Source organism: Chloroflexia bacterium SDU3-3 (assembly GCA_009268125.1).
Lineage (GTDB): Bacteria > Chloroflexota > Chloroflexia > Chloroflexales > Roseiflexaceae > SDU3-3.
In genome coordinates this window covers 57,672-115,342 of record WBOU01000006.1, presented here as the reverse complement: position 1 = coordinate 115,342, position 57,671 = coordinate 57,672, and the positions used below count along the sequence as shown (strand labels likewise).

The 57,671-nt window shown below is 65.5% G+C and carries 36 protein-coding genes (2 of these 36 cut by a window edge); 22 read left to right on the top strand and 14 right to left on the bottom strand.

Annotation, left to right across the window (positions count from 1 at the left end):
* On the top strand, positions 1-1,649 hold the end of the coding sequence (locus F8S13_11625; GenBank protein ID KAB8142896.1) for a hypothetical protein. It extends 1,732 nt beyond the left edge of the window; 1,649 of the gene's 3,381 nt are visible here — the last part of the coding sequence; its start codon lies beyond the left edge, outside the window; its stop codon occupies positions 1,647-1,649.
* Between the two features lie 203 nt (positions 1,650-1,852).
* Here the strand turns inward: F8S13_11625 and F8S13_11620 are convergent, their stop codons facing one another.
* The 9 genes from F8S13_11620 to F8S13_11580 all read right to left on the bottom strand — a co-directional run bounded on the left by F8S13_11620 (position 1,853) and on the right by F8S13_11580 (position 18,959).
* Positions 1,853-5,221, bottom strand: a complete 3,369-nt coding sequence (locus F8S13_11620; GenBank protein KAB8142895.1) for an ATP-binding protein — start codon at positions 5,219-5,221, stop codon at positions 1,853-1,855.
* 15 nt (positions 5,222-5,236) lie between these two features.
* Positions 5,237-8,107 (bottom strand): DUF1156 domain-containing protein, encoded by a 2,871-nt coding sequence (locus F8S13_11615; GenBank protein KAB8142894.1) that lies wholly within the window; start codon positions 8,105-8,107, stop codon positions 5,237-5,239.
* Positions 8,108-8,172: 65 nt separating this feature from the next.
* The gene (locus F8S13_11610; GenBank protein ID KAB8142893.1) at positions 8,173-8,784 is read right to left on the bottom strand and encodes a hypothetical protein; all 612 of its coding nucleotides are present in this window, start codon (positions 8,782-8,784) and stop codon (positions 8,173-8,175) included.
* A gap of 70 nt (positions 8,785-8,854) precedes the next feature.
* Positions 8,855-12,397: a DUF3883 domain-containing protein gene (locus F8S13_11605; protein KAB8142892.1), complete on the bottom strand. Its 3,543-nt coding sequence runs from the start codon at positions 12,395-12,397 to the stop codon at positions 8,855-8,857.
* An 881-nt stretch (positions 12,398-13,278) separates the two neighbouring features.
* Positions 13,279-14,019 carry a TatD family deoxyribonuclease gene (locus tag F8S13_11600; protein ID KAB8142891.1) on the bottom strand — a complete coding sequence of 247 codons (741 nt, stop codon included), beginning with the start codon at positions 14,017-14,019 and terminating at the stop codon, positions 13,279-13,281.
* Positions 14,019-15,395, bottom strand: a complete 1,377-nt coding sequence (locus F8S13_11595) for a hypothetical protein (GenBank protein KAB8142890.1) — start codon at positions 15,393-15,395, stop codon at positions 14,019-14,021. Before F8S13_11595 ends, F8S13_11600 begins: the two co-directional genes overlap by 1 nt.
* 12 nt (positions 15,396-15,407) lie before the next feature.
* A complete protein-coding gene (locus tag F8S13_11590) occupies positions 15,408-16,115 on the bottom strand; it encodes a hypothetical protein (protein ID KAB8142889.1) in 708 nt (235 codons plus the stop codon).
* Between the two features lie 4 nt (positions 16,116-16,119).
* Complete coding sequence (locus F8S13_11585) at positions 16,120-18,027, bottom strand: hypothetical protein (GenBank protein ID KAB8142888.1); 1,908 nt, start codon at positions 18,025-18,027, stop codon at positions 16,120-16,122.
* A 665-nt stretch (positions 18,028-18,692) separates the two neighbouring features.
* A complete protein-coding gene (locus F8S13_11580; GenBank protein KAB8142887.1) occupies positions 18,693-18,959 on the bottom strand; it encodes a hypothetical protein in 267 nt (88 codons plus the stop codon).
* A 1,083-nt stretch (positions 18,960-20,042) separates the two neighbouring features.
* Between F8S13_11580 and F8S13_11575 the strand changes: the two genes are divergently transcribed.
* Entirely contained in the window at positions 20,043-21,461 is a 1,419-nt protein-coding gene (locus tag F8S13_11575) for a family 43 glycosylhydrolase (protein KAB8142886.1), read from the top strand.
* A 328-nt stretch (positions 21,462-21,789) separates the two neighbouring features.
* Positions 21,790-22,941, top strand: a complete 1,152-nt coding sequence (locus F8S13_11570) for an iron-siderophore ABC transporter substrate-binding protein (GenBank protein ID KAB8142885.1) — start codon at positions 21,790-21,792, stop codon at positions 22,939-22,941.
* Positions 22,942-23,032: 91 nt separating this feature from the next.
* Here the strand turns inward: F8S13_11570 and F8S13_11565 are convergent, their stop codons facing one another.
* Positions 23,033-23,749 carry a DUF2461 domain-containing protein gene (locus F8S13_11565; GenBank protein KAB8142884.1) on the bottom strand — a complete coding sequence of 239 codons (717 nt, stop codon included), beginning with the start codon at positions 23,747-23,749 and terminating at the stop codon, positions 23,033-23,035.
* Positions 23,750-25,540: 1,791 nt separating this feature from the next.
* Positions 25,541-25,864: an SCP2 sterol-binding domain-containing protein gene (locus tag F8S13_11560; protein KAB8142883.1), complete on the bottom strand. Its 324-nt coding sequence runs from the start codon at positions 25,862-25,864 to the stop codon at positions 25,541-25,543.
* A gap of 277 nt (positions 25,865-26,141) precedes the next feature.
* Between F8S13_11560 and F8S13_11555 the strand changes: the two genes are divergently transcribed.
* The 17 genes from F8S13_11555 to F8S13_11475 all read left to right on the top strand — a co-directional run bounded on the left by F8S13_11555 (position 26,142) and on the right by F8S13_11475 (position 53,064).
* Positions 26,142-27,080 carry a DUF1702 family protein gene (locus F8S13_11555; protein KAB8142882.1) on the top strand — a complete coding sequence of 313 codons (939 nt, stop codon included), beginning with the start codon at positions 26,142-26,144 and terminating at the stop codon, positions 27,078-27,080.
* The gene (locus F8S13_11550) at positions 27,077-28,015 is read left to right on the top strand and encodes a DUF1702 family protein (GenBank protein ID KAB8142881.1); all 939 of its coding nucleotides are present in this window, start codon (positions 27,077-27,079) and stop codon (positions 28,013-28,015) included. The genes F8S13_11555 and F8S13_11550 overlap by 4 nt, the downstream gene beginning before the upstream one ends.
* Before the next feature lie 27 nt (positions 28,016-28,042).
* Complete coding sequence (locus F8S13_11545; GenBank protein KAB8142880.1) at positions 28,043-28,723, top strand: hypothetical protein; 681 nt, start codon at positions 28,043-28,045, stop codon at positions 28,721-28,723.
* A gap of 36 nt (positions 28,724-28,759) precedes the next feature.
* Positions 28,760-30,814 (top strand): FAD-binding protein, encoded by a 2,055-nt coding sequence (locus tag F8S13_11540; protein KAB8142879.1) that lies wholly within the window; start codon positions 28,760-28,762, stop codon positions 30,812-30,814.
* A 123-nt stretch (positions 30,815-30,937) separates the two neighbouring features.
* On the top strand, positions 30,938-32,734 hold the full coding sequence (locus tag F8S13_11535; protein KAB8142878.1) for an FAD-dependent oxidoreductase: 1,797 nt from the start codon (positions 30,938-30,940) through the stop codon (positions 32,732-32,734).
* Positions 32,735-32,784: 50 nt separating this feature from the next.
* On the top strand, positions 32,785-34,464 hold the full coding sequence (locus F8S13_11530; GenBank protein KAB8143141.1) for a halogenase: 1,680 nt from the start codon (positions 32,785-32,787) through the stop codon (positions 34,462-34,464).
* Positions 34,464-36,200, top strand: a complete 1,737-nt coding sequence (locus F8S13_11525; GenBank protein KAB8142877.1) for a halogenase — start codon at positions 34,464-34,466, stop codon at positions 36,198-36,200. The genes F8S13_11530 and F8S13_11525 overlap by 1 nt, the downstream gene beginning before the upstream one ends.
* A gap of 47 nt (positions 36,201-36,247) precedes the next feature.
* Positions 36,248-37,099: a thioesterase gene (locus F8S13_11520; GenBank protein ID KAB8143140.1), complete on the top strand. Its 852-nt coding sequence runs from the start codon at positions 36,248-36,250 to the stop codon at positions 37,097-37,099.
* A 5-nt stretch (positions 37,100-37,104) separates the two neighbouring features.
* Positions 37,105-42,771, top strand: coding sequence for a type I polyketide synthase (locus tag F8S13_11515; protein ID KAB8142876.1), 5,667 nt, complete (start codon positions 37,105-37,107; stop codon positions 42,769-42,771).
* Positions 42,771-43,736 carry a DUF1702 family protein gene (locus tag F8S13_11510; protein KAB8142875.1) on the top strand — a complete coding sequence of 322 codons (966 nt, stop codon included), beginning with the start codon at positions 42,771-42,773 and terminating at the stop codon, positions 43,734-43,736. Before F8S13_11515 ends, F8S13_11510 begins: the two co-directional genes overlap by 1 nt.
* Positions 43,733-44,668 carry a DUF1702 family protein gene (locus F8S13_11505; protein ID KAB8142874.1) on the top strand — a complete coding sequence of 312 codons (936 nt, stop codon included), beginning with the start codon at positions 43,733-43,735 and terminating at the stop codon, positions 44,666-44,668. Before F8S13_11510 ends, F8S13_11505 begins: the two co-directional genes overlap by 4 nt.
* A 34-nt stretch (positions 44,669-44,702) precedes the next feature.
* Entirely contained in the window at positions 44,703-45,995 is a 1,293-nt protein-coding gene (locus F8S13_11500; protein KAB8142873.1) for a cation:proton antiporter, read from the top strand.
* Between the two features lie 95 nt (positions 45,996-46,090).
* Positions 46,091-47,014, top strand: coding sequence for a DUF1702 family protein (locus tag F8S13_11495; protein KAB8143139.1), 924 nt, complete (start codon positions 46,091-46,093; stop codon positions 47,012-47,014).
* Positions 47,011-47,943 carry a DUF1702 family protein gene (locus F8S13_11490; protein ID KAB8142872.1) on the top strand — a complete coding sequence of 311 codons (933 nt, stop codon included), beginning with the start codon at positions 47,011-47,013 and terminating at the stop codon, positions 47,941-47,943. Before F8S13_11495 ends, F8S13_11490 begins: the two co-directional genes overlap by 4 nt.
* A gap of 27 nt (positions 47,944-47,970) precedes the next feature.
* Positions 47,971-49,176, top strand: coding sequence for a cytochrome P450 (locus tag F8S13_11485; protein ID KAB8142871.1), 1,206 nt, complete (start codon positions 47,971-47,973; stop codon positions 49,174-49,176).
* A gap of 90 nt (positions 49,177-49,266) precedes the next feature.
* Positions 49,267-49,785: a hypothetical protein gene (locus F8S13_11480; GenBank protein ID KAB8142870.1), complete on the top strand. Its 519-nt coding sequence runs from the start codon at positions 49,267-49,269 to the stop codon at positions 49,783-49,785.
* A 792-nt stretch (positions 49,786-50,577) separates the two neighbouring features.
* Positions 50,578-53,064, top strand: coding sequence for a hypothetical protein (locus tag F8S13_11475; GenBank protein ID KAB8142869.1), 2,487 nt, complete (start codon positions 50,578-50,580; stop codon positions 53,062-53,064).
* Positions 53,065-53,122: 58 nt separating this feature from the next.
* Here F8S13_11475 and F8S13_11470 read toward each other — a convergent pair whose 3' ends face one another.
* Positions 53,123-54,034, bottom strand: coding sequence for an alpha/beta fold hydrolase (locus F8S13_11470; GenBank protein ID KAB8142868.1), 912 nt, complete (start codon positions 54,032-54,034; stop codon positions 53,123-53,125).
* Between the two features lie 266 nt (positions 54,035-54,300).
* Here F8S13_11470 and F8S13_11465 point away from each other — a divergent pair, with 266 nt between their 5' ends.
* Entirely contained in the window at positions 54,301-54,666 is a 366-nt protein-coding gene (locus F8S13_11465; protein KAB8142867.1) for a hypothetical protein, read from the top strand.
* 131 nt (positions 54,667-54,797) lie between these two features.
* Positions 54,798-55,523 carry a thioredoxin domain-containing protein gene (locus F8S13_11460; GenBank protein ID KAB8142866.1) on the top strand — a complete coding sequence of 242 codons (726 nt, stop codon included), beginning with the start codon at positions 54,798-54,800 and terminating at the stop codon, positions 55,521-55,523.
* 228 nt (positions 55,524-55,751) lie between these two features.
* Here F8S13_11460 and F8S13_11455 read toward each other — a convergent pair whose 3' ends face one another.
* A complete protein-coding gene (locus F8S13_11455) occupies positions 55,752-56,732 on the bottom strand; it encodes a sorbosone dehydrogenase family protein (protein KAB8143138.1) in 981 nt (326 codons plus the stop codon).
* Between the two features lie 588 nt (positions 56,733-57,320).
* Positions 57,321-57,671 carry the final stretch of a cadmium-translocating P-type ATPase gene (cadA, locus tag F8S13_11450; GenBank protein ID KAB8142865.1) on the bottom strand. It continues 2,037 nt past the right edge of the window, so only the last 351 of its 2,388 coding nucleotides appear in the window; its start codon lies off the right edge, out of view — the gene reads right to left on this strand; its stop codon occupies positions 57,321-57,323.

Genomic DNA, 57,671 nt, shown 5'->3' with positions numbered 1-57,671 from the left:
TTAAGAAACAGCATCAGCCGCACGGCGTCAGGGCGGTTCGGCCTACGCAGTTCCGCAGCCAGCCGACTGCGCACCCGGTGCGGCTGGGCCAACTGAGCGCATCCCAGAGGTTCCAGCTCCGCCAGCAGATGCGCGAGCTACAGGCGTTTGCCCCGGAGTTCGAGCGTATTCGCGAGGCTATCGACCTGTTCCTCTCCCCTGCCCCGCCCGATTTCCCCAGCCTCGACACGGTGATGATGACCGCCGATGAGGCGGCGCAGCTGCCGCTTGAGGTGCGGGACAGCGTCGACCAGTATGAGCCACGGCTCACAGCGTATCATCAGAGCCTCGACCTGCTCCGCACGTTCTGGCCGCGTCGTGGAAGCCCCTCCGGCAACTACACGGCAGAGAAGTTGTATGACCTGGAGACCCTGCGGGCGCAGCAGTTTGCGCAGCATGCGGCGGAGCTTCAGGAACGGCAGCTCCAGCCCATCCGCTTCCAGCGCACGATGAACAGCCAGTATTCGCCAGCCTCGTTTACCTTGGTGTGGCGCGGCCCCGAGGCTGGCGGCGATGCGCAGGAGAGCGTGCTCTTGGCGTGCGCGCTGGCAGGCGAGGAAGCTCCCGAGCGAGCGCTGCTGGCCCAGCGCGGTAGCCAGGCCGAGCAGCAGGAGGAGGGGGTGGTGCAGGAGTTTCTGAACTACCCCGGCCACGCCTTCAGCCGTGATCGTGTCCCCGAGATGCTCTTCTTCCCGGCGGAGTATGGCCATGGCTATCAGGCGCAGATCCTGCGCGGTGTTCGTGAGCGCCAGCGGCACGCCCCGATCATCTGCCAGCGCGGCTGCACGGCGGCGGAGACCGGACAGCATCTCCCAGGGTGCGCGCCAGCGGCTGCGCTCGCAACGGCGACCCTCACAAGCGATGTGGATGCCTTTGGCCGTGCGCTGTGGTTTGCGCATCTGCCGGTGGAGATCCCAACCCCAGCCTGCGCGGAGCAGCCGAACGCCATCATGGGCGTCCATGAGGATGGCGGCCAGCTCTGGTTTGCCGTGATCGACCTCCACGGGGCGGTGCTCGATGTGGGCGAGCTGGTCCCACCCGCGCATGTGGGGCCGGAGACCGCCCATGGTCAAGCGAGCGAGAACTTCGCCTATGAGATGGCCTGGAAGATCTTGCGCCAGAGCCATACGGATGCCTACACCGCGTGGATTGCGCTTGAGGAGACCGGCTGGAAGCGAGATCGGGTGGATATCAATGCGGCAGCAAATAGAGGGCGCTTCGCATTCCCACGCGAGAAGATCGCGTCGATTGTGCGCTACAACGCCGCATCTGAGGGCATGCTGCCGCCCACGAGCATGCGGGGCATCTCGCCAACGAGCGACTGCGGGCACTGTGGGCAGCGGATGGAGCAGGGGGAGGTGCGCTACCGAGCGGTCTATGAGTGCCCTCGCTGCGCCGCGCTCGATGTCCCCAACACGCTGCGACGCAGTGATGGCGAGGATGCTTACCGCTGCACGAGCTGCGGCAGCGTGTGGAGTGAGAAGATCCCGCAGTTCAAGTGCCTGCGGTGCGGCGCGCAGCAGTACGCGCGCTACAACACGGCCTTGGCGGTGGCCCGCCGCGCCCTTGAGCGGCTGAGCTCCCAGGGTGCATCGACTGCTGAGGAGTAGGCGCGGTCTTCCCCGCCGCTACCTCTCGGCGGGTGGCAGGGCTACCAGCAACTGGTGGCTCTGCCAGAACCAGGCGTGCCAGGGCCTGTGGCCAGGCAGCGCGGGCGTGTGCACTCCACGCGCCCGCGTACTGGGAAGAGAGGAGTGTCGGGGGTTCGAATCCTGGAGACTGGGTTAGGTTGGGAGAGATAGTGCTACTGTCCCTACTCCTCCTCGAAGCCCGCCTGGGTGAACTTGAGCACGCGGCTGTTCTCGGTGACGGTGCGGACCACGTGGTCGGGCGCGCCGTCGGGGATGTCGGCCTCAATCTCCAGGGTGACGCGCACGTTGGCCCCGATCAGCGCGACCAGGTGCGTGATGATCTCGTCGGCGATCTTGCTGGCGTCGCGCCCGGCCCGCTCGGGGCTGAGCGCCACGGTGCCGTGGAAGCGCCGCGCCTGCGGCCTGCGGGCCGTGGCCGTGCTGGCCCCGCCAGTGGATGCGGCATAGGGCGCGGCGGACTCGCGGATGCTGGGGATGCCCATGTCCAGCGCTGCCTGGGCGCTGGGCATGCCCGTGGGTGCGGGGCCAGCGGCGGGCGCGGGCGGCGGGGTCTCGGCGATGAGCTGGCGCTGGGCGGCCTCTGGGCGCACCAGCAGCGCGCTGTCGTGCTCGCTCACGGTCACGAGCGTGGCGATGCGCAGCCCCTGGTAGCGGCCTGCGGACTCGTCATAGCGCTCGGCGTAGGCAAAGCTGTCCAGATCCCACGTGGTCATGTTCACGCCGTTCTGGATGGCCTCGCAGAGCACCGAGGGCGTGCGCAGGCGCGGCAGGTAGTGGTAGCGCGCGAAGTCCTCCACGAGCTGCCGCACCGCTACATGGTCGCCCCGCCACAGCGGGATCTTGTCCAGCTCCAGGCGGAGGCTGGAGGGGGCCAGGGCGAGCACGAGCTGCTCGTCATTTCGCAGCTTCTTGCTGGCCCGCACGGCCAGCGGGTCTTGCCCCGTCAGGCGAGTCGCCTGCCACTCCACCGGGTCCTGCGGGCGCGTCTGCTTGGGCGCGAGCAGCCACTGGTAGGTCTCGGGGATGCGCCCTGTCACCGCGCCCTCGGCGCTGAGCCGCTGGGTCTCGGCCTGCTTGACCTGGTGTGGCGTGAGGTCGAGCAGATCCTTCTCGGCCAGGATGGAGTCCCAGGCCAGGTACTTGCGCAGCGCCTCATCCAGATCCTGCATGCGCAGCTTGTCCGGCGCGAGGAACACCAGCGCGTTGCGGTAGAGCCGGGGGGCGCTCCCTCGGTACTCCAGGATGGCGCGGGCGGCGGCCTCGGCGGGGCTGCCCGGCTCCTTGCTGTAGGCCGCGTGGCTGCCCAGCACCACCAGGCGCGTATCGAGGTCGTCGGCCACGTCGGCTCCGCTGGCGGGCAGCGGGTGGATGCGGCTGAAGTCCCCCAGCTTGCGCAGGTCGGCCCGCAGGCGCTTCTCCAGCTCCTGGGCGATCTTGTCGGGGTCGCGCTTGAGCTGCTCGGCGCGGTCCTCGGCCAGCTTGGTGACGGTGGGTTGGGTCGAGTACCAGTAGCGCGGGCCGTCGTTGTAGAGATAGGTGGCCACCGCGCTCAGGCGGCGCAGCGCATCGCCAAACACGGCGGGCGTCTCGCCCGGCATCACGCAGCCCAGCTTGATCTGCCGGTCTTCCAGGCCCCGGTTGGCCGCGCTGGTGATAGGGGCCGAGCCAAGGTAGACCGTGCGGGCCACGCGGCGGCTGGCCGAGAACTTGCCCAGGTTGGGCACCTCAGCGTCCAGCTTCAGCGGCAGCGAGCTGGGGCCATCCACATCCTTCTCCAGGATCGGCACCCAGTTGTCCGAGAGGTAGCGCGTCAGCTCAAACTGCACGCGCGGCTCCTCAATCGGGATGGTGGCGGGCATGATCAGCGCGTTGCGGTCGCCCTTCTCCCACAGGCTGTGGATGACGGCGGCCATCAGGCGCAGCACGCCACGGGTGCGCTGGAACTTGACCAGCGTGGACCAGTCGGTGTACAGCCGGTCGAAGATCTCGGGGTGGATGGGGTAGGCCGCCTTGATGCGCTGCTCGTAGCTGCTCTCGCGGCAGTCGGGCGGGAACTCCTGCTGCTGGGTGCGGTAGAGGTCGGCGAAGGCTCGCGCCACCACATCGCGGTCCTTAAACTGTGCGGGGTCGCTCAGCGGCTCGAACAGACGCCGCCGCACGATCTCGAAGCCCTCCTCGGCGCTGGCCGGTCGCCACGAGGACTCCACGCGCCCGATCACATTGCGCAGGCGGTCGAGGGCCTCGCGCCCGCGCTGGCCGCCGACCTCGGCGTCGTCGGTCTGGGTGTGGAGCGAGCCGGTGGTGTCGGAGGCGGGCAGGCTGATGACCAGCAGGCAGTTTTTCGCCAGCTTGGCCGACTCGGTGAGGGCCTGCGCGAAGGTGAACTGGGTTTCGAAGCCGCCCGCCGGGAGGTCGCTCTGGTCGTGGAGCTGGCGGGCGTAGGCCACCCACTCGTCGATCAGGATGAGGCAGGGGCCGTAGTCATTGAATAGGGTGCGCAGGGCGTCGCCGGGGCTGGTGGCCCGCTCGTCGTCGAGCCGCACGCGCTCGAAGGCCTGCCGCCCGCCGAGCTGCCAGGCCAGCTCGCCCCACAGCGTGCGCACCACGGTGCCGTCGGGCTTGACCGAGGGGTTGCCCGGCGAGATCTTGTTGCCCACCAGCACCACGCGGCGGGCCGTGGGCAGCGTCTCCACGCCCGCCGTCGCCATCACGCGGTCGATCCCCGCCAGCTCGGTAGGGTTCACGCCCGAGACCAGGTGGTAGAGCGCGAGCATGGAGTGGGTCTTGCCGCCGCCGAAGTTGGTCTGCAGCTGCACCACGGGGTCGCCTCCCGCGCCCTGGAGGCGCTGGAGCGTGCCGACTAGCAGGCTGATCAGGCTCTCGGTCAGGTAGGTGCGGCGGAAGAACTCGATGGGGTTACGGTACTCGTCGCTGCCCTCGCCCAGATGGACCTGCCAGAGATCGGCGGCGAACTCGGCCTGCTGGTAGCGCCCGCTGGCCACGTCCTTGTGCGGCGTGACCACCTCGCGCCAGGGCTTGAGCGCGCCGGTGACGGCGCTCTCGATGGCGCTGCTCTTGCGGCGCTCGCTGCGCACCTGCTCGTCGAAGAACAGGCGCATCAGCTCCATGCGCATGCGCTCGGCCTCATCGGCCTGCGGGGCGGTGATGGCGGTGAGCAGCCGCGCCACCGAGTCGAGGGCGCGCTGGGCGTCGTTGGTGGAGAAGGTGGCTTGGTGCGCCCACTTGTTGCGGTACTCGCGCAGCTCGCTGACTAGGCTGCGCTCGCCAAAGCCCAGGGTCTTGCGGAAGACCTCGTTCCACTGCTCCCACATCAGGCGCAGCAGCGCGGCCACATCCAGGTGCGGGGTGTTCTCATCGGTCCAGGTCAGCTCGTTCCGCCAGCCGTTGGTGACGGTCGTAACCCAGTATTTGCCATACTGCGCCTGAAGCTCGCGCTCGATGAAGGGCTGAATCCCCTGGCGCAGCAGCTCCATCGCCTTGCCCACGCGCTCGTAGTTGGTGGTTGCCATGGTGGTATCTCTCCCTTAGAACAGGCTCTGCTGCGTTGGGGTCGCGTCCGATGCGGTGGCCGCAAGCTGCGCCATCTCCATCCAGCTCTGCACGAGGCCGTTGTAGGCCAGCGCCTCCGCCGCGCGCTTCTTGCGCTCGCAGATGGTGTAGAGGCGGTAGGCCAGCTCGCGGGCGGTGTCCGCCCGTGGCCCAAGCGTGGCCAGCAGGCTGGCCGCCGCGCCCTCGCCCGCCGCCAGCGCCCGCACGAGGTGGTGCACCATCTCCCAGACGGTCAGGCGGTCATCGGCGGCGGGGTTCCAGTCGGCGGGCAGTTCCTCCGGGCGCAACAGGCGCACCTTGCCCGCGCTGGCGGCCAACAGGCCCGCGTGGACGAGGCCGCTCACGCTGGTGTTCTTGGCCTTGGAGAGCGTCTCGGCCACGCCATACTCGGCTGCGTCGAAGCCATACTGCTCGAACCAAGCCATAGCCCAGCGGGTGTCGGTGTCGAAGTCACCCTCCTGCTCGGCCAGCACCTCATCTAGGATCTCATTGATGAGCTTGAGCGCCTCACGCACGCTGAGCGGCGCACCGCTGGCATCAATGACCTTGCTGTAGCGTGTGAAGACCGCCATGCCGGGGCCGATGGCGGCCTGGGCAAGGTCCACTGGGGCGATATTGCCCGCCTGAAGCAGGCGGAGGGCCTTTGGTAGCTCGACCTTGAGTGCGCTCAAAAAGTCGCGGCGCGTCACTATGGGCGCATCGTGTGGGCGGAGGCGACAGACGAGCACGATGGAGGAGGCGAGAGCCGCAACATTCTTCTTGAGATTACCTATCTGCTCTGTTCTGATAGGCCACGTACCGGTTATAGCAAAACCTGTTTGGATAACAGCGTTAAGGAATGTTTCCCAGCCAGTACTAGATGTGCCATCAGTCTTGTCGGTTTCTGACTGCTTGAAGGCATAGTAGATAGTAACTGGAAAGGCAGAGTGGGCTTGTTCAGCCAAACGACTCATTGCCTGAGTCATTCCTTCAAGAAAAAACTGTTCTGCTTTATCCTTACCACCGTGACGGTAGGAGGTAGCAACCAACTCATCAGCTTTTGGCACCGCAAGGGTAACAAACAAATCGGGGAAAATTGGCCGGAGTGAATGACGTAGCCAAACATAGAAGTAATCAGAAAGGTCAGCATATCCGATATTATCATAGTAAGGTGGATCGGTCGAAATGATTCGGTCTGCCATGTCATTTGCGTTCGTAGCATTTCTTTGTCGAGATCGACCAATAATTGCGTGCATCGGGAGCCGATCCAAAACCTTTCCCACAGCACTTGCGGTAATACCAACACCACCACCAGCATCAGAAAGGGGGTTCGCCTCAGCATAGTCCCATACCATTGGGATTGCTTGCCGCCCAAAAGCTTGTGTTAATCTATCTGGTTCCTTTTGCCAAGTGGCTTGCGTCGTATTTGTTAGTGTAGCTTTGTCTAGACAAAAACCCAAATACACCCCTACCGCCTCAGCATAGGCCACCGCGCAACTAGTGTCTGCATTGAGGCCTTGTTTGTCGTCGCACCATCCGGTGGCCAGCGCATCGTAGTACACATGCTCTCGTGCCTCCTGTACAAGATCTGAGAAGGTAGTCAGCGCGACAATCTGCCGTGGGGTGAAAAGTTTATCCCAAGTTGATAATCCATAAGGAACGCAGGTTCCTCCCGTTAACCGAGCTGGAACATCACCCTCTGGTTTCCACTCCGGTTGTGCCAACTGTGCAATAGCCTCATGTTCCTTTAATGGAGAAAGGTAGACCCTCCCACATGGTCCCTCGACTACAATGGCCATCAGCCGCGCGCCCATGCACCCCGCTTGGCCTTCGGACTTGATATAGTCGCCTGTGATCGGCATCTCGGACATTAAACAGCGAAAGTTTGCTCCTCGGGCGAGCTTGGTACCATTCTTGGCTGTATCCGCATCTTTCGGCTTCCCAACCTTCACGGTAAAGCGATAGGTATCGCCCTCAATAACCGGCTCTATATAAGCCTCTTTGCCTGCTTTGGTCGAGAGCATAAAGGTGGAAGCCAATGGCACATCAACATGGCTGAATGCAGGGTTTGGGCTTTTCACCGTGCGCGCCCAGATCCAGGCAATCACCGTCAGCGCCTGCCCCACATAAGGTTTGAGATCAGGTCGGTCCTTCGCCATTGCCTCCGTCACAAACGCCTTGGGGTAGAGATGGCCAATGCGCTTCTCGGCCTCATCGCGCATCCACTTGCCGTAGTAGCGCACATCCTCAGCCAACCCCTGTGCGCCCTTCCACTGCTGGCCCAGATCCATCTGCCCCGCGCGGGCCTCGGGATTCACCGGCGGCATCCCGGCAAACTTCGGCGGGATCTCGATCATGGCCTTATTGATCAACACCGCCACCGGGTTCAGGTCGCTAGCATAGCTCTCCAGGCCCAGGCGCTGGGCCTCCAGCGGTAAAGATCCTCCACCGGCAAAGGGGTCGTGGAACGCGGGCAACTTGTCGGGGTTGAACAGCTCCGCCGCACGCGGGTGGTCCTGGTTGGCCGCGCATGACATGCGCCAGTTCTTCCAGATCTCATCGCGGGCCTGGTTGAGCACATCCTCGTTGGTCGTATTCTCCCACAGCACGAGCTGCTCGATCAGCCCGAACAGGCGGCGGCGCTCGGCCTCCTGCGCCTCCTCGGTGGGGAATAGCTCGGGGTGGGCCGAGGGGTCATCGACCATCTGGGCAAAGATCACGGCGCGCGCAGCGGCCAGCGGTCGCCGCGCCCACCACAGGTGGAGCGTGCTGGGGTGGCCGTGGCGTATGGACTTCTCGCGGGCACTGGCGGCATTTATCTTCTCAAGCGGGAGCGCTACTTCGATGAGCTTCTTGAACGTTTGCACGGATGAGCCAATCTATTTTGTATTCAGAAACATTCTGGTATTTTACCAGAGCCGCATGCCCCTCTTTACCCCTTCCGGCGCTTTTTTGGCGTGTCGCTGGGCGGGTCCGTATTCGGAGCCACTTGCGCTGCGCGCCGGTCCACATAGATGAGCGATGAACGACGACCGCCGCTATTGATCCCATCGCAGAGGTGTACATCACCAACCGCCCCATGTGGGCCAACCTCGTGAGTCACCATGGTCGCGTTACGGGGAACGAGGCAGATCCGCCGCCCACACGACCAGCATTTGCTGATCTCATATCCCTCCTGCGTCTGGCGCTGGCGCTCCTGCACATCCGGCTGCGCAGCGGTAGGCTTTTTCTTATGGTGACAGCGCTCAACATGAGCGCGCAGATGCACCGCCGGGACCACCATCCCACACTGCGGGCAGGCATCTCGGCCCTCCAGCGGATTGCGGGGTGGCCGCTTCGCCCGTGCCCCGCGCTGGGGCGGCTGCTGCACCTGCGGAGGTGACTGGGGGCGCTTCGGCGGCGATACAGCGGGCGGGCGTGGGATGAACACCTGCTGCTTGTCCGGGCAGCGCTTCTCGTGCTCCGCCACAAGATCCTCGCGCACCGCACCACCACAGCGCGGGCACAGCAGCACCCGATGACCAGCAATAACCTCGTTGTTCATAGCTAGTCCCCTCCCCCCAACATTTGCGTGGAAGCTACAGCCACGCTCCATTATTCGGATGGTGATATGCCTACTGCGGCTCCTCCGCGCGGGCCAAAAGATCCGCAAAGTCGTAGTTCACACTCGTCACCCCAAAGTCCGGCTTCTGGGCGAAGGGCGTGCGCAGATAGCGCACCTGCTCCTGGCCGTCGGGTTGGAACGCCACCATGGCTAGGATGTAGTCATCGGGCTTGTTCAGCGCGGTCAGGATCTCGTTCTTGGTCACGGTGATCGTCGCCGCATCCGCAACACGCCCCTTGACCTCGATGAAGCGCAGCCTGCCAGTGGCGGGGTCGCGGCTCTCGATGTCATAGCCCACGTGCTCGAACTCGCGGTCGATAGGGTCGTAGCCCAGCCGCCGCTCGGTGGCCATCACCAGCGCGCGGGCGCGGGCCGCTGCGGCCTGGGTGTCGGCGCTGGGGCGCGCGGGCGCGGGGCGGCCCAGCATCGCCGCAATCAGCCCAATGGGCACCACCACCAGCCCGCCCAGCACCACCGGCGGCAGCGCCGTGATCTGCGCCTCTAGGTCCAGCTGCGCCGTGCGGCGCTGGAGGCGGCCCTCCAGCTCGTCGGCCCGCTTGCGCGCCTCCTGCGAGTTCAGGCGGGCGTTGGCGCGCCCGGCCTGCTCCTGGAGCTTCAGCTCCTCGGCGCGATGGTCCCAGTAGGTCATCTCCTTGGTCAGGCGCTCGCGCACAGCGGCCCGCGTCTTGGCGATCAGCGCCTGGCGGCGGTCGCGCACCTCGCGCAGGTGCTCCGGCACCGTCTGAGTCACGGCGTGCACGAGCGCCCGCTGCTCCAACTCGCGGGTGATCCACGCGCACTCCGGGCGATCCAGCACCTGATCGGGCGTCACCTCATCCGCGCGCAGCGGGCGGTAGTCGAGGTAGGGCGCGTAGTGCAGGCTGCGCGCCGTCCCATCGGCGGACAGCTCCACATACAGCATCTGCTTGGAGATCGTGCGCTGCTCGCCGCTCGGCAGCAGGCTCGCGTCCTGGATGGCGTGCTCCAGCGAGAACAGCACACGCGGCTGTGTGCCGCCGTCGCGCTCATCCACCAGCACCGTCCCGCGCCGCAGCAGCTCGCGGTAGCGCTCCAGCATGAGGTCGAGCGTGGAATCCAGCAGCGGGTGGCCGGGGCATACAAAGGCGGCCTGGGCCATGCCCTGGAGGGCCAGCAGCGCCTTGTCGAAGGCCACCCGCTCGTAGCGGGGCAGCACCGGGTCGCCGACGCCGATCTGGCGGTCGCGGCTGCGCACTGCCGAGGGCACATGCGGCACCTCGTAGCGGTGTGGCTCGCGCTGGCGGATCGTGCCGCCCAGGTGCTGGAAGGCCGCCAGGAAGAACGACTCGATATAGTGCGGCTGGAGCCGCCGCGCCTCGGCCCGCTCCATCTCCTCGCGGATGCGCGCCACCATCCCCACATCCAACGCATCGTTCGCCAGCGCCCGCTCCTCCAAAAGCTGCTGGAGGTGGCTGCGGTCTACCGCACCCTCCACCACGCGGGTCAACTGCTCCCGCACTTCGGGCTGCTCACCATAGCGAATGGCATCCAGCAGCAGCTCGCGCAGCGGCTTATCATCAAACTGAAGCTTGCCCAGCACATCAAAGACCTGCCCGCCCAGCGCCTCGCGCGCATGCTCGATCTTCTCTAGCAGCGTGCGGTAGACATCGCCCTCGCGGGTCTCCGCCGCCACCAGATTCCACAGGTGGCACACCTCGGTCTGCCCGATACGGTGGATGCGGCCAAAGCGCTGCTCTAGCCGGTTGGGGTTCCATGGCAGATCGTAGTTGACCATCAGGTGCGCCCGCTGGAGGTTGATGCCCTCGCCCGCCGCGTCGGTGGCGATCAGCACCTGCACGCTGGGATCGTGGCGAAACGACTCCTGGGCCTTGAGCCGATCCTCGCGCCCCATGCCACCGTGGATTATCACCACCGCCTCAGCGCGCCCCAGCAGCGTGGTGATGCGTTGCACGAGGTAGTTGAGCGTATCGCGGTGCTCGGTGAAGATCACCAGCTTCTGCCGGGGCGAGGCCACCGCCGCAGGCACGCTGCCGACATCCTCTGTACCATCTGCCGCCGCAGGGGTGAAGATGTTCCCCAGCAACCCCCCCAACTCGCGCCACTTGCGGTCATCGCCGCTGCCTCGCACCGCCAGAGCCTGCGCCTCCAGCGCGCGCAGCGTGATGATCTCCAGCCGTAGCTCCTCAATGGTCGTTGAGGCCGTGGCCTGCGTAGCCACCTGCTCCTCGATCTGCCCGGCCTCCTGCTCGGGGGCATCCTCCAAATCGTCGATGTCGTCCGCATCAAGCGCGGCTGGGGCAGCCACCGCCGCACCGCGCCGCAGCAGCTCACGCTCGCGCAGCTCGGCCTCCAGCCGCTCGCGGCGGCGGCGCAGCGACTGGTAGATCGCCTCGGGCGAGGAGGCCAGCCGCCGCTGCAAGATCGTCAGGGCGAAGCCGACCGTGCCCGCCCGCTTATCGTTGTTCAGCGCCTCGGCCCGGTTGAACTCCTCGCGCACATAGCTCGTCACCGCGCGGTACAGCTCCGCCTCCGCATCGGAGAGCTGGTAGGGCACTGTGTGGGCGATACGCTCGGGGAACAGCGGCCTCTCCTTGAAGGTGAGCAGTTGTTCCTTGACCATGCGCCGCATTAGGTCGGACACATCCACCTGGTGTACGCCATCGCGGAACCGGCCCTCAAAGCGGTCGGCATCCAGCAGAGCCATGAAGAGCTGGAAGTCCTCCTCCTTGCCATTGTGGGGCGTGGCGGTCATCAGCAGCAGGTGGCGCGTCAGGCTGCCCAGCAGCTGGCCCAGGCGGTAGCGCTTGGTGTACTTGACCTCATCGCCGGAGACCGTCGCCGCCAACTTATGGGCCTCGTCGCAGACCACCAGATCCCAGCGGCAGTCGGGGGCCGCCAGCTTCTGCTGCACCCGCTCGTCGCGGGAGAGCTTATCCAGCCGGGCGATGATCAGGTTATGTTCGAGGAACCAGTTGCCGGTGCGGGCGGCCTCCAGCTGCTCATTCGTGAGGATCTCAAACGGCAGGTGGAAGCGGCGGAACAGCTCATCCTGCCACTGCTCCGCGAGGCTGCCCGGGCACACGATCAGGCAGCGCTGCACATCGCCGCGCGCGATTAGCTCCTTGATCAGCAGGCCCGCCATGATGGTCTTGCCCGCGCCGGGGTCATCGGCCAGCAGGAAGCGCAACGGCTGGCGGGGCAGCATGGTCTCATACACCGCCGTGATCTGGTGCGGCAGCGGATCGACCAGCGAGGTGTGGACAGCCAGCACGGGGTCGAAGAGATGAGCCAGGCGGATGCGGTTGGCCTCGGCCACCAGGCGGAACAGCGCGCCGTCGCCGTCGAAGCTCCAGGGCCGACCCTCCTGCACGATCTCCAGGTCCGCCTCATCCGCGCGGTAGAGCATCAGCGCCGCGCGCCGCCCGGTCGCATCCTGATAGGTCAGATCGATGGCGTTCGTCCCGTACCACTGCACGCTGACCACCGTCACCGGCCCCTGCGGCAGAATCCCCCGCAGCGCGGTCCCCGGCGTCAGCTCCTCCAAACGCACCACGCGCGTGCTCCTCAGCCCCATGCGCCGCACCAACGGGCCGCATGGGGCACTCAATGATCACCGTGCGAAACGCCGCCGCCGCATCGATCCCCACGAGCGAGGCATAGGCCTGGGCGATGCGCCAGGCGGTCGTGCGCTGCATGCCGCCGCGCCGCCCAGGGTGTAGCCCTGGGTGCATCAGGCCCATAATGGTCGAGAAGCTCACCCCAGCGCGGCGGGCAAAGGCCCGCTGCGAGAGGCCCGCCTGGGCCACAAGATCAGGGAAGGTTGCGGCCAGCTGAAGGCGAATCGTAGGTGTCATCACATCCTCACCGGGTTTTAAACCCACTTGCACCCATCATACACCAAATGCAGGCCGTTGGGAATGCCCCACACGGCCTGCAAGCGCATGATAGTGGTTAAGATCTGGTCAAAATGAAGCGGAGCGGTGGGAAAGGGCCAAGAAAGAGGGCAGATGGGGCAAACTAGTCCCTCACCAGATCCTCCAGCTCCTCATCACTCAGGTCGCGGAAGTACTCCAGTAGCATGCGGTGCGTGAACACCCAGCCCCCGCCCACCCGCCGCAGCAGCGAGCGGCGCGCCGCCGCGTCGAGCATCGCCGCGATGTCCCATGGCATCGTGCCGCTCTGGACGAGGAGACGAAGTTCGAAAACCAATCCACTACCCACCCCAAAAACCAACCTATTTCGAAATGAGCGAAGAATACCTTTGTAAGTTGCCTCCCCTATTGGCGAATATAAGCCAGGGAGAGGCATTCATGACAACCATATTGGCAAGAAACCAACTTGCTATCGTACATATTGGCTAAAAGTTTAACTAGTACTCCGGGCATTTTCAGCTACAGGGGTCAGGTGCTCCGTATTTGACTTTGCGTAGTAAACTTATGATGATTGAGAGAGTAATGCCCTGAAGTTTTGGTAGACTTGTGTCATTGCGGTCAATTGATCACAACCCCAGTGAACACACAGAAATTCATAGACAAGTCGTACATCTGCAGGTTCTGCTGGACGTTTTCCTATACGCACATAGGGTCCATCAGTTTCTACAAGAAGTTGCTCCCGAGGGATACGACCAATCACCTTCTGCCCGCTTGGACTACGAACCATAGCTGGATTGACGGAACAAACATGACCCGCAGCTAGAATCTGCTCGAGTATGCCTAGCGGCCCCGAGTACCAGTGGAAAATAGTTGGTCCCACTCCATATATAGTTAGAAGTTCTAACACACGTTCCTCAGCTCGACGCGAATGGATATTTAACATCTTCCCACGCCCTGCAACGAGCTGAAGGACTCGTGTAAAGGCTTGCTCTTGTACAGTTCGAGTTGGCGCTCCTTGTGCTGAGAAGTCAAGGCCCACTTCCCCAATATACGTTGTCTCGTTAAGATATTGGGCAAATAACCGCCACTCCAGTGGCGGAAACTGTGAAACAACAAGAGGATGTGCACCAAGAGCCACGCGGACGCGACCCTGATTGATGACGCGATTACGGAGACTACGAAAAACGGAAGGAGCCTCTGTAACCGCAATGACAAAAACGTCGGAGGATGCTGAGAGAACTGTAAGCGGATCTGCATACTCTCCAAGGTGGCAGTGTGTATCGAGGTATAAAGGTGGTGTCATTAATGCTCCTCATGATCCAAACTAGCAATCCGGCGTATTGCCCCACTCGCACGCTCCTGAAAGAATATGCGTAACTCAGCAAGACCTTGTTCGGCAACGCGCAAATAAGCTCGACGGTCAGCACCGGTTGGCAATGGTCCTGCAAGCAAGGGAACAAACGTATGGGGCGGTATGCCGGGATGCCAACGCTGAAGTGCAATGAATACGCTGCGGGCGTCACGCCCGCGTGTGGAATGCCCAGCAAAAAGTTCCTCATCGGTACATATATCACGGGCGTATTCACTAGGGTCATCGTTACCAATTGCATGAAGCGAGGCACGACGGATCAAGCATGGGAAACAATAGCCGCAGTTCCCATAGGGCGTACCCTCATATCGTCCTGCTTCTGGATGAGCACAAGATACAGAGTGATGTGCCAGGTTACATAAGAGGGCAAAGTTTTGGCTCTTGGCCAAAAGTTCGCCCTTGGTCAGATGCTCATAGGGATTATAAATTGGATTGGTTATACCAAGGATACCTAAAGCAGCACGTAGTCGAGCGAGGAAGTAGGGATGGGTGGTACGCGTGCTACAGCTGCCAAGACGAGCATTAGTCAGGGGAAGATTAAGAGCGATGAATCCGTTTTCCGGCACATAAACAGGCACCTTTGGCCCAAGTGCGGCTGCTGTGGCTAAAGCCAGCCCTAAGAACACTATAGAGCGACTTCGAGTGGTTGTTTCGCGCCACGTAGGTAGAGGTCGTTCTTGGTGCTTGAAAGTAGCCGGACGCACCATAAGCTGAAGTAAACCTACCCGATCCTTCCCATAAGTAGTGATGAGATGCTCAGCAAGATCTGTCTGCACATGTGGAGTCAAGGTACTATCATAGTGGCCTAGGAGAAGTACACGGGGATTAGAAGGGTGCTCCAACAAATCAATTGCCCCAGCCAATGAGTCGAGTCCACCTGAGAAGAGACAGACAGCATCATAGGCGGCGCATCCTATTTCTTGAACACGCCAGATTCGGGTTGGCTCATCACGCCAAGTAAGAGACCAGCGATCACCAGTGAGAAAGGTCAGAGTCTCACAAAATGCAGAGGTAGCTGTATCCCATCGACCAGGCTCTGCAACAGGAGCCATAAATCTGAAATCTCGCGTCCACCGGTCAGAAGATAATCGACGTAAGGTCTTTTTATCGGCTACATAGATCGCTGAGGCAAATAAAGCCAGATCGATAGCGCTCTGAGGTGGTACTCCAACCATTTCAACGATCCGTTCTAAATTTGCCGTAATAGTGGACTCATTTGGATCATTGAACAGGTCGAGGAGAAGTCCATCCTGAAACGGCTCCGGCACATGCACACGTGCTGCACTACGAAGAAACACGGTTGTGGACATTGTAACCTCCACTTAGACCGTAACGGCTGCAAGTTGAGCATAAGCACTCTCAAGCAGTCGCTTCACAATCTCCTGCCCCTCAGGCCCAGCCCACACGACGGAATTCACGCCTACAAACTGAAATTCAAACTCAACATCGGCGATAATATAACTATAAAGGTCGCGCTCAGCTCTCACCGCTTCAGCAGCGGTGAGAGCGCCATTCTGTAGGTGAACACCCAATTCAACCACCATGCGTTGGTACACATACTCAATTAGTAATGTCCCAAGCATGCGCTCAACGCCAGCAACATCAAGATCGGCAAGAACATCAAGGCTTGGTAACTCTCTCGCAAGTAAGGTGAGCATTGCAGTATGAGCAATCGACTCATCTAACGTACCGCTTGGTCCAGCGAGCCAGTCAACTAGTTCCTCTAACACAACTCCTGCATCGCGGCCTACAAGGTGCGCAAGGCCTACGCTTGCCAAAGCTTCAGCTAATCCACCTCTGACAAACTGGCTAATGAAAGAACCAAGTCGTTGTATAGCACCTTGTGCTGCTACAGCCGAACTAGCAGCACTATCAGCTCCTCCATGTGCACGAATGTAGGCCGCAATAACCTGAATTGGACTAACTTGTCCACCTGCCGCACCGGCGGTCCGTGCAAAGCGAGTCGCTTGCCGTTTAGCAGATGGCCAGCCACCTCCTGTAGGGGCAGTATAAGATGTTGAGGTACCCATCTCTCTACCTAACCTTCATAAGCTGATTAAGTGTACGCTCTGCGGCGTCGGCAAGCCCCTTTTGCTCCTTCTGGGTTATCCAATAGTGAAGCAGGCTCTGCACTTCATCTGGCATAGGCTCTCTCACAAATATCGATCCTAAAACGCGTACATACGCTGGTGGAAGGCTCCGAGGTGGTATCGCTTTCAGAGTCTGCACAAGTATTGGAATAACCTCTCGGTGGCTCTCTGCTAATTTGCTTACCACCTGCCATATCCGACCATCATCCGCACGAGGATCTCGTTGAAAGTAGCCAAGAAGGGCATCATAGAGCACGCGAAAATCCTCCGGTGCGAGTTCCCCAGCCTCCGTTATAGCATTCGATTGCTGTGCATCACTTTCTGAACGGAGTTGACCCAAAAGCTCCTGTAGTCGCTGACTGAGACGACGTGTGGTAGCCATTGGTGCCAGTACTTTATCTCGCGAAAAGTAAAAATAAGGTTCGAGGAACACGTCGGCAAGAGGTGGCTCAAGTGCCAACCAAGAGGTCAATCGATCTTGAATCCAGTTATCCAGACCTTCAGGCCATTTACCATCTCCTCGCCGAGCAGCAGTTTCAAGATCTCTGAGAGGGAACGCATAACCATCGTTTTCCCGTTGCCATTGAAAAATTTGTTTAAAGCTAGATTCATGAAAGTATTCAAGCACCATCAGTTTAGCAAGTATGGCACCATCAAGATTAATAGCTCGCGCCTGAGCAAGACGTTGGCGGAGAAATAGTGTATTCATAAAACGCTTGATTTGCCGAGGATTTCCCTCAAGCTCTCTACAGAGAATCGGTGCTATTCGTCCGACCAACGTCATGTACCCAGCAAGGTTATCAGGAAACGGCTCAACTTTGGATTTCGCGATGCCATAGTTCATTACTACATCGAGTGCCGTCTTCCGGCGATTTTCATCAGCTAGAGATATAAACTCGGAAGCGCGGTCCGGAGTAAAAAGGTGGCATCCGAGCAAATTGAGGTAAGACTCCGTTTCGGCTGCAGTAAGTGGTGGGATATGAACGGGAATCTGGATAATCTTTTCAAGATAGTCACGCCCAATTTCCTCATTTTGCCCAGGAAGTTCAGGATAACGAGTAGCGATTGCGTGCCGGATAATACGCCTATCCGCACCTATCACAAACACTGTTTTTGGCACAGCGAGGAAAAGACGGATTGCTTCCAGAGTATCAAGGATCGCTGGTGGAAGACAACGGTCGAGATCATCAATAAAAATAATCAGCGCTTCGATGTCCAACTCACTAAGTAGTGCTGCAAAATCGCGGCGAAAGTCGCCGACCCGTTGCTCAATTGGCTCCTCAGACTTTACAGCTTGTGGTTCCTTGCTTAACACGTCTTTGGTAATAGCTTCAGCCTGATTCACGCCTTCCACAGCATCGCTTAATGTCATCGCAGCTAGTTGCACGCCTATAGCAGGATTTCCTTGATTCCAGGAGGCAAGAGCACCAATACCCTTGAGTCCAAAACTTACAAGACGAAACCAATTAACTCGCTGGCGTAGCATGGTAAATAGTTTTTTGATTTTCTCCCTAGCCTGGTCACTAGCCCGCCCAAAGGTTCCGCGCTGCTCTTGCATTCCCGCTTGGAGCGTGTTAAGTACTTCAGCCATAAGTGCAGCCTTCACGTCATCATAGTTCTCATGCTGCCAAGGGCTAAAGTTCACACATAAATAGCGATCCTGTATCGACAAGCGATTATGTGCCATCCGCATCAGGCTAGACTTACCACTACCCCAGTCCCCAAAAACCCCAATAGTGAGCGGCAACAGGGATGGTTGCTCCACCAAATGCAACATCAAATCGACAAGAGGTTCAAAACCTAGAAGATCAATCTCAGTCTCATTGTCATGCCACACAGAGCATACCTCCATAGACTACAAAGCGTTGTCTGTACGATATTCGTCGTAGCATCCTGCTCGTCTTATGCACCAAGGAAACTCAAAAGGATGATTTAAGTAGAGGGTATAGGCATACACTATCCTAGTTTGCCTTCCATGTTTGACTGGGGAAGCCTTATTAGTGGAAGTTCATGCTTACTTTAGCTTGTTCTATTACCTGTGTCAAGCTTTCAAAAGTTGGAGCTAGAGCGTATGCATCCTTGACTAGTAAAAGTAAAAACTAATATATACGATACATACTCCCTTAACTTATTAACCTACAGATCAAACCCTAACGTCAATCGTTCAGCATCCCTTCAAGTATTTACATCTCAGTCAAGGAGGAAGTGCTCGGCCAGTTCTATCAGCAGCGTGGTCTTACTCCCACCCGGTTCGCCCAGGATGAGCAGGAGGTTTTGGTGTTGGTACTGGTCTACACCTTGGTAATCTGCGTATCCTGCGGCAGCAGGACACGCAGGCGCTCTGGCTCTTGCAGCTCTATATTGTAGGGCCGTGCGGTGGCCTTCGCGAGCCGCAGCGTGATCTTAGCCTCATTCCATAGCGCTTTATAGAGCACATCACCGACTTGCTGCTGCGCCTGTCGCAGCATCTTGGTACGGTTAGGGTTGGGCGGAAGGATAGTTAGGGTATGCCCCTTGCTACAATGCGTTCACAACATACGAATACTGCAATGCCTGCTCTTCAACTGTCCAGCCGATAGTCGGCGTTGTGTTAGGGCGAGCATAGCATGAGCATCCTGCACGCTGCCACCCATCTCTCATCACCTCTATGCCCCCGTTTGATCGCATCGGGGTGTGCCAAAGCTTGCCATCACCATCTTCAAGCGCACCCAACTGCCCCATTATGGCCATAGCGAGCGCATCTAGAAATATTATCCTTCCCTCCCTTTGATAATACAGAATCATAGTGCTATTCCTTGAACTAAAAAAGTGTAAAACGTTTTTAAGTTTATCTGATGATATATCTCCAAATAAGAGCAAAAGCTGCAAGATGTATGCTGAATGAGGCTAGTTAAGCATAGACGCTAAGCGGGTTTTGTCGCAATGCAGAGCGTTATTTTAAATGCGTGCATCCAGACAAAATTGCTCATCGTTTGTAGAGATGAAAAGGGCTAAAAGGGTTTACACTAAACACCTTACACTACATGCTGTTTGGCTTTCAGAAGGCATGAATGCAATGTAGAATATTTTCTTGCTGTCGATGTAGAAGAATATATTGAAAAACGCAGCTGCGCACACGACGCCCGCCATGTCCCACCCTGTAGGGGCGGGCTTTATGCCCGCCCACATCGACCCCCGCCGCGATCATCGAAACCCCCGCGCGGATGCCCCCGGCGCGGGGCGATGCGCACGTCGGGGCGGGCACCAGTCCCGCCCCGACGTCGGCGATATGCGCATTGCGATTATCGAAATGCCCGCTCGATGCACCCAATGACATGCCACGGGTGTAGGGGCGGACCTCGTGTCCGCCCGCATCGCCCCCCGCCGCGATCATCGAAACCCCACGCGATGCACGCGGCGCGGCGCGATGATCACCCGCGATGCGCCGCGTGCCGCCGCCATCGCCCCGCATCGAGATGCGAACACGATGGGCGCGATGCGCACGGCGTGGGCGGACACCAGGTCCGCCCCTACGGCGGCGAAACACACGGCAATCATCGTGTGCCCGCCCGATGAACACCATGACGTCGGGGCGGGCTTTATGCCCGCCCACACCGAAAACCATTGCCCGCATCGCCCCCCGCCGCGCCCATCGAAACCCCGCGGATGCCCCCGGCGCGATACGATGCGCACGGCGCGGGCGGGCACGAGACCCGCCCCGACGTCGGCGATGGGCGTGGCAATCATCGCGTGCCCGCCATGCCCCACCCGTAGGGGCGGGCTTTATGCCCGCCCGCATCGAAGAACGCCGAGCGCATCGAGATCGCACCCAGGCCCTGCGCATGTGTGATAATAGGGCGCACACGTCTGATGAAAGGGCCTGGGAGAATGAGCGAGTATCGAACCTTTGGGAACCCCTACCTGCCGTCGTGGGAGTATGTCCCCGATGGCGAGCCGCACGTGTTTGGCGATCGGGTCTATGTCTATGGCTCGCACGATAGATTCAACGGCCATGTGTTCTGCCTGAACGACTATGTCTGCTGGTCGGCCCCGGTCGACGACCTGACGCTCTGGCGCTACGAGGGCGTCAGCTACAAGAAGACCGACGACCCGCTGAACCCCGCAGGGGCCATGTGCCTCTACGCCCCGGATGTGACCCAAGGCCCCGACGGGCGATTCTACCTCTACTATGTGCTCGACAAGGTCTCGATCGTGTCGGTGGCTGTGGCCGACCGCCCGGCTGGCCCCTACACCTTCTACGGCTATGTCCGCCACGCCAGCGGCGAGCTGCTGGGCGAGCGGGCCGGGGATGAGCCGCAGTTCGACCCCGCCGTGCTGACCGAGGGCGAGACCACCTACCTGTACACCGGCTTCTGCTCCGGCGGCGACGAGAGCAGGCACGGCGCGATGGCCTGCGCGCTGGCCGCCGACATGCTGACCGTGACCGAAGGCCCCAGCATCATCGTGCCCAGCAGGCCCTACGGCCAAGGCTCGGGCTTCGAGGGCCACGAGTTCTTCGAGGCGTCGAGCATCCGCAGGCTGCGTGGTCGCTACTACTTTGTGTACTCGTCGGTGGTGATGCACGAGCTGTGCTACGCCACCAGCGACAGGCCCGACCGCGACTTTCGCTACGGCGGGGTGATCGTCAGCAACAACGATCTGCACATCGGCGGCTACAAGCCGGAGGATATGCCCGCCTACTACGGCGGCAACAACCACGGCGGGCTGGTGGAGATCGGCCAGCGCCACTATGTGTTCTACCACCGCCACACCCACGGCACCACCTTCTGCCGCCAGGGCTGCATCGAGCCAGTGGTCATCGCCGACGACGGCAGCATCGCCCAGGTGAGCATCACGTCGCAGGGCATGCTGGGACAGCCGCTGCCGGCCACGGGCGAGTACCCCGCCTTTATCGCCTGCAACCTGTTCTGCCGCACGCCCTCGCTCTACACTGCGCAGGCGGCCTGGCCGGACAACCGCTTCCCGCTGATCACGCAGGATGGCCGGGACGACGACCGCGAGCCGGGCTATGTGGCCAACATGATGGATGGTGCGGTGGCGGGGTTCAAGTATTTCGCGTGCGCGGGTGTGCGGCAGATCCACATTCGGGTGCGCGGCTACTGCCGGGGCAGCTTCGAGGTCGCGACCGCGTGGGATGGGCCGACGCTGGGCAGCATCGCGGTCGACTTCACCAATGTGTGGACCGACTACTGCGGCGATGTGCAGATCCCCGATGGGGTGCACGCGCTGTACTTCCGCTACCAGGGCGAGGGCCGCGCCAGTCTGGCGTCGTTCCGGTTCGCCTGACCCAGCGCACCTGCTGGTTGCCGACATGCGGTGTGGGGCGGGCATATAGCCCGCCCCATCGCCATGGTGCGCCGCGTCCCCATGCGCCCAGGTTGAAAAGGCGCACGCCGCAGGCCCGCTGGCCAAGCCCGCCCAGCGGCGGCAGCATATGCGCGATAACGATAGTAATAACTTGACAAATAGCCGTTATTACTATACTCTAATGCGGATTTTCGCAGGATAACATCAGCTATCGTTGTACGGGCCGCCACCGTCAGCGCCTCTGCGCCTCTGCGCGCGAGGTGCGGCGAAGCTATGCCCTTTGCAGTCCGCTGAAAGGAACGCCCCAATGAGACGCCAAGCATCAATGCTTCTGCTGCTGGCCACGCTGCTGGCAGCCTGTGGCGGCCAGCAGGCGGCCCAGCCCACCGCCGCGCCTGCGGCCACCGCCGCGCCCGCCACCCAGGCCGCCGCTACAGCTGAGGCCACCGCCGCGCCCGAGGCCGCCGCTACATCCGAGGCCGCGCCCGAGGCCTCCGCTGAGGCCACGACTGCCGCCGATGCCCCGACCTGCAAGGCGGGCGAGCGCCTGTTCAGCCACAAGCTGCTGGAGACCGCGCCGCTCTGCATCCCCGAGAACCCCCAGCGCATCGTGGCCCTGGACATCGCCTCGGTCGAGCTGCTGCTGATGCTGGGGAAGACCCCGGTGCTCACCGCCGACTGGCTGCTGCAGGAGATGCCCCTGCTGCTGCCGCAGTACGCCGAGAAGCTGGGCACCATCGACAACCGCGTGGGCTACCCCGCCGAGCTGGAGAAGGTGGCGCTGGTCAAGCCCGACCTGATCCTGACCACCAGCGATGCGATCGACGTGAAGCTGGCCAGCGCCATCGCGCCCGTGGTGGTGGCCAAGGCCGATGTGTACAACGACTGGAAGCTGGGCACCGAGTTCTGGGCCGAGGCCCTGAACCAGAAGGCCTACTACGGCGAGATGCTGGCCAACTACGAGGCCCGCGTGGCCGAGCTGCGCGCGGCGCTGGGCAAGCCCGAGGACATCAAGGTCTCGGTGATGTCGGTGACCAGCGAGGTGCAGTCGCTGTGGATGCCCGACACGCCGCCCGGCACCATCCTGTCGGATGTGGGGCTGTCGCGCCCCGAGGCGCAGTCGCTGGTGGGCGACGAGGCCAAGGCCCGCTACAACGCGTCGCAGTACATCTCGATCTCGAAGGAGCGGCTTGACCTGGCCGACGGCGACGCGATCTTCTACTTCACCTACGCCTCGACCGACCCGGCCACCGCCGCGAAGGAGGGCGACTTCGTCAAGTCGTTCCAGCAGGACCCGATCTGGCTGAAGCTGGGCGCGGTGAAGAATAATAAGGCGTTCTTCGTGCCCGGCTACTGGTGGCGCTCGCAGTCGTACCTGCTGGCCAATCTGGTGCTCGATGACCTGTTCACCAATCTGGCGGGCAGCAAGGCGACCACGCCGGTGCTGGCTGGTCGCTAGGCAGCGCCTGGCCCGCTCACGCCGCAGGCCCCTCCCCCACACTGCGGGGGAGGGGCCTGTTTTTGCTGCCGCGATGGGGGGACGGCGCGGCCTAGCACGCCGCGTGCGCGAACAGCGCCCCCTTCAGCCAGGTGCAGATCGGGGCCATGTTTTGGAAGTGCTGGTAGCACATGTCGGCCAGATCTGGCGTGCCCATGGCGCTGGCCGGGATCTTGGGCGAGAAGCTGTACAGCCCGTCGTAGCGCAGCAGGTCGGCGTGGGCGTAGCTGGCATCGTAGCCCGCCGGGATGCGCTTGAGGTGCCTGCCATCCACGCGGTAGCCGCCAGCGCGCTCGACCGCGCCGATGGCCTGGGCCAGGGCCGCGCCGGTCGGCCCATCGAGGACGGCGCTGCGGTAGGCGCTCAGCAGCTCGGGCGAGAACTTGTGCAGCCCGGCGATTAGCTCGATGCCCTCGGCGTCGATCTGGAAGCCGAAGGCCGGGCTCTCCATCTTCTTCAGCCGGCCCTCGCGAAACAGCCCGCTCAGCCGGGTCTTGTAGGGCGACTTGTCGGCGCTGAAGCGAGTGTCGCGGTGGATGCGCATGAGCACGCCCCGGCCATCGGTGCGCGTGTCGTAGCCGATCTCGTCGGAGAAAGCCTGCAGCCGGGTGCCGAGCGCGACGATGAACGACTGGGCTGGCGCGAGCAGCTCCTGCTCGTAGGTGGCCCTGTGGGCCTCGAACCACTCGCGGCTGTTGTTCTCGGCCAGCTCGCCGAGGAAATCGAGGCCCGCCTGCGGGAAGCCGGAGAACGGCGGGATCGGGTCCATGGGCAACCTCCACTTCACCACGAAGACACCAAGGGGACCAATTTACCACGAAGACGCGAAGACACGAAGGGAAGAAAAGAACCGATTCACCACCAAGGCTCCAAGGCACCAAGGGAACCGATTTACCACGAAGACACGAAGGGAAGAAAAGAACCGATTTACCACCAAGGCTCCAAGGCACCAAGGGAAGGGAAGATCATGAGCATGGTCGGAGCCAGCCCTACCCACCTGGCCCATGCGGCGAAGGTGTCGCTCGTGTTTTGATGGCCATATGCACGAACGTTAGCCTCCAGGAAACGGCATCGGAACGCCTCAAATTGGGGGTTTCGAAGGGGGTTACACCCCCTCGTGGGGTTCCTAGGGGCTAGCCCCTAGGCGCTGCCCGCGCAGGGCATCCCCCCACCGAACAAGAACACCCGCCATCGCTGATGAGAAGCAAGAAGGTGACACCATAGGTGAGTGTGCGTAGCCTGTGATATCACCCGCGCAGGGCATCCCCCCACCGAACAAGAACACCTGCCATCGCTGATGGCGCACCCGTGCCGAGTGCCGAGGCCTCGCTTCTCACCGCCCGCGCAGGGCATGCACCACCGCCGTGGACGAAGGCGCACCAGCCCAGGGCCGACCGGGCCACGCACCACGCATGGCCGCCGGTCGGCCCTGCGCGCATGGCTAGTTCGCCTCCACACCGGTGGCGCGGCTGACCACATTGTAGAGCTTCTGGTCAAGGCTCTGGGCCGCCGCCAGCAGCTCGGGGTGCTCATCCAGCACGATCAGCGACGACGGCAGGTTGTAGATGATCGTCGAGCCATCGTCGCCGTCGTTCTGGAACAGCAGCAGCTCCACGGGCGTGAACAGGCTGGCGGTGATGTCGTGGCGCATCATGGTGATCGCGATAAACGGGTTGCCCATCACCCAGCGCATCACCTTGCGGTGGATGCCGAAGGCTGGCAGCCAGATGCTCTGGTCGAACTCGAAGAACAGCATGAAGTCGTGCTCGCCCAGCTGGGACTTGAAGACCTGCTCGAAGTTGGCGGGCGTGACCTCTTTCTGCACCAGCTTCTCGAAGTCCTTGGGCACCACCGTGTTGCCCTTCTCGGCGGCCTTGAGAAAGTTCTTGGTCTCGACCAGCTCGCGCAGGTTCTGCAGCACCTCGGCGTAGGGGCGGCTGCTGACGAACTGCATGCGCTTGCCCTGGAAGGCGCGCACCGAGAAGGGCGAGAGCAGATCGACCTCGGCGGCGGGCGATGGGGCGGCCAGGGCGGCGGCGGTGGCTGCGCCATCGCCCGCCTCGGGGAAGCCCAGCGGCGCGCTGTCCCAGTACTCCTCCTTGGGCAGCGAGGCGGCGGCGGCGGGCAGGATGGCGTCGCGCAGCAGCGCCACCACCTGGAAGGGCCGCAGGTAGCTGCGCAGCTCGTGGATGAGGCCATCCTCGCCCTCGTAGACCACCATGGTGCCCTGGATCTCGTTGCCCTGGACATTGCCCCGCCACATCAGGGCGGTGATGCGCTGGCCGTCGGTGAGCTGCATGGCGTACTTGGGGTAGCCCACCAGCCGGAAAGCCTCGGCCAGAAAGTGGATCACCATCTGCTTGCCGCTCACATTTTTGATCAGGAATGGGCTGTGGAGGATCACATCGGGCGCGAACAGCGCCGCCATCTCCGCCGACTTGACTCCGGCCTCGCCGCTCTCGCTGTAGAGCGCAAATGGGTGTGTCACCGTCATCGTTTTTCTCCTGGCATGTATGGGCTGCGGTTGCTTGGGCCTACCGATGGGCGGTCTGCGCGCCAGCTAGAAACTGACCGGGAAGAACTCGGGCACCTTGAGCGCCAGCGACATGTCGCCGTTGACCTTGAGCTTGCCGGTCATAAAGGCCCGCATCGAGTCGAGCTTGCCCTCGGCGATCGCCAGCCAGTCCTTGGCGGTGACGGTGAAGGTGGCGTCGGGCTGCTCGACCCCGCCCGCGATCACCTTGCCCACGCCATCGGCGATCTGGAACGCCCACACGCCCGCATCCTCGCCGATGATATTCCACTGAAGCGTCTTGTTCAGCCCGACCGCCGCCGCCGCGTTGAACTTCTCGGGCAGCATCTCGAAGAGCTCGTCGATTTTCATGCCTGGTCGCTCCTTTTGGTAGAGGTACACGATCTGGGAGTGCGCTATAAGCTGTGAGTTTGGCTCAGAGTACGAGTATAGTGATTGTCCCCCGGATGTATATCCTCAGAACTGAGGACTTCGCCGTACATCATTATTTTTCTCAATCTCCTATAAATGTGGGATAGGCAGATGTATTTTCTTGGCTATACTGTGCACATCGCTTGAGTGTTCCCAATAGTCCTACCACCCCTAGCCAGGGCCTATCTGTCTCGCCATCGGCGTGACAAGGAGCGACATGGTGCGTCTTTCGCTTTCCCAGCAGCTCCGCCGATCGATTCTTGGCGCGCTGCCCCAGAGGACCGGCGCAGAGAACCAGGTGTTCGCCACGGTGATGCTTGGGTTTCGGATGACGCTGGAGGACAGCCGGTTTGAGCGCATAGTGGAGCGGCTGGAGGGCGTGGATGTCGACTTCCGCGGCTTCGCCTACGAGGGCGCGGGGGTGGCGCTGACGGTGCTTGACACGCTCGGCCCGTGGAAGCGGCGCTTTCCGGCGTTCACCCGCTTCATCCAGGATGCCTACCTCATCCCTACCTACATCGGCGCGGGCCTGGCGCTGGGGCGGATGCGCAGCCGCGCGGTCGAGCCGTTTCTGCTGCGGCAGGAGCACCCGGCCTTCCGCTGGATGGTGATGGATGGCTACGGCTTCTACCGGGGCTTCTACTCGCCGCGCCCTACCATCGATCTGCAGCGGGTGCCGGGGGGGCTTTCGGCCTATGGCCTGCGGGTGTTCGACCAGGGCCTGGGCCGGGGGGTGTGGTTTGCGCGGGGCGAGGATGTGGCGCGGGTGGCCAGCACGATCGCGGGCTTCCCTGCGGCGCGGCAGGCCGACCTGTGGAGCGGCGCGGGGTTCGCCTGCGCCTACGCCGGGCGGGCCATAGCGCCCGAGGCGCTGGCGCGGCTGCGCGAGCTGGCGGGCGAGCACCGCGCGCAGCTGGCGCTGGCCAGCGCGCTGGCGGCCAAGCGGCGGCTGGGCCTGGGCCACATCACCGCGCACACCGACCGGGCCTGCCTGGCCTTCTGCGGGCTGCCCGCCGAGCAGGCCGCGGGCCTGGCGAACGCGGCCCTGGCCGAGCTGCCGCCCGAGACCAGCGCGCCGCTGCACGGCGTGTGGCGCGAGCGGATCGCCGTGCTGCTGGCGGCCAGCGCCCCGCAGCGCGAGGAGGTGCTGCTGTGACGACTTCACTGCTCCGCTGGGTGTGCAGGCCGGTCGCGGGCCTGGTGCCGAAGATCAGCGACCCCGACAAGAAGCCCATGGCCATGGTGATGGATGGCCTGCGCGCGACGCTGGAGGACAGCCGCCCCGAGGTGCTGGAGGCCCGGCTGGGCGCGATCGACACCGAGTGGCGCGGCTTCGCGTACGAGGGCGTGGGCCTGGGCCTGGCGGTGTTCGATGTGCTGCGCCCGCGCGGCGGCAGCCTGCCCGCCTACGTGGCCGCGCTGCCCGACACCTACGCCATCTCGGCCTACATCGGCGCTGGCATGGCGCTGGCCATGCTGCGCAGCCGCAGGCCCGAGGCCTTCCTGGCCCGGCAGGATCAGCTGGTTTTCCGCTGGATGATCATGAATGGCTACGGTTTCTTCCGTGGGTTCTTTGCCCAACGACGCTTTATCGAGCAGCAGGCGGTGGTCGACGGACTCTCGGCCTATGGCCAGCGGATGTTTGACCAGGGCCTGGGCCGCGCGATCTGGTTTGCGCGGCGGGGCGATATAGCGCAGATCATCGCGACCGTGGCGGGCTTCCCCGCCGCGCGCCTGCCCGACCTGTGGAACGGCGTGGGCTTCACCTGCGCCTACGCGGGCGGCACGGCGGGGGCGCAGGGCTGCGAGCAGCTGTGGGCGGCGGCGGGGCCGCAGCGCGCGCAGCTGGCGGTGGCGGGCGCGCTGGCCGCGCAGCGGCGGCTCGGCTCGGGCTACCTGCCGCCCTCCACCGAGCTGGCCTGCCAGGTGTTCTGCGGGATGCCCGCCCAGGATGCCGCCCAGGTGGCACAGGCCGCGCTGGCCGACCTTCCCGACGATCGCCTGGCCCCGCAGCACCGCAGCTGGCGCGAGCGGATCGAGGCCGCCTTCGCGCCGCGCATCGACGAGCTGGGCCACGCCCGCGCCGCATAGTTTCCCTCACACGAAAGGAGCCATTCTATGAAAACGCTGCTGGTGCACTTTCTGCCCAACACGCGCTCGCTCACCCGCAGGCTGGTTGATGCGTTCCGCGAGGCGATCGGCGACGCCGAGCTGGAGGAGCTGGACCTCTGCCAGGATGTGCCCGATCTGCTCTCGCCAGCGGCGATCGCAGCCTACTACGCCCGCCTCGACGGCGAGACCCCGCGCGACGTGCCGGTGGCGGCGCTGGCCAATATGGACCGCATGACGGCGCAGCTGAAGTCCAGCGACATCGTCGTGGTGGCCTTCCCGATGTACAACTTCTCGATGCCCGCCACCGTCAAGGCCTGGTTCGACTCGGTGATGCTGCAGGGCGACACCTTCGAGCGCCACCCGCGCGGCGGCTACCGCGGCCTGCTGACCGACAAGAAGGGCCTGGCGATCGTGGCCGCATCCGGCACCTACAGCACCGGCACCGACGGGTCGTTTGGCATGTTCGGGCCAGACTGGGAGCACGCGGTGTCGCTGGCCAAGACCGAGTTCCGCTTCATGGGCTTCGCCGACATCCGCGGCGTGCTGGCGGAGAGCACCGCGCGGCCCGGCGAGGTGCGCGAGAACAGCCTGAACAAGGGCGTGGCCGAGATCCGCGCGATCGTCGAGGAGTGGTACGGCGGCGCGGTCGAGCGCACGGCCCCGGCGGATGTGGCGGCAGTCGGCTAGCGCGGGCGATACTGAAGAAAGGCGGCGTCACGCTCTATGGCCACACTATCACCTGCGCGAGCGCATGAGCGGGCCGAGCGCATCGCTGGCTGGCTCTCGGCGGGCGAGTTCGCGGTGCTGGAGGCGATCTGCGACACTCTGCTGCCCGCGCTTGAGCCGCCCGCGGGCAGCCCCGAGGCGACCAGGGCCTACTTCCGGCGCAGCGCGCGCGATCTGGATGTCGCCCGGGCGCTGGCCGAGAAGCTGGCGCGCGAGAGCGCCGAGACCCACGCCAGCCTGCGACTGTTCCTGAAGCTGTTCACCGCCGCGCCGGTGGGGCTGGCGCTCGCTGGCAGCCCGCAGGCGTTCATGGCCATGCCGCAGGCCCGGCGCGAGCGCTTTCTGCTGGCGCTGGCCAACAGCCCGCTGCCGCCGTTCCGCCAGGGCTACCAGGGCATCAAGCGGCTGGCGGGCATGATCTACTACTCGGCGCTCGATGCGCAGGGGGTAAACCCCGCCTGGGCGGTGCTGGGCTACGATGCGCCGCCCGCGCCGCCCGCCGCGCCCAGGCCGATCGAGCCGCTGGTCATCCGCGCCGACACCGTGCTGGAGGCCGACGCCGTGGTGATCGGGTCGGGCGCGGGCGGCGGCGTGGTGGCGGGCGAGCTAGCGCGGGCGGGCAAGCGCGTGATCGTGCTGGAGAAGGGCGGCTACAGCCACGAGGGCAGCTTCAGCTGGCACGAGTCGCAGGCCATGCCCGAGATGTTCCTGCGGCGCGGCGCGCTGAGCACCAGCGATCTGGGCCTGATTATGATGGCGGGCAGCACGCTGGGCGGCGGCACAGTGGTGAACTGGATGACCTCGTTCCGCACGCCCGATGACATTCTGGCCGAGTGGGATGCGCTGGCGGGCCTGCGGGGCGGCTTCACTGGCCCCGACCTGCAGCAGAGCTTCGCCGCAGTCGAGCGGCGGCTCAGCATCAACACCGCCAACAGCCAGCACAACCGCCAGAATCAGCACCTGGCCGACGGCGCGGCGGCGCTGGGCTACCACGTGGGTGTGGTGCCGCGCAACGCGATGGGCTGCGAGCAGCGCTGCGGCAGCTGCGCCTTCGGCTGCCGACACGGCTGCAGCCAGTCGACGCTGAAGACCTACCTGCAGGACGCCTACGACCACGGCGCGCGGCTGGTCATCCGCTGCAGCGCCGAGCAGGTGCAGATCGAGCAGGGCCGCGCGGTGGGCGTGCGGGCCACCGCCCGCGACCCGCAGACCGGCCAGGAGCACCAGCTGCACATCCGCGCGGGCACGGTGGTGGTGGCCGCAGGCGCGCTGCAGTCGCCCGGGCTGCTGCAGCGCTCGGGGCTGGAGAACCCGCACATCGGGCGGCACCTGCACCTGCACCCCACCGCGATCAGCGTGGGCGTGTACGCCGAGCGGGTGAACGCCTGGCAGGGCGTGCTGCAGTCGGCCTACTCCGACCAGTTCACGCACCTGGATGGAACCTACGGCTACAAGCTGGAGATCGCGCCCACCCACCCCGGCCTGTTCGGCATGGCCACACCGTGGTACTCGGCCCAGAACTACCGCGAGGAGATGGCCCGCGCCGCGCATCTGGCCTCGATCCTCATCCTCACCCGCGACCGGGGCGAGGGCCGCGTGCGGCTGGATCGGGCGGGCGACCCGGTGATCGACTACGCCGTCTCGGCCTACGACCGCAGGCACATCCTGCACGGCCTGCGCCAAGGCTCCGCGATCCACCTGGCCGCCGGTGCTCAGCGGGTGATCTCGTTGCAGAACCGCCCGACCACGCTGTGGCGCTCGGCAGACGGCACGGTCTCCCAGGAGGCGCGGCGGGCCTTCGACCGCCAGATCGCGCGCCACGGCCTTGGCCCCAACCAGATCATCATGTTCTCGGCGCACCAGATGGGCACATGCCGCATGGGCGGCGACCCGCGCACCTCGGTGGTGGATGGCGCGCAGCAGGTGCATGGCGTGCGGGGGCTGTATGTCTGCGACAGCAGCGTGTTCCCCAGCGCGGTGGGCGTCAACCCGATGCTCTCGATCATGGGCCTGGCGCACCGGGCCAGCCAGCAGATCAAGCAGCAGATCTGAGCGGGCGCGGCGGCCTGGTCGGGGAGCTTCGATTGGATGGTCAATAGCGATAGAGCGACAGAGCGAAAGCTCAGCCCTTCTCGGTCTTCACGCTTCAGGTGATGGAAAAAAGGATGGCGCTTGATGAGTGATCTCAGGGATCGTATTGCCGCGCTCTCGCCAGAGCAACGGGCGCAGCTGCTGACGCAGCTGCAGGGGAAGAAGGCACCGTCGGACAGCCTGCCGGGCACGTATGATGTGGCGATTCTGGGCGGCGGGATCGCCGGGCTGACGCTGGCGCTGCAGCTCAAGCTGCAGCGGCCCTCGATCCGGGTGGCGCTGATCGAGAAGCAGCGCCACCCGGTGCCCGAGGCCGCCCACAAGGTGGGCGAGTCCACGGTGGAGATCGCGGCGCACTACCTGCGCGACATTCTGGGCTTCGACGAGCACCTGCAGTCGCAGCAGCTGCGCAAGTTCGGGCTGCGCATGTTCTTCAGCGCCGAGGACAACCGCGACATCGCGCGGCGGGTGGAGCTTGGCTCGACGGTGTTCCCGCCGCTGCACACCTACCAGGTCGACCGTGGCCGCCTCGAAAACGCCCTGGGCGAGCGGATCGCCGCCGAGCAGGGCATCGACTTCCTGCACGGCTTCAAGGTGAAGCAGATCGCGCTGCGGCCCGAGAGCGAGACCCACCTGCTGAAGATTGCCGACGAGGCCGAGCAGGAGCAGGAGATCGAGGCGCGCTGGGTGGTGGACAGCACGGGCCGCAGCTCGCTGCTGAAGCGCCAGCTGGGCCTGGGCAAGAAAGTGCGGCACCACGCCAACTCGGCATGGTTCCGGATCGCGCACCCGCTGGACATCAAGCAGTGGACCGACGACCCGGCCTGGCAGGCCCGCGTGAGCATGGGCGACCGCTCGCTGAGCACCAACCACCTGATGGGCAATGGCTACTGGGTCTGGATCATCCGCCTGGCCTCTGGCTCGACCAGCATCGGCATCGTGGCCGACGCCGAGATGCACCCGTTCGAGGGCTTCAACCGCTTCGACCGCGCGCTGGAGTGGCTGCGCGAGCGCGAGCCGCAGCTGGCCGCCATCCTCGATCAGCAGCGCGAGCAGCTGCAGGACTTCCGGGTGATGAAGGACTACTCGTACAGCTGCGAGCAGGCCTATTCCGCCGACCGCTGGTGCCTGACCGGCGAGGCCGGGGTGGCGCTCGACCCGCTGTACTCGCCGGGCAGCGACCTGATCGCCATCAGCAACGGCCTGGTCTGCGACCTTGTCACCCGCGCGCTGCGCGGCGAGGATGTGCAGGCCCGCGCGATGGTGCACGACAAGCTGTTTCTGAACCTGGCCAACCTGTGGCTGGGCATCTACGAGCAGCAGTACACGCTGATGGACAACCCCCAGATCATGATCACCAAGATCATCTGGGACACCGCATTCTACTGGGGCGTCTTCGGCCTGCTGTACTTCCACGACGCCTTCCGCAGCATCGCCGACAACCCTGGTGTGGCCACCAGCCTCGCGCGGATCTCGACGCTGAGCAACCGGGTGCAGGCCTTCTTCCGCGAGTGGCACGCCATCGACCAGCCCGAGATCACCGACGCCTTTGTCGATCTCTACGGCCCGCTGGAGTTTATGGCCAAGCTGCACACCGGCATGGCGGCGGGCCTGGCCCCCGCCCAGCTGGACGCGCAGTTCGCCGAGAATGTCCGCTTCTTCGAGCGCCTGGCGGGCCAGATCATCAGCATGGTGATCGAGGAGACCGCCGACCACCCCGAGCAGGCCGGCGCGATGGCCCAGATCCAGCGCTGGCAGACCGACCCGTATGTGGCCGAGCTCATCGCCCGCTACCGGCGCGAGAGCCGAGCGCACCCGATCAACAGCAGCTGGATCGCCCTGAAGTATCAGCTTCGCGAGCGACAGGAGGTTCTCCAATGACCGATCACCACGAGGGGGCCGATAGGCAGGATGCGTCGATGACCTATGATGTGGCGATTCTGGGCGGCGGGATCGCCGGGCTGACGCTGGCGCTGCAGCTCAAGCAGCAGCGGCCAGCCATCACGATCGCGGTGATCGAGAAGCAGCCGCACCCGGTGCCCGAGGCCGCCCACAAGGTCGGCGAGTCGAGCGTGGAGGTGCAGGCCTACTATCTGCGCGATGTGCTGGGCCTCCAAGATCACCTGGAGAGCCAGCAGCTGCGCAAGTTCGGGCTGCGCATGTTCTTCAGCACCGCCGACAACCGCGACATCGCCCGCCGCGTGGAGTACGGCCAGATCGAGCCGGCCCCGCTGCCATCCTACCAGCTGGACCGTGGCCGCCTAGAGAACGCGATCGGCGAGCAGATCGTGGGCCTGGGCGTCAGCTTCTTGGCTGGACATAAGGTGCAGGAGATCGCGCTGCGGCCCGAGCAGGCGACGCACTTGGTGCGGATCGCCGACGAGAGCGGCCACGAGCAGCAGATCGCGGCGCGCTGGGTGGTGGATGGCAGCGGGCGCAGCTCGCTGCTGAAGCGCCAGCTGGGCCTGGCCAAGAAGGTCGAGCACCACGCCAACTCGGTCTGGTTCCGCGTCGGCCACCGGATCGACCTCAACGACTGGTCGGACGACCAGGCCTGGAAGGACCGCATCTGCAGCGGCGAGCGCTCGCTGAGCACCAACCACCTGATGGGCCACGGCTACTGGGTCTGGATGATCCCGCTGGCCTCTGGCTCGACCAGCATCGGGATTGTGGCGGATGCCGACATCCACGACTTCAGCGCCATGAACCGCTTCGACCGCGCGCTGGAGTGGCTGCACGCCCACGAGCCGCAGTGCGCCGAGGCCGTCGAGCAGCACCGCGAGCAGCTGCAGGACTTCCGAGTGATGAAGGACTACTCCTACAGCTGCCAGCAGGTCTACTCCACCGACCGCTGGTGCCTGATCGGCGAGGCGGCGGTGTCGATCGACCCGCTGTACTCCTCGGGCGGCGACCTGATCGCGATCGGCAACGGCCTGGTCTGCGACCTGATCAACCGCAGCCTGGATGGTGAGGAGATCGAGGATCGGCTCTCCATCCACAACCAGCTGTACCTCATCCTGGCCGAGGTCTGGCTCTCGGCCTACCAGCACCAGTACCCGCTGATGGGCAACGCCCAGGTGATGGTGGCCAAGGTGGTCTGGGACACGATCATCTACTGGGCCTTCCCCGGCCTGCTGTACTTCCACGACACGCTGCGCAAGCTCTCGGATCGCCCCGGCGTGTTCAGCGACATCTACCGCTGCTGGAAGCTGCACACCCGCGTGCAGGTGTTTTTCCGCGAGTGGCACGCCATCGACCAGCAGCCCGCCACCGACACCTTCGCCGACCCCTACTCGCTACTGGAGTTCCTGGTCGATCTGCACACCGGCATGGCCGCAGGGCTTCCCGACGACGAGCTAGAGCTGCAGTTTGCGAAAAACACCCGCCTGCTGGAGCAGCTGGCCGGGCAGCTGGTGAGCGTGGTGAGCGAGCGGGTGTCCGAGCTGCCGCCGACCGAGGCCATCCAGCAGCAGGTGGCGAGCTGGCAGGCCGAGCCGCTGCTGGCCGAGCTGGTGGCGATCTACCGCGAGCAGGACAAGCTCAACCCGATCGACAGCAACTGGATCACGCTGGGCCAGTCGCGCAGCATGCCGCACGAGGAGGTTGTCTAATGACCGACCATCACGAGGGCCAGCGCGCCCAGGCGGCACCTGCGGCCTACGATGTGGCGATTCTGGGCGGCGGCATCGCGGCGCTCACGCTGGCGCTGCAGATCCGCCAGCACAACTCGGCGGCCAGCATCGCGGTGATCGAGCGGCAGCCGCACCCGGTGCCCGAGGCCGCCCACAAGGTGGGCGAGTCGACGGTGGAGATCGCGGCGCACTACCTGCGCGATGTGCTGGGCCTGGGCGAGCACCTAGAGAGCCAGCAGCTGCGCAAGTTCGGGCTGCGCATGTTCTTCAGCCTGGGCGACAACCGCGACATCACGCGGCGGGTGGAGCTGGGCCACGCGCGGCTGCCCCCGGCGGGCGTGGGCACCTACCAGCTCGACCGGGGCCGCCTGGAGAACATGCTGGGCGCCGAGCTGCCGCGCCGAGGCATCAGCTTCCTGCACGGGGCCAAGGTGCAGCAGGTGGAGCTGCGGCCCGAGCAGGAGACCCACCTGCTGCGCATCGCTGACGAGGCGGGCCAGGAGCAGCAGGTCGCGGCGCGCTGGCTGCTGGATGGCAGCGGGCGCAGCTCGTTCCTGAAGCGCCAGCTGGGCCTGGCCAAGAAGGTCGACCACCACGCCAACTCGGCATGGTTCCGGCTGGGCCACCCGATCGATGTCAACGACTGGTCGGACGACCCGGCATGGCACGCCCGCATCCGCGAGGGCCGCCGTCAGCTGAGCACCAACCACCTGATGGGCGACGGCTACTGGGTCTGGATCATCCCGCTGGCCTCTGGCTCCACCAGCATCGGCATCGTGGCCGACGCCGAGATGCACCCGTTCGAGGGCTTCAACCGCTTCGACCGCGCACTGGAGTGGCTGTACGCCCACGAGCCGCAGTTTGCCGAGATCATCGAGCGCCACCGCGAGCAGCTGCAGGATTTCCGGGTGATGAAGGACTACTCCTACAGCTGCGAGCAGCTCTACTCGACCGACCGCTGGTGCCTGATCGGCGAGGCGGCGGTGGCGCTCGACCCGCTGTACTCGCCCGGCGGCGACCTGATGGCGATCAGCAACGGCCTGGTGTGCGACATCGTCACCCGCGCGCTTAGGGGCGAGGATGTCGAGGATCCGGTCGCCATCCACAACAAGCTCATGCTCATGATGTCGGAGTCGTGGCTGAGCACCTACTATCGCCAGTACCCGCTGATGGGCAACGCGCAGATCATGGTGGCCAAGGTGATCTGGGATACGGCGGTGTACTGGGCGATCCCGGGCCTGCTGTACTTCCACGACCAGTACGTGTCGCTGGGCGACCGCCCCGACATGGTGCTGAAGCTGTTCCACTTCTCGCAGCTGAGCGAGCACGTGCAGAAGTTCTTCCGCGACTGGCACCTGATCGCCCAGGGCGACGCCTCCGACATCTTCATCAGCTACTACGACTTCGACTTTATGGCCCGCCTGCACATCGGCATGACCGCCAAGCTGCCGCAGGAGGAGCTGCGGGCGCAGTTCGCCAAGAACGTGCGCTTCCTAGAGCAGCTGGCCGGGCAGCTGGTGAGCACGGTGATCGCGCGCTACGAGGAGCAGCCCATGGCCGAGCCGGTGCGCGAGCAGATCCGGCGCTGGAAAGAGGATGCGGCGCTGCTCGATCTGGTGGCGATCTACCAGGCCGACGAGCTGACCAACCCGACCCAGAGCGGCTGGATCACCCTGGGCCAGTCCTACGAGCAGCAACAGGAGATCGCAGGATGAAAGATGTTGCCGAGCGAATTGCGGCGCTGGACCCGGCCAAGCAGGCCATGCTGCTGCAGCGGCTCCGGCAGTCGAGCGGACAGGCACCGGTGCTCACCGCCGCCGCCGAGGCCGAGCCTAGCCCCTGGGTGGTGCGCTACCGGCCCAACCCCGGCGCGCGCATGCGGCTGTTCTGCTTCTCCTACGCGGGCGGCGGCGCGTCGGTGTTCCGCACCTGGCCCGAGGCGCTGCCGCCGGATGTGGAGCTGTGCGCCATCCAGCTGCCGGGCCGCGAGAGCCGGATCGGCCAGCCCGCCTTCACGCGCATCGGCCCGCTGCTGGCTGCGGTCGCGGCGGCGATCGAGCCGTACCTCGATAGGCCGTTCGCGTTCTATGGCCACAGCATGGGCGCGCTGGTGAGCTTCGAGCTGGCCCGCCAGCTGCGCAGGGCCAGCGGCAGGCTGCCGCTGCAGCTGTACCTGGCCGCCTACCGCGCGCCGCACCTGCCGAACCCGAACTTCAAGATCTACCACCTGCCGTCTGAGGTGTTCAAGGTGGTGCTGCGGGCCGAGGGCACCGCCGAGATGATCCTGCAGAACGAGGAGCTGATGAAGGTGATGCTGCCGACCCTGCGGGCCGACTTCGAGCTGTGCGACACCTACGAGCACCGCACCGAGCCGCCGCTGGAGTGCCCGCTGGCGATCTTCGGCGGGCTGGACGACGTGCGGATCAGCACCGCCGACCTGGAGGAGTGGCCGCGCCACGCCGGGGCGGGCTGCTCGCTGACCATGCTGCCAGGCGGGCACTTCTTCCTGCACAGCGCCCAGGCCCAGCTGTGCGGCGCGATCGCCGACAGCCTGCAGCAGCACCTGGATGCGCTGGGCCTGCGCGAGCGGGCGGCTGGGTCGCCGTCGCGCTAGCTGGGATGTGGCACCGAACCAACGATCTACGCCGGGGGACCGCCTTCTTTTGCCATGAAGCAGGCTGCGCTCTCGCCCGACAGAGGAACACTATGCTGGATGAACAACATTCGACCGCCGATGCGATAGGCGGGGCAACCCCTCGCGAGCCGCTCGCGATCATCGGGGTGGGCTGCCACTTCCCGGGCGGCGCGACCAGCCCGCAGGCCTTCTGGGATCTGCTGTGCGCCGGGGTTGATGCCACCAGGGATGTGCCCGCCGATCGCTGGGACGCGCGCACCTTCTACGACCCCGACACCAAGAAGTCGGGTAAGATGAACACCTTCCACGGCGGCTACCTCGACCGGATCGACCAGTTCGACGCGCAGTTCTTCGGCATCTCGCCGCGCGAGGCGATGTGGCTCGACCCACAGCAGCGCATGCTGCTGCAGGTGGCCTGGGAGGCCATGGAGGACGCCGGGCTGGTGGCCGATCGGCTGGAGGGCAGCGACACCGGCGTGTTCATCGGCGGCTTCACGCTCGACTACCAGCTGATGCAGAACTTTGGCGTGTACAGCCGCTACGAGCTGCAGGCCCACTCGGCTACCGGCATGATGATGACCATGCTGGCCAACCGCATCTCGTACGTGTTCGGCTTCCACGGCCCCAGCATGGCGGTGGATACGGCCTGCTCCGGCTCGCTGGTGGCGGTGCACCTGGCCTGCCAGAGCATCTGGAACGGCGAGTGCTCGCTGGCGATCGCGGGCGGTGCCAACGCCATGATCGCGCCGACGATGACGATCGCCGAGTCGAAGGGCGGCTTCCTCTCGCCCGATGGCCGCTGCAAGACCTTCGATGCCTCGGCCAACGGCTACGCGCGCGGCGAGGGCGCTGGCGTGGTGCTGATCAAGCCGCTGGCCCAGGCTCAGGCCGATGGCGATGCGATCTACGCGGTGATCCGCGGCACCGCCGTCACGCAGGATGGCCACACCAACGGGATCACCGTGCCTAATGGCGCGGCCCAGCAGGCCGCGATGCGGCTGGCCTACCAGCGCGCCGGGGTCGCCCCGCGCGACATCCAGTATGTCGAGGCCCACGGCACCGGCACGCCGGTCGGCGACCCGATCGAGGCGCGGGCGATCGGGTCGGTGGTCTCCGAGGGCCGCCCGGCTGGCGAGCAGTGCATCATCAGCTCGGTGAAGACCAACATCGGCCACCTGGAGGCGGCGGCAGGCGTGGCGGGCCTGATCAAGACCGCGCTGATCCTGAAGCACAAGCAGATCCCGCCGCACCTGCACTTCCACAGCCCCAACCCCGACATCCCGTTTGGCGAGCTGCAGCTGCGCGTGCCCACCGAGCTTCAGCCCTGGCCCAGCTCGGATCGCCCCGCGCTGGCGGGCGTGAACTCGTTCGGCTTCGGCGGCACCAATGCCCACGTGGTGCTGCAGGAGGCCCCGCGCGCGCCTGCGGCCAGGCCCGACGCGGGCGCGGCGGCCCGGCCATCCATTTTGCCGATCTCGGCCCGCAGCGCCGAGGCCCTGGCGGCCTCGGCCCAGCGCCACCGCGATTTTCTGGCCGCCACCTCGGCGCGCTTCGACGATGTGGTCTACTCCGCCGCGCTGCGCCGCAGCCACCACGACCACCGGCTGGCCCTGGTCGCATCCACCAAGGAGGAGGCGGTCGCGCAGCTCGACGCCTTCCTGGCGGGCACGGCGCGGCCCGGCATCGCCGCTGGGCGCACGCCGCTGGGCGAGCGGCCCCGGCTGGTGTTCGTGTGCTCGGGCATGGGGCCGCAGTGGTGGGCCATGGGCCGCGACCTGCTGCAGCACGAGCCGGTGTTCCGCGCCGAGCTTGAGCGGGTGGATGCGGCGCTGCGCCGCCACACCGGCTGGTCGGTGATCGACGCGCTGCTGGCCGATGAGGCCAGCTCGCGGATGGAGGAGACTGAGGTCGCGCAGCCCGCCAACTTCGCCATCCAGCTGGGCCTGGCCGCGCTCTGGCGCTCGTGGGGCATCGAGCCGGATGCGGTGGTGGGCCACAGCGCGGGCGAGGCCGCCGCGCACTACCTGGCCGGGGCGCTGAGCTTCGAGGATGCGGTGACGGTGATCTACCACCGCAGCCGCCTGCAGCAGACCACCAGCGGCCAGGGCCGCATGCTGGCCGTGGGCATGACGCCGGAGACTCTGGGCCAGGCGGTGCAGGATGCGGGCAATCGCGTGTCGATCGCCGCGATCAACAGCCCGAGCGCCGTGACGCTGGTGGGCGACCCGGCGGTGCTGGAGACGATGGCCGAGCAGTTTGCGCAGTTCCAGGTGTTCCACCGCTTCCTGATGGGCAAGGTGCCATACCATAGCCACTTTATGGACCCCATCCGCGACGAGCTGGTGGCCTGCCTAGCCGAGATCAGGCCGCGCAGCACCAGCATCCCGCTGTACTCCACCGTCACCGGCACGCGCATCGAGGGGCGCAGCGTGGATGCGCAGTACTGGTGGCAGAACGTGCGCTCCACGGTGCTGTTTAGCGCGGCGGTCAGCCAGATCATCCAGGATGGCTACAGCGTGTTTGTCGAGCTTAGCCCGCACCCGGTGCTGGCCAGCTCGATCGTCGAGCTGCTGGGCCAGCAGGAGCAGGCCGGCACCGTGCTGCCCTCGCTGCGGCGGCGCGAAAACGACCGCCAGATCATGTTCGGCTCGCTGGGCGCGCTCTACGCGCAGGGCTTCCCCATCACCTGGCAGCGCTTCTGCGCCGACACGGCCTCGTTCACGCGGCTGCCCAGCTACCCCTGGCAGCTCAAGCACTACTGGACCGAGTCGGTCGAGTCGCAGGAGGACCGCCTGCCCAGCCCGGCGCACCCGCTGCTGGGCCAGCGCATGACGGCGGGCCAGCCCACCTGGGAGCTGGAGCTGAGCGGGCGGCAGCTGCCCTACCTGGCCGACCACGCCATCCAGGGCAACGTGCTGGTGCCGGGCGCGGCGTTTGTCGAGATCGCGCTGGCGGCGGCCCGCGAGCTGTTCGGCGATGGCGCGTTTGTGGTGGAAGATCTGGAGTTTCGCAAGGCCCTGTTTCTGCCCGATGCCTCCGACCCGCGCCTGCAGACTGTGCTGAACCCCGAGCGCGCCACGGTCGAGATCTATAGCTACACGCCCACCAGCGAGACGCGCTGGATGCTGCACGCGGTGGCCAAGCTGCGCCAGCTCGCGCCAAACGAGCGCGCGCCGCAGATCGACCTGGATGCTATCCGCCGCGCCTACCCGCTGGAGACCACCAAGGCCGAGTTCTATGAGCAGACGGTGGCCATGGGCTTCCAGTACGGCCCGCAGTTCCAGGCGGTCGAGGGCGTACGGGCGGGCGACGACGGCGTGCTGGGGCACCTGCGCGTGCCCGAGGCGCTGGGCGATGCTGCGGCGGGCTACGGCTTCCACCCCGCGCTGCTGGATGCGGCCTTCCAGGTCATCCTGGCCGCGCCCCGGCCCGCAGCATCCATCCAGCGCACGCCCTACCTGCCGGTCGGGGTTGATCGCATCCAGGTGCTTGCGCCGCCCGCCGCGCACATGTTTGCCCACGCCCAGCTGCGCCAGGCCGACGAGCGGCTGGTGGTCGGCGATATCCAGATCGTCGATCAGGCCGGTCGCCTGCTGGCGATCATCGAGGGCTTCCGCGCCCAGTCGCTCGAAGCCTCGATCACCCTCGCCCCCGAGCGGCTTGACCGCAGCCTGTACGAGCTGGAGTGGCACCCGCAGGAGCGCGACGCCGAGGGGCCAGCCGCGCTAGATGTGCCCGCTGGCGCGTGGCTGATCTTCGCCGACCGGCGCGGGGTGGCGGCGGCGCTGATGCGCCAGCTGGAGGCCAGCGGCCAGGAGTATGTGGCGATCGCCCACAGCGGCGCGGGCGACCCGGCGGCCCTGGGCTGCCACTACACGGTCGACCCGGCCAGCCCCAAGCAGTTCGAGCAGCTGTTTGCCACGCTTGGCGCGGGCCACACGCCGCTGACGCGGCTGGTGTACCTGTGGGGCCTAGACTCGCCCTTTGGCGACACGCCCGATCTGGACAGCCTAGAGCGCGCGCAGCTGCTGGGCGTCCAGGCGCTCATGTACACCATCCAGGCGCTCTCGCAGAGCAGCTGGGGCCAGCTGCCGCGCGTGTGGCTGGCGACCCAGCGCGCCCAGCCCGTCGGCCCCGCGCCCACCGCGCTGGCCATCGACCAGGCCCCGCTCTGGGGCATGGGCCGCGTGATCGGCCACCAGGAGTTTGCCAGCATGTGGGGCGGCCTGATTGACCTTGACCTCGGCCCCGCCGAGGAGCAGGCCGCGCTGCTGCTGGATGAGATCTGGCACGCCACCAGCGAGGATCAGGTGGGCTTCCGCGCTGGCCAGCGCTATGTGGCCCGCCTGCTGCCGAGCGCGCGCCTGACGCCGACCCTCACGCCATCGTTCCGCGCCGACGGCAGCTACCTGATCACCGGCGGCCTGGGCAGCCTGGGCCTGCTGGTGGCGCGCTGGATGGTGGCGCATGGCGCGCGGCGGCTCATCCTAATGGGCCGCACGCGCACCCCGCACCGCTCGGGCTGGGGCCAGATCGCCCCGGACCACCCGCAGCACCAGGCCATCCAGACCATCCGCGAGCTTGAGCGCCAGGGCGCGAGCATCCACCTGGCCCCGGTGGATGTGGCCGACGAGGCCCAGCTGGCCGACTTCCTGAGCAGCTACCGGCAGGAGGGCTGGCCGCCGATCCGCGGCGTCATCCACACCGCCGGGGTGGTGAAGGACGAGCTGCTGCTGCGCATGGACGCCGAGACGCTGCAGCGCGTGCTGCGGCCCAAGCTGCGCGGCGGCTGGCTGCTGCACACGCTGCTGGCCGACCAGCCGCTGGATTTCTTCACGCTGTTCTCCTCCACCGGCTCGGTGATCGCCTCGCTGGGCCAGGGCAACTACGCCGCCGGAAACGCCTTCCTCGATGCGCTGGCCTGCCACCGCCAGGCGCTGGGGCTGCCCGCGCTCAGTATCGGCTGGGGGCCGTGGTCGGTGGGCATGGTCGAGCAGCTGCACCTTGAGCAGTTCTACGCGCGGCGCGGCATCGAGCTGATCTCGCCCGAGATCGGCATGCAGATGATGGCGCGGCTGATCAGCCAGCGGCCCGCCCAGCTGACCGCGATTGTGGCGAACTGGGCCGTGGCGCGCGGGGCCTCGCCGGTGGGCAGCCTGCCGCCGATGTTCTCGCTGCTGGGCGAGCAGGCCGAGGAGCAGGTCGCCAGCGACGCCAGCGCCGACGAGCTGCTGCTGCAGCTGGGCGCGACCCCCGCGACCGAGCGCGAGGCCCTGCTGGCCACGCACCTGCACGAGACTGTCGCGCGGGTGCTGCAGCTCGACCCGGCGCAGTTCAGCAGCCACGAGACGCTCACCAGCCTGGGCATCGACTCCATGATGGCGATCGAGGTCAAGCACCGTATCGAGGCCAGCCTGCGGGTCGATATCTCGGTGCTGGAGCTGCTGCAGGGCACCACCATCACCCAGCTGGCCTCGCGGGTGCTGGCCTCGCTTCAGCTGGGCGACCCGAGCGGCGAGCATGCGCCCGGCGCGCCTATCGACGAGATCCAGCTTCTGATCGAGCAGGCCGACAGCGACGAGCTTGAGCGGCTGCTGGCCGAGCTTGAGCAGGCCTCCGCACCCGAGATTAGCGTTGAGAGAGGGATCTAGTGTCAACCTTGATAGGAAACATGCTCAGGCCGGTGGTCGGGGTCTCGCCAAAGAAGGCGCTAGCCTTCAGCGAGGGCAACACCGAGTCCTGGAAACAGCTGGAGGCTGGCGTGCTGGCCGCGCTTGAGGGCTACCACGCCACGCTGGATGACAGCCGCCTGGAGGCGCTGATCCCGCGCCTGAACCAGATCGACGCCGACATGCGCAGCTACGCCTACGAGGGCGCGGCCATGGGCCTGACCGGCATGGATGTGGCCATGCCCTGGCGGAATCGCCTGAAGCCGTTCCTTGAGGGGCCGGGGGCGGCCCACACCTACATGGTGCACATCGGCGTGGGTGAGGCGCTGGCCCTGATGCGCCGCCGCCCCGAGCCGTACTTGGCGCAGCTCGACCCGGTGCTGCGCTGGCTGGCCCTAGATGGCTACGGCTTCCACAAGGGCTTCTTCGCGCAGCGGCGCTACATCGACGCCCAGGATGTGCCCGACTTCCTCTCGCCCTACGCGCGCCGGATCTTCAGCCAGGGCATCGGGCGGGCGATCTGGTTCCTGAAGGGCGGGAATGTCGATCTGGTGCTTGCGGCGGTCAGCCGCTTCCCGACCGCGCGGCACGCCGACCTGTGGTGCGGCGTGGGGGTCGGCTGCGCCTACGCGGGCGGGGCCGACCCGGTGAGCATCGAGATGCTGCGGCGCGGGGCTGGCCGCTACGCGCCGCACCTGGCGCTGGGCGCGGCGGTGGTGGCCAAGGGCCGCACCCGCGCGGGCAACCCGGTGCCCCACAGCGATCTGGCCTGCGAGATCTTCTGCGACACATCCAGCAGCGTCGCCGCCCGGATCGTCGACGGCGCGTTTCAAAACCTGCCGCTCGACGGCCCCGAGCCAGCGTTCGCGGTGCTGCAGCAGCGCCTGATCCAGCGCTTTATGGCCCCGGTCGACGGCCTGGCCGAGCACGAGGAGGTGGCGCATTGAATACCTTTGGCAAGCTGCTCCGTCCGTTCTTCGGCGTCTCGCAGGAGGAGGCGACATCGTTCAGCCCAGGCGACGAGCGGGCCGCGCTGCGCCTGGAGACCGTGATCTCGACGGTGACGAAGGGCTGCCAGCTGACCCTTCAGAACAGCCGCAGCGAGGTGCTGGTGCCGCGCCTAGAGGCGTTCGACGCCGAGATCCGCGGCTTCGCCTACGAGGGCGCGGGCACCGGCCTGGCGGCGATGGACTGCGCCTTCCCGTGGCGGGATCGTACCAAGGCATTTCTGGAAGGGCCGGGCGGCCCATACACCTACGCGGTGCATATTGGCGCGGGGCTGGCCCTGGCGCGGCTGCGGCGGCGGCCCGAGCCGTTCCTGCGGCGGCTCGACCCGGTGATGTGCTGGATGGCGATCGACGGCTACGGCTTCCACGAGGGCTTCTTCGCCCGTCGCCGCTTTGTGCAGGGCCAGCAGGTGCCCGGCCACCTCTCGGCGTATGGGCGGCGCACCTTCGACCACGGCCTTGGCCGCGCGATCTGGTTCCTCTCCGGCGGCAACATCGACGAGGTGGCCGCCACCATCGGCGGCTTCGCGGCGGGGCGGCAGCGCGACCTGTGGAGCGGCATCGGGCTGGCCTGCGGCTACACCGGCGGGGTTAGCCGCACGGCCATCGAGGCCCTGCGCGAGCAGGCCGGCCCCCACGCGGCCCAGCTGGGCGTGGGCACGGCGATCGCCGCCAACGCGCGGCTGCGCGCCCACAGCCCCGGCCCCTACGCCGACCTCGCCTGCGAGGTGCTGTGCGGCACATCCTGCGCCCAGGCGTCGGCGATCGTGGAGCGGGCCTTTGTCGGGCTGCCGCTGGGCGGTGCCGAGCCTGCCTACGCGATCTGGCGGCAGCGTATTGCATCGCAGTTGGAAACTGGTTTGCTGGCGTAGTTTGTGTCCTCTTTATGCGAATAGGAGTGGTGCAATGACGAATTCCGAGCTATCGATCCAGTTTTTCCTGCAGCTCACCGTGATCCTCGGGATCTGCCGCCTGGTCGGCATGCTGGCGCGCAAGATCGGCCAGCCCCAGGTGGTGGGCGAGATGATCGCGGGCGTGATCATGGGGCCGTCGCTGTTTGGCCTGCTGCTGCCGGATCTGCAGCAGCAGGTCTTCCCCAAGGGCCCCTCGATGAGCATTATCTATGCGTCCAGCCAGGTGGGGCTGGTGCTGTACATGTTCCTGATCGGCGTGGAGTTCGACACCAGCCTGATCCGCCAGCGCATGCGCACGGCGGTGTCGGTATCGCTCGCGGGCATTCTCGCGCCGCTGGCGCTCGGCGCTGTGGTGGCCTCCTTCCTGATCGGCCAGCCCGGCTTCTTCAGCGATCAGGTGGTACCCTGGCAGGCCATGCTGTTCTTGGGCGCGGCGATCTCGATCACCGCCTTCCCCATGCTGGCGCGGATCATCTTCGAGCGCAGGCTGACCGGCACGTCGCTGGGTACGCTGGCCCTGGCGGCTGGCTCCACCGACGACGCGATCTCGTGGTGCATCCTGGCGCTGGTGCTGGCGGTGTTTAACCAGAACCCCGCGATCGCCCTGTTTGCCATCGGCGGCGGCGTGATCTACGCGCTGACCGTGCTGCTGGCGGTGCGCCCGGCGCTGCGCCCGCTGGGGGCCATGGCCGAGCGCCAGGGCGATATCGGCAGCGGCATGCTGGCCTTCATTCTGCTGCTGGTGATGCTCTGCGCCTGGATCACCGATGTGATCGGCATCTACGCGATCTTCGGCGGCTTCATCCTGGGCATCGCGATGCCGCGCGGCTTCTTCGCCAAGCGGCTCCAGCAGATCCTGGAGCCGATCGTCACCAACTTCATGCTGCCGCTGTTCTTCATCTTCTCGGGCCTGAATACCAGCATCGGTCTGGTGAACAGCTGGTGGCTGTGGGGTGTCACGCTGCTCATCCTGCTGGTCTCGATCCTGGGCAAGGGCGTGGCGTGCTGGCTGGCGGCCCGCATGAACGGCGAGCCGAACCGCGAGGCGCTGGCGATCGGCGCGCTGATGAACGCGCGCGGCCTGATGGAGCTTATCCTGCTCAACATCGGCCTGCAGCACGGCATCATCACGCCCACCCTGTTCACCATGCTGGTGTTCATGGCGATCGTGACCACGCTGATGGCCTCGCCGATCTTCGAGCTGGTGTATGGCCGCCACCGCAGCAAGGAGGTGGCCAGCACGCCAGCCTCGGGCTTGGCGCTGGCGGCGAATGCGGATGTGTAGCCGATGCCGCGAGCAAAAGGACAACCACCGTGCGCATCTCTTTAGCCAAGATCTTTCGGCCCGTGTTCAATATCTCGACCGCCTCCTTCCAGCAGATGGTGACCGAGCGGCACGGCCTGCACGACGATATCGACAACAGCTGGCTCTGCTTCGAGCCGGTGGCCCGGACGCTGGTGGATTTTTTCTACGAGGCGATTGACGACAGCCGCTTCGAAGTGCTGGTGCCCAAGCTGAACGCGGTCGAGATCGAGCTGCGCGGCGTGGCCTACGAGGGCGCGGGCATGGGCCTGATGCTGCTGGACAGTCTGTTCCCGTGGAAGAAGCGCTTTCAGGCCTTTGTAGCAGGGCCGGGCGCGTCGTACATCTCGCTGCTGTATATCGGCGCGGGCCTGGTGATGCCGCGCATGCCCCAGCGGCCCGACCCGTTCGTCGCCCAGCTCGACCCGCTGCTGCGCTGGTTTGTGATGGATGGCTACGGCTTCTACGAGGGCTTCTTCTCGTGGCGCACCACCGTCGAGCAGCAGTCCATCCCCGCGCGGGTGACGGGCTACGCGCGGCGGGCCTTCGACCACGGCATGGGCCGCAGCCTGTGGTTCTCCACCGGCGCCAGTATCGACCGGATCGTTGCGACCATCGGCCAGTTCCCCGCCGAGCGCCAGGCCGATCTGTGGGGCGGCATCGGGCTGGCCTGCGCCTACGCGGCGGGCGTGGTCGACCGCCCCACGATCAAGGCGCTGCAGGCCGCCGCTGGCCCGCACAAGGCTCAGATGGCGGTGGGCGCGGCTATGGCGGCCAAGTTCCGCCAGCAGGCCGGGGGCAGCGCGCCTCACACCGACCTAGCCTGCGAGGCGCTGTGGGGCATGCCGGGCCAGCAGGTGGCCCTGATCACCGACGAGGCCCGCAGCGGCCTGCCGCCAGATGGCGACATTCCGGCCTATGAGGTCTGGCGGCAGCGCATCGCGGCCCAGTCCGCCGAATGGGGCGAGGTAGCAGAGCTTCACAGAGAGGTAGCGCAATGACCGCATTAGGCACGATCCGCCGAACCATGTTCGGCATCCCGTCGGAGAAGGCGGTGTTCAGCAGGCCGGGGTTCGCCAAAGAGGCCTGGGAGCGTTTTCAGCCGGTGGCCCGCTCGCTGGTGGCCGGCTACCACGCCACGCTGGAGGATAGCAGGCTGGAGGTGCTGGTGCCGCGCCTGGACGCGATCGAGCCAGAGCTGCACGGCTTCGCCTACGAGGGCGCGGCCATGGGATTGGCCGCGCTGGACATTATGGCACCCTGGAAGAACCGGGTCAACGAGCTGGTGGCAGGCCCCGGCGCGAAGCATATCTACCCGATCTACGTCGGCGTGGGCCTGGCCCTGGCCCGCCTGCGCCGCCCGCCCGAGGCCTACCTGGGCAAGCTCGACCCTGTGCTCTCCTGGGTGATCGTGGATGGCTACGGCTTCCACGAGGGCTTCTTCGCCCGCCGCCGCTACATCGATCAGCACGCCATCCCGTCGCACCTCTCGCCCTACGCCCAGCGGCTGTTCGACCAGGGCCTGGGCCGCGCGATCTGGTTCTCGTCGGGGGCGCGGGTCGATCTGGTCACGTCGATCGTCGGCGGGTTCCAGCCGCAGCGCCAGGTGGATGTGTGGAGCGGCATCGGGCTGGCCTGCGCGTACGGCGGCGGCCTCGACCGCGCCCAGCTGGAGGCGCTGCGCGCCGCCGCCGGGCCGTACCGCGCCCAGCTGGCCCGTGGCGCGGCGGTGGCGGCCTGGGGCCGCCAGCAGGCGGGCAACCTAGTGCCCCACACCGATCTGGCCTGCCAGGTGTTCGGCGGCGTCTCCAGCGAGGAGGCGGCCCACACCGCCGATATCGCCCGCAGCAACATCGCGATCACGGGCGGCGAGCCTGCCCACGAGATCTGGCGGCAGCGCACCCAGGCCCGATTCGCCGGGCTGGAGTAGCCCTTAGGCAACCACGGAGAGACCACGATGTCGAATCTACTGGGCGCGCAGTTCAACCCGCTCGCCGAGAACCCCTACCCGTTCTACGCGCTCGCGCGGCAGTCCGAGCCAGTGGCCTACTGCCCCGACCTTGATGCCTGGCTGGTGACTCGCCACGAGGACATCCAGAGCATCCTGCTGCGGCCCGAGCTGTTCTCCTCGCGCGATACGCTCACCTCGCCGGTGAAGTTCTACCCGCGCACCCTGCAGGAGCTGGTGCTGGGCTTCCTGCCGGTGCCGATCGTGCTGAACACCGACGGGGCCGACCACACCCGCTTCCGCGTGCCGCTCACCCGCGCCTTCGCGCCAGCGCGTATGCGGGCGATCGAGCCGTTCATCCGCCAGATCGCCAATCGGCTGGTGGACCAGTTCTCCGGCCAGCAGGTCGAGATCATCAGCCAGTACGCCTACCCGCTGGCCCTAGAGGTGGTGCTGACGCTGCTGGGCATCCCGCGCCAGGACATCGACCAGACCCGCCAGTGGAGCCACGACTGGCTGATGCTCATGTCCATCCAGCTGGATGAGGAGCGCCAGGTGGAATGCGCCAGGGGCACGGTGGCCTTCCAGCGCTACATTGCGGGCCTGATCGCCGAGCGCCGCGCGCAGCCGCAGGATGACCTGATCACCACGCTGCTGCAGTTCGCCACGCCGGGGGCCGAGCCGCTCACCGAGAACGAGTTGGTGATTCTGCTGCAGGGCCTGATCCTGGCTGGCCACGAGAGCACCACCAACATGATCGGTACCGGCCTGCTGCTGCTGCTGGAGGAGCCAGAGCGCTGGCGCACGCTCTGCGAGCACCCCGAGTATATCCCCGCCACGGTGGAGGAGATCCTGCGCTTCGACGCGCCGATCCAGATGTTCGCGCGCACCACCACCCGCGCGGTCGAGCTTGGCGGCGTGGCCCTGCCCGAGGAGGCCTCGCTGCTGCTGCTGTATGGCTCGGGCAATCGCGATAGCGGCGTGTTTGCGCACCCCGACGAGTTCCAGCTGCAGCGCGCCCACAACCCGCACCTGGCCTTCGGCCACGGCGTGCACTTCTGCGTGGGCGCGGCGCTGGCCCGCCTAGAGGGCCGGATAGCCTTCGAGGTGCTGACCGAGCGGCTGCCGCAGCTGCGGCTGGTGCCCGGCCAGGAGCTGACCCATATTCCCACCCTGCTGTTTCGCGGCTACGAGCGCCTTGAGGTGGCTTGGTAGCGCTGTATTGGGCCTGGCCGAGGTACTCGGGCAGGCCAGCAACCATCGATGCTGCGCGATGTTGTTTCGCCAGTGTATAAGGAGCGTGTCATGAACAAGTCCGTTCGTCTCATCCTGGCTCTGTGGGCGGCCCTGTTTGCCTTCGCCTTCGTGGCCCAGCCTTCCTCGGCGGTGGCCGCCACCGTCGCCGCCCCGACAGGCACCTGCAGCGCTGGCTTCACCATTGCCACAACCAGCCCTGGCACGGTCTCCATGTATGGCCCGCTGATGGTGGTGCGCGATAGCGGTGTCGGCGGCGCGTTCACCTCGGGCTTCCTGGCGGGCTACACCTTCACCGGCGAGCAGGATTACACCATCAACACCAGCACCAACAAGGCCTATCTGATCGGCACGTTCACCGCTACCGGCCCGGGCGGCACGATCACGCTGCCCTATGTGGTGAAGGCCGACATGGTCACGGGCGCGGGGTCGGGGTACTTTGCCAGCACCTCGGGCACCGGCGAGTTCGCGAACTACCTGTGGGCGGGCGAGCTTACCGCCCAGATCGTGAACCCCAACCCCACTACCTTTGTGGTGAATGCCACCGGCAACTGCGAGTATACCTCGTAGCGGCTGCTGGCCTGTCGGTTGGCCGGCTTCTCAGGGGCGGTATGCATAGCCATACCGCCCTTTGTGCTGCCATTGCGCCCGCGATAGGCTGCATATGTGGACTATTGCGGACTTGCGAGCTTTGGTATTTTTATACCCGATTTAATTAAATACCACTCGATAAAAAATACTAGTTAAATAAAGTATTGCTTTTTTAATAAATAATGCAATAATAGGGGAGACGCCCGCTCTTTCACCCATAAGATCGCAAGGCTATGTTGCCTTTAGCCGATCTCCAACGCACCCCGCTGTGCAAGCATGCCTGGGCCTGCCATGATGGCTGGTCGTACCGGGCATTTTCATGAGTGTACGAAGGAGAACGTGTGATGTTTGTCTGCTCACGTTGTCAGTCGGAATCAGCCGCGAGCGGCCATGAGAGCCGTGATCTGGGCCTGCCAAGCCCATGCGATCAAGCGGCGCAGCGCTTGCTGCTCGTTGAATCCGCCCCTCGCTCTGGTGCGCAGATCTCCCTCTTTCCCCTAGTGCGGTACGCGCTCGCGCGGCCCCCGCTGCTCTGCTGATAGCGGCGAGCTCCCCTTTCTAAAGCACGCGTGTATCTTCTCATTCTGCTTAGAGGCAGCTCATCCATTGTTCCTTCAGACCTTGCTTCTGTCTGCGTTAGGTGATGCTACGACTTGCTATCTATGGCGATACAAAGCTCTATGCGGCGGCCATCCGCTTGCGGGTAGGCACTGCCGCGGTCGCGATATCATTCCTTCGCATGGCTCACGCCAGTGGTTTCTTGGAGCATGTATGAAAGAGAAAACCTCTGATATCGAACAGCGTTCGCTAGCAGAAAGGTCAGTTGCAGCGGGTGCTCATAGCCTGCAGCTCGGCCCGGCATACCAGGAGCTGCCACAGCACGAGATCGCCCAGCCCATGTCGGCGCAGCACCTTGCGGCCTCGCTGCCCCCGCTGATCGGGCGCGAGCGCGAGCTGGCCACGATCTGCGCGCTGCTCCGCCAGCCCGAGGCGCGCCTGATCACGCTGGCTGGCCCGGGCGGGGTGGGCAAGACCCGGCTGGCGCTCAAGGCCATGTCCGAGGTCGGCCCCGCGTATGCCGACGGCATTGTGCTGGTCTCGCTGGCCTCGGCCCATGCCGCCAGCGAGGTGATCCCGGCGGTCGCGATCATTTTCGGCCTAGCCGAGAAGCAGCCCGAGATCCTGCTGGCCCAGCTCATGGCGGTGCTGCAGCACAAGCGCATGCTGCTGCTGCTGGATGGCTTCGAGGAGGTGATCGGCGCAGCACCGCAGCTGCATCGTCTGCTGTCGGCCTGCCCAGGGCTGGTGATACTGGTCACCAGCCAGACCGTGCTCGGCCTGCTTGAGGAGCGCGTGTTCTCGGTGCTGCCCCTGGCGCTGCCCAGCCCCACCCGCGCCTACAGCTGCGCCGAGCTAGGCCAGATCCCGGCGGTGGCGCTGTTCCTTGAGCGGGCGTCGGTGGCCCGGCCCAATTTCACCCTGACCCCCGCCAACATCCAGACGATCGCGCAGATCTGCGCCCGCCTGGATGGCCTGCCGCTGGCGCTGGAGCTGGCCGCCGCCCGCCTGCGGCTGTTCTCGCCGCACGAGCTGCTGGCCCGGCTCGACCACCGGCTGTCGGTGCTCACCGGCGGCCCGCGCGGCGCGCCCGAGCGCCACCAGTCGCTGCGCAAAACTGTGGAGCGCAGCTATCGCCTGCTCACCGCCGACGAGCAGCGGCTGTTCCGCCGCCTGGCCGTGTTCATGGGCGGCTGCACCTTCCAGGCGATCGAGGCGATGACCCGGCTGGCGGGCAAGCAGCGCGAGCCGCTGCTAGATGCCACCGCATCGCTGATCAACCAGAGCATGATCCTGCACGAGTCGCAGCATGGCACCGAGGAGCAGCGCTTTATTCTGATGGGCGCGTTTGGTGAATATGCCCTGGAGATGCTGCGGGCCAGCGATGAGGAGGGGGTGATCCGCCAGGCGCACGCCGAGTACTACCTGGGCCTGGCGCACTCGCTTGAGCAGAAGGTGGTGCGCGGCGAGCTGCTGCACTGGGTCGGCTGGATCAAGAGCGAGTACGAGAACCTGCAGGCCGCCTTCCACTGGTTCCTGGCCTCAAATGATGCCGAGCGCGCCCTGAGCCTAGGTGGCTCGCTCTGGCCGCTGTGGCTGCAGAGCTCGACGGTGGAGGGCTACCACTGGATCCAGCAGGCGCTGGAGCGCTGCCCCGAGAGCAGCACCCCGGTGCAGGTGGACACCAAAGCCTGGGCCATGCACACCGCCGCCATGCTGGGCTACTACAAGGGCAACTGGGCTGCCGCCGACGCGCTGGCCAGCGAGTCGCTGCAGCTGTTCCGCACGATCAACCACGCCCACGGTATCGCGCGTGTGCTGATCACCCAGGGCATCGGCATGCTGCTTCGCGGCCAGTACCATAGCGCCAACCGGCTGGTCGAGGAGGGCATCCGCATCCTGCCCCGCGCCCAGCACAGCTGGCTGTTCACCGAGGCCTCGCTGGTGCTGGCCTACAGCACCTACTTCGATGGCAATGCCCACCTCGCATACATGATTGGCAAGGACTGCCTGGGCCTCGTGCAGCAGTCGGGCGAGCTGTACATGATGATCCGCGCGCTGCACGCCCAGGCGCTGTTCGCCCAGTCCCAGGGCAACGAGGCCGAGGTGGCCTACCTGTGCGAGGAGGTGGCCGAGATCACGCGCGCCACCGTGCGGGCCGGGGTCGGCGCGCCCTTTGTGATCTGCCTGATCGGGCTGGGCGCGGTGGCCGCCATCCAGCGGCAGTATGTGTGGGCGGTGCGGCTGTGGGCGCGGGCCAGGGCGATCTATAAGCGCGGGGATGGTATCTCGGAGATGGAGCCATACCAGTGGCTGGAGATGGTGCTGAAGACCCACCTGCTGTACGCCAACGGGGTGGATGATATCCGCGCCGCGCTGAGCGACCAGGCCTTTGCGGCGGCCTGCAGCGAGGGCGAGTCGCTGCCGCTCGACGAACTGCTGGACAAGCCCGAGCTACCGCGTCAGGCCGCCGCAAAGGCACCGCTGGCGAAGCTGCCAGCCTGCGCCGGCGACCTGACCCCACGCGAGCGCGAGGTGCTGCAGCTGCTGGCCCAGGGCCTGAGCAACGCCCTGATCGCCGAGCAGCTGGTGATCGGCCTGACCACGGTGAACTCGCACGTGCGCACCATCTACCGCAAGCTGGATGTGTCTTCGCGCAGCGCCGCGACCCGCTATGCGCTTGAGCACCGCCTGGGCTAGCGCGGCCCGCGTACCGGCAGCGGCGGCCCAACCCGGGCCGCCGCTGCTTTTTTCTCCGCTACTGCTTGCCCAAGAACGCCTGCAGATACTCGATAGTCTGGCCTGGGCGCTCCTCGTGGGGGAAGTGCCCCACATCGCCGAAGGTGTGGACCTCGGCCTGCGGGTAGGCGGCCTGCCACTGCTCCAGCTCCTTTTTGCGCACCGCAATGTCCTTCATGCCCCACAGGATGAGCATCGGCTTGTGGTCGAGCGCGTGGCGCTTGCTCCAGATGCTGGCCAGCCAGGGCGTCTCCTTGATGATCGCGCCGGGGAAGCTCTCCATGCCCCGCCGCGACTCCTTGCTGCTAAATGGCATCAGCAGGTGCTGGCGCATGGCCGGCGTGAGCTTCTGCTTGTCGCCATAGGATGTGGGCACCACCACATGCACAAACAGGTTCCACTGACGGATGAAAAACTTCCCCAGCCCGCCGCCCATCATGCCGCTGAAGGCCTGGTAGTACCAGTCTTTGTCCACCGCCCACGCCCACGAGTTGATGATCACCACCGACTTGATGTTCTCCGGGTGATTGACCGCGTAGGACATGCCGATCGGCCCGCCCCAATCGTGCAAAATCAGCGTGACATTGCTCAGGTGCAGCGCCGCGATCAGCTGCTCTACCCGCCTGGAGTGTGATTCGGAGCGGTAGTCGCCGTTGATCGGCTTGTCCGAGAGGCCGAATCCAAGGTGGTCGATTGCGATGCAGCGGTAGCGCTTGGACAGTGCCTGAATGATATTTCGGAACGAGAAAGACCAATCTGGGCTGCCGTGAAGGAAGATGATCGGCTCGCCGCTGCCGACATCGACGTAGTGAAGATCGCCGTCGCCGCTGGCAAATATGTTTGATGTAAAGGGATATTCTTTGGTATCAAGCCACTGAGGGTTTGCCACGATCATAGCGCCGTTTCTCCTTTGCTTGCCGATCTGCTGCATGGGCTGCTCATAGGGAGTATAGGGGAGGCGCTCGGGGGTGGCTATCCTATAATCATAGTAATTTTCACCTTGGCATATGATGATCTTTCGGCAGTGCTGACTCAATCCTGGTTAGCGCTGGCGAGGTGCCTGGATGCCGGGTGCGGGCGCTTGGCGTTGTCGCTGCGTTTTTTTCTTCGCGCCTTCGTGGCGAGATGCTCCCCTTCGCGGTGAATGAGCGCATAGGTCGCGCGCGGTGCGCTGCGCCTATGGTATAGTACGCGCCTATGGTGGCAACGGCGATACGAACCCAGCTGCGCGTGTATCTGCACCGGCTTCGCCCGCTGGTGGTGGGCTTTGCCCTGGTGCTGGTGGCGCTTGCCCTTGCGGCGTGGCCGGGCGCGCCCGCCTGCTGTGCGCACTGGCAGGCCCTCGCGCCTAGCTGCGCTGGCCTGCATGCATCCCCCGATGATCAGCCGCCACCGCAGCACGGTGCGGCCCACTGTGTGCTCTGCCAGCTTGCTCAGGCCTGCCTGCCCACGGCTGCGGCCTGCCCACCGCTGCCCCTGCCCTACCGTCCGGTCGTGCCGCGCGGCGCGCCGCTGCCCTCCGCCTTCTTTGCGCCCACCACTCCCCCGCCGCGCCCTGCCTAGCTGCGCTGCCCTCCCCGCAGCGCCGCCGCCATCGCCAGCAGCGCCATGGCGTAGCGTCGCTGCGCGCTGGATGGGCCTGGGACCGCCCGTATGCTCTTTTTCACCGCGCGTGTTTTTTGAAGGAAAGAACGATGACGACACACAAGCGAGCCGCCGCCCGCACCCGTGGGCGTGCCGCAAAAGCGCAGCAGCGCAATTTTTTCTGGATCGTTGGGCTGAGCCTGATGGCGCTGGCTGTAGTGGCCAGCGTGGGGCTGCTCGGGCGGCGGGCCGCCGACACCAGCGCCGTGCGGGTGTCGGCGCACCCGGCCCCGGCCAGCGCCGAGCCGAATGGCCGCGCCTGGGGGCCGAAGGACGCGCCGATCACGGTGATCGAGTACGCCGACTACGAGTGCGAGTCCTGCGGGTACTTTGCCACCAACTACGAGCAGGAGGTCGTGGCGGCATTCGCCAGCACCGGCAAGGTGCGCTTCGAGATCCGCAATGCGCCGTTCCACGGCGAGGGCGCGCGGCGGGCGGCGCAGGCTGCCTACTGCGCCGCCGAGCAGAACATGTTCTGGCCCTTCCACGACTCGCTGTTTCTGAACCAGCCAGCGCATGGCTCGGCTGGCTTCAGCGCCACTATGCTAGAGGCCGTCGCGGCGAAGCTGGGGATGGATACGGCCGCATTTGGCGCGTGCCTGAGCGCGGGCACCTACGCCGCCCAGGTTGAGGCGGACTACCAGACCGCGCTGGCCAACGGTGTGACCGGCACGCCGACGTTTGTGGTGAATGGCAAGGCCTACGTGGGGCCGCAGTCCGCCGATGACCTGCGCGGCATCTTCGCCACGGTCGCGCCGGATGTGACGCTCGACTAGGGCGCTTGCCCCTCACATGGTGTCCCTGAGCCAGGTTGACGATGCGCGCGAGGAACGTCGATGGGGCGGGCAGAGACCCGCCCCTACGTCCTGGCCGAGCATTGCGGGCATCGGTTGGAGGCGATGTCGGCAGTGGGGATCATCGGCAGCCGACCGCGCATATGTGCCAAAGAGGTCTTGGAATGCCATAGAAAAGTGACATCCTGTGAGACCTCTGCTCCCCCGCAGCTACCGCCCAGCCCACGAGACACGGTAGATCACGCCGTTGGCGTCGTCGGACACCAGCAGCGAGCCGTAGGGCGTCACCGCCACCCCGGCGAGCCGCCCGAAGTGCGCCGCCCCATCCTCGATCAGAAAGCCGCTCATAAAATCCTCGTAGCCAGCTGGCCAGCCGTTCTGGAAGCGCACGCGCACCACCTTGTAGCCGGTCGGCTGGCTGCGGTTCCACGAGCCGCGCATCGCCACAAAGGCATCGCCCTGATATTCCGGCGGGAACTGCGCGCCCATGTAGAAGGCCATGCCGATCGGCGCGCTGTGGGCCTGGTAGGTGAGCACCGGCGGCTTGGTGGTGGCGCAGTAGGCCGCCTTGGTGGTGCCGGGCGGCTCCTGCGAGAAGAAGGGGTCGGCCTGGCGCGCGCCGTAGCAGTACGGCCAGCCGTAGTCGCCGCCCGGCTGGATGAGGTTCAGCTCCTCGGGCGGCTGGTCATCGCCGCGCCAGTCCGAGCCGTGGTCCATGCCCCACAGCTGGCCGCTGCCCGGGTGCCAGCCAAACCCAATGGTGTTGCGCAGGCCCTTGGCGAACATGGCCCGCTCGCTGCCGTCCGGCCTGGCGCGTAGGATGGTCGCGCTCTCTTGGTCGGTCTCCCTGCAGGCGTTGCAGGTGCTGCCCACGGTGATGTACAGCATGCCGTCTGGCCCGAAGGCTAGCGTGCGATTGGCGTGCTGGCCGCCGGTCGGCAGGTCGTCGATGATCGTGTGTAGCCCGCCCAGGGTTTTGTCATCCTGGATGTCGCCGACGTACACCTTGGTGTCGGTCGCCAGGTAGATCTGGCCGCCTTTTAGGGCGATGCCGTGCACCAGCGGCAGCCCCGCTGCGGCGGTCTTGATCTCGTCGGCGCGCCCGTCGCCGTCGGTGTCGGTCAGGGCCAGCACATCGCCCTGCTCGCGCCGCGTGACGTACACCGCGCCGTTGGGCGCGGCCACCATCATGCGGGTGTTGCCCAGCCCCGCCGCGAACACGTTGACCCAGAACCCCGGCGGCACGTGGATCTGCTGCAGCCGCGCCTCGCTGAACCCGCGGTTCTCGGGGGTGACGAGGCTGCCCCCTGGCGCTGCCGGGGTCGGCGTGGGCAGCGGGGGCGGGGGCTGCGTGGCGGCGGTGGCGACCGCCTGTGCGGTGGCGGTCTGCTGCGCTCGGATCGTGGCGGTCGGCTCGGGCTGGGCCAGCAGGGCGGCCTGCGTGCTGCTGGGCTGGGCCAGCGTGGCGGCTGCCAGCGCCAGCGTGGCGGCAAGCCCGATGGCGGCAGGCATGGCAATCTGTCGGTCTCGCTTCATCATCTTCTCCTCGAATCCATACGCTTCGGCGATCCACCGTGTGGCGGCACCACGTCGTTGAGCAATCGCTTATCCTGAGGCTTCGGGAAGGCCTGCGTGCGAACAGCAGGTTGCATGCCAGCGGAGGCCGGGTATGCGGTCGCCACGGCGCACTTTGTCTCCAAGATCTGCAAGAGCCCTCCTTCTCATGTTTCTATGAGAAGGAGGGCTCTTACGCTGCCGATATTGGCGAAGGGATGCTTTTTAGCTGGGCAGGCGGTAGCCCAGCAGGCGGATGGCGTTCAGCACCACCACGATCGTGCTGCCCTCGTGCAGGATGACGGCGGGGCCGAGCGTCACCAGGCCGAACACCGAGCTGACCAGCAGCACCGCGATCACGCCCAGCGAGATCGCCAGGTTCTGGCGGATGATCGCGTTGCTGGCGCGGCCCAGGCCCACCGCGAAGGGCAGCTTGCCGATGTCGTCGCCCATCAGCGCCACGTCGGCGGTCTCCAGGGCCACGGCGGTGCCCGCGCCGCCCATCGCGATGCCCACGGTGGCGCGGGCCAGCGCCGGGGCGTCGTTCACGCCGTCGCCCACCATGGCCACCTGCCC

What these genes read in the sequence shown, in the direction of transcription:
- F8S13_11515 (KAB8142876.1), top strand. Translation starts at nt 37,105, where the DNA reads ATGTGGCACCGAACCAACGATCTACGCCGGGGGACCGCCTTCTTTTGC.
- F8S13_11495 (KAB8143139.1), top strand. Translation starts at nt 46,091, where the DNA reads ATGGTGACCGAGCGGCACGGCCTGCACGACGATATCGACAACAGCTGG.
- F8S13_11470 (KAB8142868.1), bottom strand. Translation starts at nt 54,034, where the DNA reads ATGCAGCAGATCGGCAAGCAAAGGAGAAACGGCGCTATGATCGTGGCA.
- F8S13_11460 (KAB8142866.1), top strand. Translation starts at nt 54,798, where the DNA reads ATGACGACACACAAGCGAGCCGCCGCCCGCACCCGTGGGCGTGCCGCA.
- F8S13_11500 (KAB8142873.1), top strand. Translation starts at nt 44,703, where the DNA reads ATGACGAATTCCGAGCTATCGATCCAGTTTTTCCTGCAGCTCACCGTG.
- F8S13_11485 (KAB8142871.1), top strand. Translation starts at nt 47,971, where the DNA reads ATGTCGAATCTACTGGGCGCGCAGTTCAACCCGCTCGCCGAGAACCCC.
- F8S13_11575 (KAB8142886.1), top strand. Translation starts at nt 20,043, where the DNA reads ATGAGCGAGTATCGAACCTTTGGGAACCCCTACCTGCCGTCGTGGGAG.
- F8S13_11520 (KAB8143140.1), top strand. Translation starts at nt 36,248, where the DNA reads ATGCTGCTGCAGCGGCTCCGGCAGTCGAGCGGACAGGCACCGGTGCTC.
- F8S13_11525 (KAB8142877.1), top strand. Translation starts at nt 34,464, where the DNA reads ATGACCGACCATCACGAGGGCCAGCGCGCCCAGGCGGCACCTGCGGCC.
- F8S13_11475 (KAB8142869.1), top strand. Translation starts at nt 50,578, where the DNA reads ATGAAAGAGAAAACCTCTGATATCGAACAGCGTTCGCTAGCAGAAAGG.
- F8S13_11580 (KAB8142887.1), bottom strand. Translation starts at nt 18,959, where the DNA reads ATGATTCTGTATTATCAAAGGGAGGGAAGGATAATATTTCTAGATGCG.
- F8S13_11545 (KAB8142880.1), top strand. Translation starts at nt 28,043, where the DNA reads ATGAAAACGCTGCTGGTGCACTTTCTGCCCAACACGCGCTCGCTCACC.
- F8S13_11585 (KAB8142888.1), bottom strand. Translation starts at nt 18,027, where the DNA reads ATGGAGGTATGCTCTGTGTGGCATGACAATGAGACTGAGATTGATCTT.
- F8S13_11610 (KAB8142893.1), bottom strand. Translation starts at nt 8,784, where the DNA reads ATGAACAACGAGGTTATTGCTGGTCATCGGGTGCTGCTGTGCCCGCGC.
- F8S13_11565 (KAB8142884.1), bottom strand. Translation starts at nt 23,749, where the DNA reads ATGGACCCGATCCCGCCGTTCTCCGGCTTCCCGCAGGCGGGCCTCGAT.
- F8S13_11560 (KAB8142883.1), bottom strand. Translation starts at nt 25,864, where the DNA reads ATGAAAATCGACGAGCTCTTCGAGATGCTGCCCGAGAAGTTCAACGCG.
- F8S13_11455 (KAB8143138.1), bottom strand. Translation starts at nt 56,732, where the DNA reads ATGATGGTGGCCGCGCCCAACGGCGCGGTGTACGTCACGCGGCGCGAG.
- F8S13_11590 (KAB8142889.1), bottom strand. Translation starts at nt 16,115, where the DNA reads ATGGGTACCTCAACATCTTATACTGCCCCTACAGGAGGTGGCTGGCCA.
- F8S13_11490 (KAB8142872.1), top strand. Translation starts at nt 47,011, where the DNA reads ATGACCGCATTAGGCACGATCCGCCGAACCATGTTCGGCATCCCGTCG.
- F8S13_11480 (KAB8142870.1), top strand. Translation starts at nt 49,267, where the DNA reads ATGAACAAGTCCGTTCGTCTCATCCTGGCTCTGTGGGCGGCCCTGTTT.
- F8S13_11555 (KAB8142882.1), top strand. Translation starts at nt 26,142, where the DNA reads ATGGTGCGTCTTTCGCTTTCCCAGCAGCTCCGCCGATCGATTCTTGGC.
- F8S13_11600 (KAB8142891.1), bottom strand. Translation starts at nt 14,019, where the DNA reads ATGACACCACCTTTATACCTCGATACACACTGCCACCTTGGAGAGTAT.
- F8S13_11595 (KAB8142890.1), bottom strand. Translation starts at nt 15,395, where the DNA reads ATGTCCACAACCGTGTTTCTTCGTAGTGCAGCACGTGTGCATGTGCCG.
- F8S13_11465 (KAB8142867.1), top strand. Translation starts at nt 54,301, where the DNA reads ATGGTGGCAACGGCGATACGAACCCAGCTGCGCGTGTATCTGCACCGG.
- F8S13_11620 (KAB8142895.1), bottom strand. Translation starts at nt 5,221, where the DNA reads ATGGCAACCACCAACTACGAGCGCGTGGGCAAGGCGATGGAGCTGCTG.
- F8S13_11570 (KAB8142885.1), top strand. Translation starts at nt 21,790, where the DNA reads ATGAGACGCCAAGCATCAATGCTTCTGCTGCTGGCCACGCTGCTGGCA.
- F8S13_11540 (KAB8142879.1), top strand. Translation starts at nt 28,760, where the DNA reads ATGGCCACACTATCACCTGCGCGAGCGCATGAGCGGGCCGAGCGCATC.
- F8S13_11535 (KAB8142878.1), top strand. Translation starts at nt 30,938, where the DNA reads ATGAGTGATCTCAGGGATCGTATTGCCGCGCTCTCGCCAGAGCAACGG.